Here is a 57,671-nt window from a genome sequence, read left to right as displayed (position 1 = left end):
GAAAAAGCACCGATGCGAAACTAAATTCTTTGGTGCAATTAGCTGCTGATATTACCGCAAACAAGGGAAATGCCAGCACCGAGTCAGTAGATAGTTTTTTCGCACAGGGTTATACCAACGAAAATTTGGTAGATTTAATTCTGCAAGTGAGCGATAAAACCGCGATGAATTATTTGCATAATTTGACTCAAATTCCTGTTGATTTTCCTTTGGCTCCGGCTTTATAAAAAATAAGTGGTATTTTTATCCCGCTAGGTTCTACAGCAGAAATTTTATAAAATGAAAGCATTGAATTAAAAAAAGTAAAAACCAATTAGTCTTATTGGTTTTTACTTTTTTGTTTTTGAAAAAATATATAACATGAAACAAAATACCACTATTATAGCTATTTCTGGAAGTTTGAAATCAACTTCGGCGAATACCAACATTTTAAGAGCAATGGCTAAAATCGCTCCTGAAAATGTAATCGTAAAAATAGTGGAAGGATTAGACCAGTTGCCACATTTTAATCCGGAAACCAGCGAAGAAATGCCGGCAGTTACCCATTTTAGAAACCAGATTAAAGCTGCCGACGGTGTTATATTTTCTACTCCTGAATATGCTTTTGGAGTGCCGGGCGTGTTAAAAAATGCGTTGGACTGGCTCGTTTCTTCGGGTGAACTCAATGATAAATCCGTTGCTGCAATCAGCGTGTCGCCCATGCACACTGGGGGCGATAAGGCATTGGCATCCTTGATGCTGACTCTTTCGGCCTTGGGGACAAACACGCCCCAAAATTCTTCGCTGGCTATTGGTACCATCAAAAGTAAAGTGAATGAATTGGGAGTGATCACAAATCCTGAAACACTTCAGGAATTAAAAGCAGTTCTTACAGCTTTATTGGAAAGTATAAACTAAAAATAAATTGTTTTCCCTCCTCATTTGGGCGTATCCCAAAAGTTGAAAATTTCGGTCGTTCCTTCCTCGTTTTCAACTTTTGGGTCGGGCTTTTGGCTTTATCTTTATTTTTTTAAAAGAAAAAAATAAAGGATATCGCCGCAATCCCTTACGCGACCTACCCGAAGATTGAAAGACCTTTAATAGGATTCGAGTGAGTGGGTTATGGAAGGATTTAAACTACCCTATCCTTTTTTCTAAAACAATAAATTCCAAAGGCTGTTCGGTAATTGGAATATGAACATCGCTTGCGGGAAACAGTTCTCTTGCACCTGTATCGATATAACCATTGCGTTTATACCATGAAATTAATTCCTCCCGAACAGAAATTACTGTCATTACAATTTTAGGTAATCCTAAAGTCAAAGCATGAATTTCAGCCTGTTGCAATAATTTTTTTCCAACGCCGCTATTTTGCAATTCAGGAGAAACCGTCAGCATTCCTAAATACAATTGCTGCTCTTTTTCAATCAATAGTACACAACCTATAATTGCATTGTTCTCCGTAAATTTTAGAATAGTATTTTTAGGATTGGCAATGGTTTCCGTTAGTTCTTGCTCCGTAGTTCTTAGTCCTTCTAATAAGTTTGCTTCCGTGGTCCATCCTTTTTTAGAAGATTCACCGCGATAGGCTGAATTTATTAATTTATTTAAGGAGGAAACGTCTTCTAATGTTGCTTTTGTAATCATGAAAAATAGATGGGTTGTAGTTATGAGTTTTCAAAGGTAAAAAAAGAATATCACAATTGTCTTTCGTTTTGTTTTGTGTATCATTGTGGTGGATACCGGAAAAAGTTTCTTCGCTATTGAATCGAGAGATATATGGTTTATCCGATTGATTAGGTTTTATTTTCTATTTTTCAATAAGTTTTAAATTTTCTTGAATGTATTTTTCTAATGATTTTGGCATAAGTTGGAAATATTCGTTTTCAACATTTTTCCAATAATCTCCCTCAAAATCGCTTGGTTTTTTAAAAGTGTAAAAATTATCAAATCCTTTAGAATTAATTTCATTTACATAATTTTTTTCGAGTAGAAAAAACTCGTGTGTTGCTTCAACTTTTTGAAATTTATCTTTTTGTTTTCTTTTTATATCATAGCTTCTTATTTCTTTAAAGTAAGTAAGGTTTTCTAAATTCATTTTAAGGGCATCATCACTGTTATAAATCGCATTGATTGTATAATTATTATAATCCGTTTCCATCCCAAACATTTTCATAACTTTAGGTTTCTTATTGGAAATAATTTCCAATTGTAAGTTCAAGTTGTTCTTAAAATTTATTATTGTTCCTTTTTCAAGATTAGTTTCTTTGTCTAAAATAATTATGTTTTGATTGTTTGTAAGTTTTAAATTGTATTCATTTTTGAGATTTTTATGTTTTATACAATCATTAAAAGAAGGAACACCCGCTACCATAAACCAATAATTAGGGCTTATTTGTTTTATAGATTTGTTTTCAAATGAACGATTATAAATTATTTTCATTTTGATTTTGTCAGATTTTGATGAAATATAATATTCAACAATTCCATCTATAAAATAATGGGGTTTGTCTTCATTAATTTGAATGCTTCTAAAATATCCTTTTAATTTTAGATATTCATATACTTTAGGTTTTGGTTTTATTACAACTTCTTCAAGTTCGGTCACAATCCTATTTAACGAAATAATTGGTGTGTTTTTAAATATTTCAATACTTATTTCACTGGTTTTATAAATTGGATTTACAAAAGTTAAACTTTTTGTTGTGGTGTTGTAAATTTTATTTTCTAAATCAGATGATATAATTCCATTGTTATCGGACATGCCTATTAAATCTCCATTTTCGGAATAAATTTCGACAAAAGGCACTAATCTTTCGGAAAAAATTTCTTTTATTTTATGTTGTGAATAAACAGAAGTAATTGATCGTAAAGTCAAAAGCAGTACGAATAGATATCTAATCATTATGTAGTTTATTTTCAATTGATTTTAAAGCATTGCTTTCACTATTAGTTTTTCTAAAAATATTTGAAGGCTGCATTAGAATGTTTATTTTGAGTAAATATAGTTGATTTATCGTACAGAAAAATAAGTTTTATAAAATATTGAAATGCATACCATAAATGGGGCATTAGATTCAGGACTTGTTTATTATTCTAAAAACGATTCTAAATCTTAGTGAGTTTTAATTTTTATGCTAATTCATCCCACTTTAAAATGCATTCAATTTGTGCTGGTCTAGACAGTTTTACATTTACTGAAGTTTTCTAGTGTATCCGAAATTTTTTTTGATAGTCGCATTTTAAAAAATCCCTAAATCGATGATTGTGAAAATTGTCCATGCCTTTGCGTGCATTCTCCATTATTGTATCATGATTATATGATAACTTTGTTATTATAAAAATAAGGAATAATATAACCACTAAAAATAAATTCATGGAACAGAAACTGCCACTTCCTCCATTTGACATGGAAAAAGCTTTGCTAAAAGTACAACTGGCCGAAGATGCCTGGAATAGCAAAGATCCGGAGCGAATAGCGTCAGCTTATACAATAGATACGCAATGGCGCAACAGAACGGAGTTTATCAACGGGCGAGAAGCGGTGAAGGAATTCTTGAAACATAAATGGGAAAAAGAACTGGATTACACACTAAAAAAAGAACTTTGGGGCTTTCGCGAAAACCGTATGGCCGTTCGTTTTGAGTATGAATACCACAATGCCGAAGGACAATGGTTTAGAGCGTACGGAAATGAAAACTGGGAGTTTGACGAAAATGGTTTGATGAGAAAACGATTTGCCAGTATTAATGATTTGGCTATAGAAGAAAAAGACAGAAAGTTTAGATAATATAATTTTATGATGACGGATAAAAACACACATACTTTAATCAATCCTCAAAATGGAAATCTGGCTTTCAAATTATTTACTTTTGAGGATAACAGTCATTTTGATCACCTGCAACGGCTGAATTATTATTCGTTGATTTGGATTAAAAAAGGAACAGGAAGTGTAAAAGTGGATTTCTCGGAATATGATTTTGTGGAGAATTCTTTATTTGCTTTTGCACCGTACCAACCTTTTATGTTGCAAACTAACGAAAAAATAGAAGGGATAGTTTTGAATTTTCATCCGGACTTTTTCTGTATTCACAAGCATCAAGCCGAAGTGGCGTGCAATGGCATTTTGTTCAATAACATCTACGAACCACCATTTATTTTGATTGATGAAGCCGCGAAAAACACATTGGAAATGGTTTTGGAACAAATCAAAAAGGAAATGCAAAATCCGGCATTGGCACAATATGAATTATTGATTTCGTACCTAAAGATTTTTCTGATTACAGCTTCTCGATTGAAAGATCAGATGCAAGTCCAAGATTGCAAAGCGGTTTTGGATGCCAAAGAACCGTTTATTCTTCAGAATTTAAAGAATTACATTGAAGTGCATTTCAAGACGAAACATTCCGCCAGCGATTACGCTGACTTGTTGAATCTGACTCCGAAAGCATTAGCGAAAATAACCAAGACCCATTTCAATAAAACCCTAACCGATTTAATTTCGGAACGCATTATCATTGAAGCCAAAAGAGAATTGTATTTGACGAACAAAGCGGTAAAAGAAATTGCGTACGAATTAGGATATGAGGATGAGCATTATTTCAGTCGTTTCTTTAAAAATAATGCTGACGTTTCTCCTCAAATGTATCGTGATACTGTAGGTTTTGCGAGGGCAATGAGTTAACTTTTTTTATAGGGTATCTTAGCTTTTCAACGAAGTGTTGGGGCAAAATCTATAATTTATTAACAGGAATTTTATAGATTCGTATTGAAGTAGATTTTAAAAAGCTGTTTGTTGATTTTTTGGAATCACTTTTTTTTGATAAAATTATGGTAAAATAATGGTTTCCTGTGATGCTTTGTTGGTTGTTTTTAGTATTTTGCCATCGAATCATTTTTATAGATTAAACTAGATTAATATGAAATATAGAGTAGCAACTTCGTCACTAAATCTGAGAGATTTTCCGTCGGCGAATGATAATTCTAAAATTTTAACACAAATCCCTTTTAGACATACCGTCAAATTAATTGAGAAAACAACAGCAGACTGGTGGAAAGTGAGGCTTTTAAACACGGAAACAGAAGGTTTTGTCTTTTCTAAAGACATTGAACATGTTGACGAAACAACTGTAAATATTTCTGACATTGAAGTGCCTAATTTTGAACCAGGTTCGAAAGGAAGCCTGGATAACAAAGAGGAGACGTACAAGCCGCTTGGCAATTCTTCCATTCCGTTTAGAGATTTAACTAGTGTTGAGTCAAAGCTATCGTCAATTAGAAAGATAATTGATGCACTGGATGTTGAAAAAAGTTTCAGGTATCAAAAAGACGAATCCGACACGTATTGTAATATTTACACTTTTGATTATTGTTTTTTTGCCAAAGTGTATATTCCCAGATTAAGATGGACGGATAAAGCAATAGCAGAACTCAAAAAGGGGAACGAAGTACCATTAATTTTTGAAGATACGGTGAGGCCTTTTTATTCGAACTATATCTATGACTGGTTTTTGCAATCGTCTAATGCCTTTGGATGGGAAAGAATCTTAGATATTCATGGACTTCAAAATAAGGTAAATGAAAACGGTGGGGTGGGAATCATCTGTGCCAAAAGGTTTATATTGAATAAATCAGGGCACGTTGTCGTGGTCGTTCCTGAAACCGAAACCGAGAAAGCATATCGATTAGACGGCAAAGTCATTTATCCGTTGCAATCTCAAGCCGGAATGAATAATTATAATTATTTTTCAGAGATAAGAGAGGAATGGTGGGATAGTAAAGATCCTGAGAAGGGATATTCTTCTGCTATCTTTTACTATCATGATTAAATATAAATGTACTCTAAATAAAAAAGACTTCTTGAAGCTCGATGCTCAAGAAGTCTTTTTTTATAGGATTTAAGTCGTATCTAGAATTATACTGCTATAGCATTTTTTGTAATTAGTAACGAACTACAAAAACCATTTTCATAATACCTATTGTGTAAACTTGAATAAATTTGATTGTAGATTTCTATAGGATCATTCGATTCTATTTTAATAGCCAATATATTTTCTAAAAGAGCAATAAGGTTTGCCGGGACTGCAGTTTCTTTTCCGTGTACAATAGATTCATAGACAAAGTTATTCCATTCTAAATCGCAAATTGGATTTTCAATTTCGTTTAATATGGCATGATCCATAATGAAAATCAGAAAATTTAAAACTTCCTTTAGGTGTTTTTCGTTAAAATAATCAAATATTCTAAACTCAATACCGTGATTTTTGTGCTTGTGAAAATTTACGTCAAGTCCAATTTTATCAATTTTCTCATAATCTGATATTTCTGAATACCGATTCACCCACCATAACGGATTATCATGCATGGGATGCGCATTGAAATCCATTTGCACTATTTTTCCAGTTTTCATCACATTGGTATCGTACGTTCCAACCCCGATGTATCTTGACATCGCACATCGTTGTGATGCCTTGGTTAAATTGACACTGCTGTCATTATGGGATAAATAGTCAGAAGATCCAAACTTGATCATAAACAACGGACTCAACCATTGAAATAACCGAATCGTGCGCTGATGTTTTTTTATAAAATCTACTTTGTCTTTAATTTCACCTTCCTTGTTCAACTCCGTTGGAATGGTTAAATTAAAATGATAGGTCATGTTGTTGAAAACAGAATAGTTCTCATTGTTGGAAACAAATATGGCAAAAGGATGATTTTCCGAACAGATCTTTATATTGCCAAATTGTGAGAATATATTTTCTTTCTGCAATAGCTGTTGCAAATTTAGTGTGAATTCTCGTTTAATGTTTGACAGCTCCGAAATAACGGTATCTACATCTTTTTTATAAAAATCTTGCGTAACAAATTCAATTGTATCGCCATCAAAAATGAATTTTTTTTGATGTTCGTCAATAAAATAGCTATTGTGTTTTTGTAATTTTTCAAAAATGCTTTCGCCAATGTACTCCGGGTTTGGTTCATTGTCAATTACATCTAGAGTTTTATGCTGATTGTTTACATCTGTTTTTGTAAAAGAATGGGAATTCATTAAAACAGGAATACTGTAATCCTTATCAGTTAATATTTTTTGCAACGAATTTTCGAATACGTTTTCTTTGTAATTATTAAAATGGTTTACACTATACTTTTCACGTATCCCATTTGTTAAAAAGAAATTCTTGTCTACCGTACGCTGATTGTCAAACTCTAAATAACATTCATTTTCGATACCTACTCCCCAATAAAAATCATTTGATTGATATTGGCTCATATATTCTTTATGCTTATCTAATACCTCAATTTCAAAACTAACTTCATTCATGTTTTGATCTGTCATAAACTTCTTTCTCTTTTTCTAAAAATTTGTTAATATAGGGTAACTACTGTGTCAGGTAGTGATGCTTGAGGGAGTGCATAAATCCGAAGATTTTTTGTTTCTAACAAGAGTAAATCAGTATTGGATACCTGCCAATTTTGCATTATGAAAACCGAGCTTTTTGTTACGAGTTTTAAACCTGAATTTGGACGCTCAATTTCAATGCAAAAGTAGATAAAATTTATGGCTAAATCAAGAGGTGTTTTTAAATTATTTTTTTTGCTGATTGCTCAATTTTACTTCTATGTAAATTTTTAATTTTTAAAGGTTTAGCTATAATGTTTTGGGACAAAACAGGAATGGAAATAATTAAGCGAAATAGTATCGTTCAATTTAATTTCCCAATGCTATATTGACTTTTTTTTAAGTGAAAACAAGTAGATTAAACGCAACCTTTCAGCAGTTGCATTAGGAGCACAAATTTTGCGGTTTTTCAAGACCAGTCGTCCCGCTATTCGCTTTATCTTTTGTCCCGAAAAGCCGGGACAAAAGGATGCCGCTACTATCGGGGCTACACGACACTTTTTTTAAATAGTAATACTTTTAGCCAAAAAAGGGGATGAAACAAATTATAATCTCAAAACGAATTCTAGATTTACAAAAACGAAAACAGAAATTTGCTATTTGGTTACAAGCAATACACTCAATTCTTAGGTTCATTCATTACCCAGAAACCAATTGAGTAGTTTCCCTCCATAAAAACAGGAACATTGTCCTATCCTAAAAACGCTTTCAATTCCTCAAAATTCTTGATTTTTACACTTACTTTTTCCTTATTCATCACGCTTTCTATTTGAGCAGGAATAGGCAATTTTACGTTTAAAACAGGTTCGACAACATCCAAAAATTTGATCGGATGAGCAGTTTCTAAGAAAATCCCAATCGCATTTGGGTAGTTTTTCAACTCTTTTTTCAATCCCAAATAACCCACGGCTCCGTGCGGTTCAGCAATATAACCGTTGGCATTGAAAATGGTTTTCATTGCTATTTTGGTTTCTTCATCGGTAAAAGTATAAGAAGAAAAATCTTTTTTGAATTGCTCCAAATCATTTTGATACATTTCCTGAATACGAATAAAGTTACTCGGATTCCCTACGTCCATCGCATTAGAAATCGTGGCGATGGAAGGTTTTGGATCGTAAATTCCGTTTTCTAAAAATCTTGGTACGGTATCATTTACATTGGTAGAAGCTATAAAATGTTCGATTGGCAAACCCATTTTTTTGGCAATGATACCAGCGCAAATATTTCCGAAATTTCCACTCGGACAAGAAAAAACCAGTGCTGCATTCTGTTTTTTCAAGGCTTTGTAAGCAAAGAAAAAATAAAACATTTGTGGCAACCAACGCGCAATATTGATTGAATTTGCCGATGTCAGATTTTTATGTTTCAAACTTTCGTCCAAGAACGCTTTTTTTACCATATCCTGGCAATCATCAAAAACGCCGTCGACTTCTAACGCTTTTATATTTTGTCCTAAAGTCGTTAATTGTTTTTCCTGAATGTCGCTCACTTTTCCCGATGGATAAAGAATAATTACTTCGACACCTTTAACACCCAAAAAGCCACTGGCAACAGCACCTCCCGTATCTCCAGAAGTCGCCACGAGAACGGTATTTTTACTGTCTTTTTTATCTTTGTTAAAGTACGCCAAACAACGAGACATGAATCTCGCACCTACATCTTTGAAAGCCATAGTCGGACCGTGGAATAATTCAAGAGAATAGATTCCTTTTTCGACTTCTACAAGAGGGAAATCAAAACATAAAGTTTCGTCAATAATTTCTTTGAGTACTGCTGCAGGAATTTCATCGCCCACAAATTGTTGTATAGCTTGATAAGCAATCTCTTCGTTGCTTAAATTCTGGATGCTGTCAAAAAAATCTTGTGGTAAAGGGGTAATTGTTTCAGGAAAATACAATCCTTTATCAGTTGCTAATCCTTGTATTACGGCTTCTTTAAAAGAAACGTTTGGCGCGTTATGGTTTAAACTGTAATATTTCATTTTGTTGTCATTGCGAGGCACGAAGCAATCTCGTTATTGTTAACTAATTATTCTCATTCCATCCGGATTAACCTTTGAGACGTGAATTTCATAAGGCAAATTCATTTCATCATAAACAGCGCTCATGGCTTTGGCGATTTTGTCTGCGGTTTCCTTTCCTTTGCTTAAAGCAAAAATGGAAGGACCAGAACCTGATATTCCAGAACCTAAAGCCCCGTTTTCAAGTGCAGTTTTCTTGATTAAATCGAAGCCTGGTATTAACACACTTCGAAGTGGTTCCACAATTTCATCATGAAGGGAACGACCTATTAAATCGTAATCTTTGGTATATAAACCGGCAACTAAGCCGCCCACATTTCCCCATTGCATAATAGCACTTTTAAGAGAAACGGTTTGTTTCAATACGGAACGTGCGTCTGATGTTTTCAACTCAATTTGTGGATGAACAACAGTTGCATACAATTCTGATGGGCTTTTAATTTTTATAATATCTAATGGACTGTAACTTCTAACCAATGTAAATCCGCCCAATAATGCTGGAGCAACATTATCAGCATGGGCGTTTCCACAAGCCAATTTTTCACCTTGCATCGCAAATTGCACCAAATCTTTTATTTCGAATGGATTCCCTAATAAGGCATTGATTCCAAAAACTGCTCCTGCGGCACTTGCAGCGCTACTCCCAATTCCGCTTCCGGCTTTGATGTGTTTATAAATTTCTATATCAAATCCAAAGTTGGTTTCTACCGCATTCAATAACGCTAATCCGGCAACACCAGCCACATTTTTTTCGGTTTCTAAAGGCAAATCGGCACCAACAATTTTAGTAATACGAATCCCTTTAACGTCTGATTTTTTAATAATCATTTCGTCACCCACATTGTCCAAGCAAAGTCCAAGAACATCAAATCCGCAGGAAAGATTGGCGATAGTGGCGGGGCAAAATATTTTTATTTCATTCATAATTTTAGTCTTAAAGTCTAAAGTCTTAAAGTGGTAAAGTCTTAGTATTGAATATAAAATCAAGTTGATAACTTTCAGACATTACGACATTCGACTTTACGACTTATTTACACGTTTCCAATTCTAATTACATCAGCAAAAATTCCTGAAGCCGTAACTGCTGCTCCAGCACCTGCACCTTTTATCAATAACGGCTGGTCTACATAACGGTCTGTAAAAAATAATACAATATTATCTTTTCCTTCCAGATTGTAAAAAGGATGGTCTTTAGGAATAAATCGTAAGCCAACATTAGCTTTTCCATTTTCGAATTGAGCAACATATTTTAGTCTTGAATCTTTGCTTAGTGCTTCTTTGTAAATAGCTTCAAAATGAGCAGCATTTCTATTTAAAGAGGCGAAAAAATCCTCATTCGATGTTGTTTCCAAACATTCAGCAGGCACGAAAGATTCATTGGCAATTTCGTCAATTTCCATTTTGTAACCGCTTTCTCGTATCAGAATTAATATTTTACGTGCTACGTCAATTCCGCTCAAATCTATTTTAGGGTCTGGTTCTGTAAATCCTTGTACACCAGCTTCTTTTACAACATCATGAAAAGTGTTGTTTTCATCAAAATTGTTGAAGATAAAATTTAAACTTCCGGATAAAACAGCTTGAATTTTATTCACTTTATCACCTGATGCAATTAAATTTTTTACGGTGTCGATAATTGGCAAACTTGCTCCAACATTAGTTTCGAATAAGAATGGAGCGTTATATTGTCTCGATAGTTTTTTTAGATTCTTGTAATTATCATAAGCCGATGAACAGGCAATTTTATTGCAAGTTACCACGGCAACATTTTGTTTTAAATAGTGTTCGTAGGTTTTAGAAACACTTTCATTAGCAGTAATGTCAACAAAAATACTGTTGCGCAAATTCAATGCTTTTACATTAGAAATAAAAGTTGCTGCATCTGCAGTTTCTCCATTCTCTAAAAGTGATTGCCATTCTTTCAAAGAAATTCCTTCTTCATCAAAATGCATTTTTCTAGAATTGGACACCGCAATAACTCTCAAGTTTATTTTTAAGTTGTCTTTCAGGAATTTCTTTTGTTGGTTAATTTGTTCAATGAATTTTTCCCCTACATTTCCAACACCCATCACAAATAAATTCAACTGTTTTGTGTTTTCTTCAAAAAAGTTTTCGTGTAAAGTATTCAATGCTTTCTTAACATCTCTTTCATTAATCACTGCTGAGATGTTCCTTTCTGAAGCACCTTGCGCAATCGCTCGGATGTTAACATTATTTTTCCCTAAAGTACTAAACATTCGGCCGCTTAAACCTTGATGGTTCTTCATGTTTTCACCTACCAAAGCAATGATGCAAAGGTTTTTTTCAACAATACAACGGTCAATTTTGTTTTGTAAAATTTCAATTTCAAAAGCTTTATTGATGGCATCTTCAGCAACCTCGGCATCAGTATCTAAAATTCCGATACAAATAGAATGCTCAGATGAAGCTTGAGTAATAAAAATCACATTGATATTTTCATGTGATAATACCTCAAAAAGTCTTTTGGAAGAACCGGAAACACCAATCATTCCAGGACCTTCAAGCGTAATTAAAGTAATGTTGTCAATATGGCTAATTCCTTTTACAGGATAAGAGTTTGGCGTAACATTATTCGAAATATAAGTTCCTTCTGCTTCTGGTTCGAATGTATTTTTGATAAGAATTGGAATATTCTTTCTCAAAACGGGTTGAATAGTAGGTGGATAGAGAACTTTGGCACCAAAATGCGATAGCTCCATCGCTTCTTGATAAGAAATGCTGGCGATTGGAACGGCTTGTTTTACTATTTTTGGATTAGCGGTAAACATACCGTTTACATCAGTCCATATTTCTAAATTAGTTGCGTTTAAAGCTCCCGCTAAAATTGCTGCAGTATAATCGGAACCGCCGCGACCAAGTGTAGTGTTTATTCCGTCTAATGTAGTAGCGATAAAACCAGGCATGATTACCACTTGATTCTCATTCGAGGCAAAAAAATCAGCAATCAATTGATTTGAAATTTCAAAATTTACTGCTGCTTTTCCAAAATGATTATTTGTTTTTATCAATTCGCGACTGTCCTTATAGCTGCTATTTTTTAGGTTTTGTTTTAATGCTTCTGCAATGATATAAGAAGACAATAATTCACCAAAACTTAAAATTGTATCCGAAGTTCGAGGGGATAGTTCGCCCAAAAGAAAACAGCCGTCTAACAAAGTTTCAAGATGATTGATGATTCGTTTTATATGGCTTAATAAACCACTTTGCTCGCTGACCGGAATTAATTCTTTTAGCGCGTCAAGATGTTTCTTTTCAATTTCGGCAACAATTTCTTTATAACTTTCATCATTTGAAGCCGCATTGATGGAGGCTAGCTGAAGCAAGTCAGTTACTTTGCTAAAAGCAGAAACCACTACGACTAGTTTTTCTTCGTTAGCTTTATTAATTATTATATCTAGAACTAGTTTTATATTTTGTGCATTGGCTACCGAAGTTCCACCAAATTTTAATATTTTCATTTTGTCTGTTTTAATTTAAAAATGCGAATTCTTATATATATCCATCAACCGTCTTTCTTTAGAAAAAAAGTATAAAAAATAGGATTATATGTGAAATGTATACCCCTAAGGGGTAGTTGTAGTTGTTGCAGCAGTAAATGTCAAAGAAGCATCAACCCAAAATTGAGTTGTTATCGAAGAGTGATATGTTGTTCTGTTGTTTGCCATTATTGTATATCAAAAGTACAGTTTTTTATAAAAAGCTAAACAGCCAATTCCTTTTTTGCGAATATTTTAATAATCCAACTATTAATTGGTCAAAATTATAGATTATTTAATTTACTTCGTATTTCTTCGATCTATTCCTATAAAAATCTAAATGTTTAAATAATTGTTGAATTATTTAAGCTGGTTTTTTTTATGTTTAAATTCTAAATTTATCCTTTTCAGGTTTTTATACTTAATTATTTTAATTTTAAATAAAAGAAATTGGATATTTTTTCAATTGAATTTGCAATCATTTGATAACAAAATAGAAAGAGATTTTTAAGTAATAATAAAATATAAGATTAATTAGATGAAATTTATTATTTAGGTTTTTTTAGACTTGAATTTTAAATTATCAACAAAATATGTTGCTTTTTAATATTGATTTATTCAATTTTGGACAATAAAACAAAACCTGAAATGGATAACATACATTATATAAGTACAGCCGTTCTTTCACTAGAAGATTTAAACGAAATTATAGCTCACCATAAATCTTTGGAACTCTCTGATGAAGCAAAAATTAATATTCAAAAATGCAGAGATTATTTAGATAAAAAGATGGCAACGCACTCAGCGCCCATTTATGGAATAAATACTGGTTTCGGGTCGCTTTGTAATGTGAAAATATCAAACGAAAATTTATCAAAACTTCAGGAAAATTTGGTAAAATCGCACTCTTGTGGGACAGGGGAGGAAGTGCCAAATGAAATCGTAAAATTGATGTTGTTGCTCAAAATTCAATCATTGAGTTATGGTCATTCAGGAATACAACTGCAAACGGTTGAACGATTAATTGCATTTTATAATAATGATATTTTACCTATAATATATACGCAAGGTTCCCTTGGTGCTTCAGGTGATTTAGCGCCGCTAGCGCATTTGTCATTGCCTTTATTGGGTGAAGGCGAAGTGTTTTTTGAAGGCAAAAAAGTGCATTCTAGTGTGGTATTAAAACATTTCAATTGGGAACCAATTGTTTTGCAATCTAAAGAAGGTTTGGCTTTATTGAACGGGACTCAATTTATGAGTGCTTATGGTGCGCATATATTGATGAAAGCTAATAAATTCTCCTATTTAGCGGATTTAATTGGAGCGATTTCTCTGGAGGGATTTGATGGGAGAATTGAACCTTTTAATGAATTAATACATTATATACGACCTCATAAAGGTCAGATTGTAACTGCCAATCGTATAAAAGGACTTCTTGAAGGGAGCGAGATTATCGAACAAGAAAAAACTCATGTTCAGGATCCGTATTCTTTTAGATGTATGCCTCAAGTTCATGGTGCCTCAAAAGATGCTATGGATTATGTGAAAAAAGTTTTTAAAACTGAAGTTAATTCGGTTACCGATAACCCGAATATATTCGCTGAAAGTGATCAAATTATTTCCGGCGGAAATTTTCACGGACAACCGTTAGCATTGGCGTTAGATTTCATGGCAATTGCATTGGCTGAATTGGGAAGTATTTCCGAAAGAAGAACCTATCAATTGATTTCGGGATTGCGTAAACTTCCCGCATTTTTAGTAGATAATCCAGGACTGAATTCGGGTTTAATGATTCCACAATATACTGCTGCAAGCATCGCGAGTCAAAATAAACAGTTAGCAACACCTGCAAGTGTCGACAGTATTGTGTCCAGTAATGGACAAGAAGATCATGTGAGTATGGGTGCAAACGCCGCGACAAAAGCTTTGAGAGTCATGGATAATTTAGAGCGAATTTTGGCTATTGAATTAATGAATGCATCGCAAGCCATAGAATATAGACGTCCGTTACAATCTAGTGATTTTATAGAAATGTTTTTAAAATCGTATCGCAAAGAAGTTCCATTGGTAAAAGAAGACCGAATTTTGCATTATGATATAGAGAAATCAGTGTCTTTTTTAAATAGCTTTGAGATAGAAGATGATTTGTTAACATTAGCATAACATTAGCATAAAATAAAGAAGTAATTTTGTCGCCTAAAATTAATAAAATGTCAATAAATAGTATTTTCCAGTTTTTAGTTCCAAAAGACAAAAAATTCTTTCCTCTTTTTGAACAAGCATCTAGTAATTTAATTGAATTGGCTTCCAATTTGCATGAAGCAGTAAATCTTCCTTTGAAGGAACGTGAGGTTCTTTTTCAAAAAATTGATGCATTAGAGCAAAAAGGAGAAGATATTACCCGCCAAACGAATCTTGAGCTTAGCAGAAATTTCATTACTCCATTTGACCGAGAAGATATTCATTCCCTGATAACTTCAATAGACAATGTGGCTGATAATCTACATGGAGCGGCTAGTAGAATGAGATTATATCAAGTGGATAAAATCACTAAATCAATTAGAAAACTGACGGAAATTAATCTTGAAGCTTGTCAAAACATTGATGTTGCGGTTAAAGAATTGAGAAATTTAAAAAAAATAAAAAACATCACCGATGCTTGTGCTCGAATAAGTAAACTTGAGAATAAGTCAGATACGGTTTATAATAAAGCAGTATTTGAAATATTCGAAAATGAAACAGATGCAAAAAATATAATCAAGTACAAGGAAGTATTATCAGTTTTAGAATCTGCTACGGACAAATGTAAAAGTGTAGCCAGCGTTTTAGAATCTATTTCTGTAAAACATTCTTAAGAACTGATAAATAAAATATGACTTTACTTTTAGTTATTATAGCACTAGCCTTAATGTTTGATTACATTAACGGTTTTCATGATGCAGCAAACTCCATTGCTACAGTTGTAGCGACCAAAGTATTAACACCCTTTCAAGCGGTAGTTTGGGCAGCATTTTTCAATTTTGTTGCTTTTTGGGTTTTTGGATTTGGAGTTGCAGATACTGTTGCAAAAACAGCCAAAACAGAAGAGATTAATTTAGTCGTAATTCTTGCAGGAGTTATTGCTGCGATAATTTGGAATTTAATTACCTGGTGGAAAGGTATTCCATCTTCATCATCACACACTTTAATAGGTGGTTTTGCAGGTGCTGCAATTGCTCACGGATTCTCTGGAGCAGTTACTAATCCAGACCATTATGGTTTTAAAATCGTAAACTGGTACAAAGCAACAAAAGAAGGTGAACTTTTACCAAGCGGTATTTTGGTTGTAATTTGTTTTATTGTTTTAGCGCCTTTATTAGGAATGTTAATTTCGTATTTCATTTCGTTATGGCTGATGTATTCCTCTAAAAAGAGCATTTATCCAAAACTATTGACAGGATTTATAATGATATTGACGGTCTTTTTTATCTATTCGATGATGGAAGGGATTGATAAACCATTAGAAAAACCAAGATTTGATTCTAATTTCCTAAGCATACTATGTGATCCTAAAAATATTAAATGGTTGTTAGTTGGATTTATTATAATGAGTATCTCTGTTTTTAATTTAATTTTCAGCAGTTTGTCTACTGCAAGAGCTGAAGGGATTTTAAAAAGAATGCAATTATTATCTTCCGCAGCATTTAGTTTAGGACATGGTGGTAATGATTCCCAAAAAGTTATGGGAATTATTGCAGCAGCAGTCGCTGTTTATTTACATACAAATCACGTTGATGCTTCAAGTATGCCAAGCTGGTTGAACGTTGTACTTCCAAATGATGATAAAGGAATCAAAGCGGAAATGCCAGATTGGATACCGTTAGCGTGTTATTCTGCTATAGCAATAGGAACTTTAAGCGGAGGTTGGAAAATTGTAAAAACAATGGGCTCTAAAATTACAAAAGTAACCGCTTTTGAAGGTGTTGTAGCAGAATCTGCCGGAGCATTAACTTTGTTTTTTACAGAACATTTTAAAATACCAGTTTCAACTACACATACAATCACTGGGTCAATTATTGGGGTTGGAGTAACCAAAAGAGTTTCTGCAGTTCGTTGGGGTGTTACGGTAAGCTTATTGTGGGCTTGGGTACTTACTATTCCAATTACTGCACTATTAGCAACCTTAGTTTATTATATGCTTAGTTTATTCCTTTAAGTTCAGAAGCTAAAATTCATAAAAAAAAGACCATCTGGCTTTGTGACAGATGATCTTTTTTTATGAATAAAATTGAACTTAAATGCTTTAAAAGAAAGGTTTATATCAAAATTTTTTTTCGTCTGAGTTTTCTTTTATAATGTGTTTGTCTTAGATTTTTATCGCCAGAAATGATACTGATATTTCCGTCGGTTTCAAGAATTGCTAATTTTACATCTTTAAAATTCTCAACACCGTGTTCTCGCATGGCTTCTCTTAATTCGTCAGATGTAATGTTTAGTTTGCTTAATGATTTAAAATCTAAATTTCCATTATGGATTAGAATCACCGGTTTTTCTTCTAATAGTTTACTGAAAGCCGGGAACTTGTACATCAGTTTTTTTAAAGTAAAATTTATAAAAAAAAGTATGGTTGCTGCTGCCAAACCTCCCCAAAGAGTAGTGTCATTGCCTACCATCGCGTTTTGAACGGAGTTACTGATTAATAGAATCAGAATTACATCGGCTGTATTGAGTTGCGATAATTCTTTCTTTCCAAAAATCCGTAAAGCTATAATCATAAAAATATAAACTGCTACGCTTCTGACTATAATGTCAATATATGCACTCATTTTTTATTCGAATAAATTTAATTATTTCAATTTAAAATTCTTTTCAATGGCTCTTATCATTTCACCTGCAATGTCTTTATTGGTAGCGCCTTCAATACCTTCCAATCCAGGAGAGGAGTTTACTTCCAATAATAAAGGTCCTTTTGAAGAACGGATTATATCAACACCGGCAACTTTTAAATCCATTGCTTTAGCCGCTTTTATCGCGATGCGTTTTTCTTCGCTTGTTACTTTTATAATAGACGCAGTTCCCCCAAGATGAATGTTGGCTCTAAATTCGCCAGGCATAGCTTCACGTTGAATCGCGGCGACCACTTTGCCGTCAATTACAAAACAACGGATATCTTTCCCGTTGGCTTCTTTAATAAATTCTTGAACTAATATATTTGCGTTTAAACTTTTGAAGGCGTTAATAACGCTTTCTGCAGCCTTTTTTGTTTCTGCCAATACCACTCCTTTTCCTTGAGTGCCTTCCAGTAATTTTACAATTAGAGGGGAACCTCCAACCATTTTTATCAAGTCATCCGTATCTAAAGGTGAATTTGCAAATCCTGTGGTGGGGATGTCAATTCCGCTATGAAGCAGTAATTGTAAAGAATATAATTTATCTCGCGATTGTGTAATTGCATTAGATGAATTCAAGCAAAATACATTTAAAGCTTCAAATTGTCTGGTCAAAGCACAGCCATAAAAGGTAATGCTAGGACGAATTCTAGGAATAATCGCATCAAATTGATTTAATATTTTCCCACCGCGGTAATGAATTTCTGGTGTTTTTGCATCAAGTTTCATGTAACATTCCTTGATATTTAAAAAATGCATTTCATGACCACGCATTTCACCCGCTTCCATAATACGCTTATTGCTGTATAATTCTGGATTACTGGCTAAAAGACCAATTCGCAAACCAGAGCTTGCTTTTTCAGAATTTTTATAAAGTTCTTTCAGGTTTTCAGCTGACGGCTGTCCTAAAAGATATTTTTGCTCGGGATCAACAAGAACTCTACCACTCATTGCTTCTCGTCCCAAAAGCATGCGAAAACCCATGGAATCTCGATTGGTCAATGTCATTTCGATTGGCCATATTGAATTTCCAATCTGTAGATTTGTTTGAATAACGTAACGCTGCTCTCTAAACCCGCTTGAACTTTTCACAATACGTTTATCTACCAAAGGAGCCTCGCAATGAATAACGGTTTTTAGGTTATTCTGAATAGGATTGATATCAAATTTAACCCAATTATTTTCATTCTTAATAAATGGGGCAATATTTATTGCGTGTAAAGCAGATGTTTTAGCACCTGAATCGACACGTGCTTTTATAGTTGGTATTCCTAATTCAGGAAATGAACACCATTCTTCGCTACCCAGGATGACTTTATTTTGAGACATAAATTGATTTTATTTAATCTATTTTTTAAGAATCAAATGTAAATATTTGTTTTTAAAAAAATGGAAAATTTATATAAAGAATAAACCCGCTATGTTATAAAAACGTAACGGGTTTGTTTAGTATTTCGAATGAGATAATTATAGGTTAGTTGCCTCTCCGGCTTTGTGAACTTGCACTGTTAATTCTTGCGCTCCCTCTTCGATATCCATAAAAATTTCGTCTCCAGAAGTAATTTTTGAAGTGATAATTTCTTCCGCAAGTGCATCTTCAACATATTTCTGAATCGCTCTTTTTAATGGTCTGGCACCAAATTGTCTATCAAAACCTTTTTCTGCAATAAAAGCTTTGGCTTTGTCAGATAAATTTAATTGATAACCCAATTCTGCAACACGAGCAAATAATTTTTTTAATTCAATTTCGATAATTAAATCGATATCATGTTTTTCCAATGCGTTGAATACAATTACGTCATCTATCCTGTTAAGAAATTCAGGAGCAAAAGTTTTTTTCAATGCATTTTCGATAATACTTTTCGAATTATCATCGGCTTGCGCTACTTTGGCAGCTGTACCAAAACCAACTCCTTGACCAAAATCTTTTAATTGTCTGGCTCCAACATTGGAAGTCATTATGATTATAGTGTTTTTGAAATCAATTTTTCTACCTAAACTGTCCGTTAAATAACCGTCATCAAGAACCTGTAATAACATATTAAAAACATCAGGATGTGCTTTCTCGATTTCGTCCAATAGTACCACACAATATGGTTTTCTGCGAACTTTCTCCGTTAATTGCCCACCTTCTTCATAACCTACATATCCCGGAGGCGCACCAACTAGTCGAGAGATTGAAAATTTCTCCATGTATTCACTCATGTCGATACGTATCAATGCATCTTCCGAATCGAATAATTCTTTGGCAAGTACTTTTGCTAATTGTGTTTTTCCAACCCCAGTTTGTCCTAAGAAGATAAACGAACCAATTGGTCTGTTAGGATCTTTCAATCCCGCACGATTTCTTTGGATAGAACGCGCAATTTTCATTACGGCTTCTTTTTGCCCAATAACCTTACCTTCAATAAGTTCTGGTAATTTTGCTAATTTATTACTTTCCGTTTGCGCAATACGATTTACAGGAATTCCTGTCATCATCGAAACTACATCGGCAACATTGTCTTCGGTAACTTCTATTCGGTTATTTTTAGCATCTTCTTCCCATTGTTCCTGAGCAATTGCTAAATCTTTCTCAATGCGTTTTTCGTCATCACGAAGTTTAGCAGCCTCCTCATATTTCTGTTTTTTGACTACCACATTTTTTAATTCTCGAACATCATCTAACTGTCGTTCTAAATCTAAAATTGCTTTAGGCACTTCAATATTGGTAATATGAACTCGAGAACCAGCTTCGTCTAAAGCATCAATGGCTTTATCCGGTAAGAAACGTTCCGACATGTATCTGTCTGTTAATTTTACACACGCTTCAATTGCTTCTTGGGTATACGTTACATTGTGATGGTCCTCGTATTTATTTTTGATATTATTCAAAATAGTAATTGTTTCAGGAACCGATGTTGGTTCAACAATTATTTTTTGAAAACGTCTTTCTAAAGCACCATCTTTTTCTATGTATTGTCTGTATTCATCTAAGGTTGTCGCACCAATACATTGGATTTCACCCCTAGCTAAAGCTGGTTTAAACATATTGGAAGCATCCAAAGAACCTGTAGCTCCACCGGCGCCTACAATAGTGTGAATTTCATCAATAAAAAGAATGATATCATCATTTTTTTCTAATTCGTTCATTACCGCTTTCATGCGCTCTTCAAACTGTCCACGGTATTTAGTTCCGGCTACAAGGCTGGCTAAATCTAATGTTACTACGCGTTTGTTAAAGAGTATTCGAGACACTTTCTTTTGAATAATTCGCAAAGCTAATCCTTCTGCAATAGCTGACTTTCCTACTCCCGGTTCCCCTATAAGTAGTGGATTATTTTTTTTGCGACGGCTCAAAATTTGGGAAACACGCTCAATTTCTTTTTCTCTACCCACAACAGGGTCAAGTTTACCTTCCTCAGCCATTTCTGTTAAATCTCTCCCAAAATTATCTAAAACTGGTGTTTTGGATTTTTTGTTTGATTTATTGGCGGGGTTGTTAAAAGTTCCTTCCTTAAGACTGTCATCTTGTCCTGAATCATCATTATAAGATTCGTTTTTTGGCAAGTTTTCTAAAAATTCTTCATCGTTTGGAGTCATATTTATATATTGTTCTTTAGCTATGTCATAATCAATTTTAAGTTTATTCAATAGCTTGGTTGTTGGATCGTTTTCATTTCTTAAAATACATAGCAACAAGTGTGCTGTACTAATAGACGAACTCTGAAATACTTTTGCTTCAAGAAAAGTAGTTTTCAACGCTCGCTCTGCCTGTCTGGTTAAATGCAAATTTTTCTTTTCTACATTGACTTCAAGACTAGGACTTGCTGGACTTAGAATCTCAACCTTTCTGCGTAAATAATCCAGATCAATAGATAAGTTATTCAAAATTTGAATTGCCTTCCCATTACCATCTCTTAAGATACCCAGCATCAGGTGTTCAGTTCCTATAAAGTCATGACCCAATCGCAAAGCTTCTTCCTTGCTATAAGTAATAACATCTTTTACTCTTGGTGAAAAATTATCATCCATAATATATATTTGATACTGTAAATTTAGTGAATTAGTGATTGAAAAACAAAAACCGTTCCTTTAACAACTACTGTCAGCTAATAGACAAAAATTGTATTAATATTAGAGTTAAAATTTACTTAATTTATTAACTAAAAGAGAAGAAAATTTTGTTGATAAATCATTGAAATAAGTAGTGCAAAACAGGCTATAAAATTTCAAAAAGCTGTATATTGGCACGTTTTGAAACTAATATAATTTTTTAATATAACAACTTATGTCTGAAGGAGAAAAGTTAATTCCTATTAACATTGAAGATGAAATGAAAACAGCTTACATCGATTATTCGATGTCGGTAATTGTATCAAGAGCACTTCCAGATGTCAGAGATGGCTTGAAACCAGTACATCGAAGAGTACTTTACGGAATGCATGATTTAGGAGTTAATTCCAGATCTGCCCACAAAAAGTCAGCAAGAATTGTCGGAGAAGTTCTTGGTAAATATCACCCTCACGGTGACACTTCTGTTTATGATGCGATGGTTCGTATGGCTCAAGAATGGAGCATGCGTTATTTATTGATTGATGGTCAGGGTAACTTTGGTTCTGTAGATGGCGATAGTCCTGCAGCGATGCGTTACACGGAGGCTAGAATGCGTAAGATTTCGGAAGAAATATTGGCAGACATAGATAAAGAAACGGTTGATTTTAAATTAAATTTTGATGATACTTTAGAAGAACCAACAGTAATGCCAACTCGTGTTCCTACTTTATTAATTAATGGTGCGACAGGAATTGCGGTGGGTATGGCAACGAATATGCCACCTCACAATCTTACCGAAGTAATCAACGGTACATTGGCTTTCATGGATAACAATGATATCGAAATTGATGAGTTGATGAACTATATTAAAGCCCCTGATTTTCCTACAGGAGGTATAATATATGGATATGAAGGAGTTCGTGAAGCTTTTAAAACCGGTAGAGGACGTATTGTAATGCGTGCCAAAGTTGGTTTTGAAGAAGTGGATGGTCGTGAGTGTATCATCGTTACCGAAATTCCATATCAAGTCAATAAGGCAGATATGATCAAACGTACTGCTGATTTAGTGAATGATAAAAAAATAGACGGTATCGCTAATATCCGAGACGAATCGGATAGAAACGGGATGCGTATCGTATATATCTTGAAACGTGATGCAACGCCGAACGTGGTTTTGAATACGCTTTATAAGTTTACGCAATTACAGTCGTCGTTTAGTGTAAATAATATTGCAATTGTAAAAGGTCGTCCGCAAATGTTGAATCTGAAAGATTTGATTCATTATTTTATCGAACACCGTCATGATGTGGTGACTCGTAGAACGCAATTTGAATTGAAAAAAGCGGAAGCGAGAGCACATATATTAGAAGGTTTGATTATCGCTTCTGATAATATTGACGAAGTAATTGCTTTAATCAAAGCTTCAAAAAGTACCGAAGAAGCAAGAGAGAAATTAATCGAAAGATTCAATTTATCGGATATTCAATCTCGTGCAATTGTGGAAATGCGTTTGCGTCAATTAACAGGTCTAGAACAAGACAAGTTAAGAACAGAATACGAAGAAATTATGAAGTTAATAGAGCATTTGAAAGCTTTATTGGCTGATGTAAACTTGAGAATTGCATTAATTAAAGAAGAGCTTACGGAAATCAGAGATAAATACGGAGATGAGCGTCGTTCTCAAATCGAATATTCAGGTGGAGATGTAAGTATTGAAGATTTAATCGCTGATGAAAATGTAGTAATTACCATTTCTCATGCAGGATATATCAAACGTACAAATTTAACTGAATACAAGACTCAAAATAGAGGAGGAGTAGGGCAAAAAAGTGCAGGAACAAGAGATCAAGATTTCTTAGAGCATATGTTTGTGGCTACGAATCACCAATATATGATGTTCTTTACCCAAAAAGGAAAATGTTTCTGGATGCGTGTTTATGAAATACCTGAAGGAAGTAAAACAGCTAAAGGTAGAGCGATTCAAAACTTGGTGAACATAGAAAGTGACGATAAAGTGAAAGCGTTTATTTGTACGCAAGATTTAAAAGATCAAGATTACATAAAAAGCCATAATTTGATTATGGTAACTAAAAAAGGTCAGGTTAAGAAAACATCATTGGAGAAATATTCTAAACCTAGAGTAAATGGTGTCGCTGCTATTACTATTAAAGAAGGTGATGAACTATTGGAAGCCAAATTAACTAATGGTGAAAGCCAAATTATATTAGCTGTAAAATCAGGTAAATTAGTTCGTTTTGAGGAAACTAAAACTCGTCCAATGGGAAGAACAGCTTCCGGAGTTCGTGGAATTACACTTAAAGACGATACCGATGAAGTTATTGGCATGGTTACTGTAAACGATATGAGCAGTGAGATATTAGTTGTTGCTGAAAATGGTTACGGAAAACGTTCAAGCCTTGATGAATATCGCATTACAAATCGTGGTGGTAAAGGAGTTAAAACTTTAAATATTACCGAAAAAACAGGCAATCTTATCTCTATAAATGCAGTTACAGATGCGGATGATTTAATGATTATCAATAAATCTGGATTGACTATTAGAATGGCTGTTGAAGATTTGAGAGTGATGGGACGTGCTACACAAGGTGTGAAACTGATTAATATCAAAGGAAATGATTCAATTGCCGCTGTTACAAAAGTTATGAAAGACGATGTTGCAGAAGTTGTAGTGGATGAAGATGGAAATGTAATTGAAACTGAAGCTATCGAAAGAGTAAAACCAGTTTTGGAAGTTCTTGAAGACGAAGGAGCTGAGGAAGAAGACGAAGATGAAGAAGAGGAGTCTGAAGAAGATGAAGAATCAGAAGAGGACGACTCTGATGATGAAGCATAGGAACGTAAAAAAAAAATAATTATTAAACAAAAACAGAATATTATGAAAAGTAAATATGTAATACTTGCATCAGCATTATTGATATCAGTAGCTACTTTTGCTCAAAAAGATCAAATAAAGGCAGCTGAAAAAGCACTTAAAGGTGGGAATTCGCAGGAGGCAGTAAATATTTTGCAAGCGGCTGAATCAGCTTCCGCAACTGCACCTGATGCCGAAAAAGCACAATTTTTCTTTGTGAAAGGAAATGCTTATTTAGATCTAGCTAATAAAAAAGTGGATACAGATAAAAATCTTTCTCTAGCTGCAAAAGCATATCAAGATTTAATTTCAGCTGAAAAAGCTTCTGGAAAAATAAAATTTTCTACTCAAGCAGCAGCCTCTGTTACTGAAATAAAATTTAAATTAATAAATAATGCCATAGCGGATTCTAAAGTTGAAAAACATGCGGATAGCGCTAAAAAGTTATATGATGCTTATTTATTAGATAAAAAAGATACTATCAATTTATATTATGCAGCTTCTACTTATATAAATGCTAAAGATTATGACACGGCGTTGAAGTTATATGACGATTTGAAAACTTTAAATTATTCTGGAAAAGGAACCAGTTATTTAGCAGTTAATAAGTTGAGTAGTCAAGAAGATGTTTTTGCAACTGCTCAAGAAAGAGACAGGATGGTTAAATTGGGAACACATGAGAAACCAAGAACTGAGGTTATACCTTCAAAAAGAGGAGAGATATATAAAAATATGGCTTTAATTTTAGTACAAAAAGGAAAAACTGAAGAAGCTAAAAAAGCGATTGCAGCGGCCAGAATTGCAAATCCAGATGATGTTTCGTTAACTTTGACTGAAGCTAATTTATATTTAGATACTAAGGATTTTGATATGTATAAAAAGTTAATCGCTGAAGTATTAACAAAAAATCCTAATGATGCAGATTTGACTTTTAACTTAGGAGTAATCAGTGGAAATGCGAAGAATTATGTTGATGCTGAAAAGTATTATAAACGAGCAATTGAAATAAAACCAGATTACATCAATGCATATCTTAATTTGGCTATTATGAAATTAGATGGTGATAAAGTTATTTTTGACGAAATGAATAAACTTACCAATTCTGAAAAAGATAATAAACGTTACCTTGTTCTGAAGAAACAAAGAGAAGGAATTTTTATGGGTGCGTTGCCATACTTAGAAAAAGCGAATGAATTAGATCCGAAAAATAAAGAAGTAGCGTCAACACTTTTAAGTGTTTATAGTGCTTTAGAAATGACTGATAAGAAAAAAGCACTTAAAGCAAGGATGTAAATCTTATTATTAGACAATAAAAAAAACCTATCTTGAAAATAATTCTTGATAGGTTTTTTTAGTTATATAATTTTCTTGATGACTCGAAGTTTATGCGTGTGTTTGTTTGTTTCGGAATTAAATATTCCCAGATGATCCAATCGATCCACTCTAACTTTTCCGCTGGCATGAATGATATAATTGTCATCCATAATTATTCCTACATGGATAATATTACCTTCTTCATTGTCAAAAAAAGCTAAATCTCCAGGTTCACTTTCTTCAATAAAACTTAAAGCTTCTCCTTGGGTTGATTGTTGTGAAGCATCCCGTAATAATTTGTAACCGTTTAGTTTGTAAACCATTTGGGTAAAACCCGAACAATCAATTCCAAAAGGAGTTTTTCCTCCCCAAAGATATGGGGCATTTAAATACATAAATGCAGTGTTAATCAAGTGTTCTTTGTTTTTTTCTCCGCTGGTCCTTGTTCCTTCAAAATCAAAATTGGAAGTATTGATCTCATTGTGATTTATAAATGATAAAGAGGAGCCCAAAGGAATTGGAATCAATAAATTTGATGGAGCGGTTACGTATTCTATTAAATCAGCATTTAGAATAATAGCCTCTGTGGATAATTGATTAAAACTTGATTCAGAAATTAATTGAAACTGTTTAGAATCAACCCAGCCTTCATAACCATCATATTGCATTTTGATAAAAGACCACTGCTTGAGTTGTTCCAAAATTTCAAAATGTTCGCCAAATAAAACTTGAGAAACAATTTCGCTTTTATCACTGGCTTCAAACCGAAGTGGTATCATAGCAAGATTACAAATTCCAAACATCTATGTTAAATTATGAGTTAAGAGTTATGAGTTATAAGTATCAAAACTCATAACTCACAACTCATAATTATTTAAATTCTTTCAATAACAATTGCCGAAGCACCACCACCACCATTACAAATTGCAGCCGCACCGATTTTACCATTGTTTTGTTCTAAAACATTTAACAAGGTTACAATGATTCTTGCACCCGAACAACCTAGCGGATGTCCCAGGGAAACGGCACCACCATTTACATTGACTTTGGTTTCTTCTAGTCCCAGGATTTTCGAATTAGCCAAACCAACTACAGCAAAAGCCTCATTAAATTCAAAATAATCAACGTCACTGATGGATAGTCCTGCTTTCTCTAACGCTTTAGGTATCGCTTTTGAAGGACTCGTAGTGAACCATTTTGGCTCTTGAGCTGCATCAGCATAACTTTTTATGTATGCTAATGGTTTCAATCCTAATGCCAATGCTTTTTCTTCACTCATCAAAACTATTGCAGCAGCTCCATCGTTAATGGTAGAAGAATTTGCGGCTGTTACCGTTCCTTCTTTAGTAAATGCTGGATTTAAAGATGGGAATTTATCAATTTTTACATTTGTAAATTCTTCATCTTTAGAAACGATAATTGGATCGCCTTTTCTTTGTGGAACAGCAACAGGAACTACTTCATTGTCGAATTTCCCGTCTGCCCATGCCTTAGCGCTACGCTCATACGATTGAATTGCGAAGTTATCTTGATCTTCTCTCGTAAAGTTATATTCAGAGGCACATAAGTCTGCACAGACACCCATAGCATTGTTGTCATACGCATCAGACAACCCGTCTCTTTGCATTCCGTCAATCATGGCTGTTGGACCAAATTTTGTTCCATTTCTCAAATGCATATAATGCGGAATCAAACTCATGTTTTCCATTCCACCTGCAACAACAATTTCAGCATCGCCGCACATAATAGCTTGTGCACCCATCATTACTGATTTCATTCCAGAAGCACAAACTTTATTAACAGTTGTGCAAGTAACACTATTTGGTAAACCAGCAAATATTGCCGCTTGACGAGCAGGAGCTTGTCCTACGCCAGCTTGAACAACATTACCCATAAATACTTCATCAACTAAATTTGGATCTAAATTAATTTTTTCCAAAGCACCTTTTATAGCAATTGCACCTAATCTCGGCGCAGCAACTGTAGATAGGGCTCCCATAAAACTTCCGATAGGTGTTCTAACGGCAGAAACAATAACAACTCTTTTGTTCATGATCTTTATAATATTAGTTTATGAAGCAAATTTAACCTTTTTTAAACAATTTCATATTTTGATTGCTTCATTATATTTTTTAAATATTTATTTATCTCTATATGTTTGATTGTGAAGTGTTTTTATAAAAAGCTTCAAAAATATTAAAAAAAAGCCCTCAAATACTTGTGAGTAACGTAAAGTTGTCTTAAATTTGCAACCGCAAAACAGGACACGTTTCCTTGAGTTTGGAGGGGTGCCAGAGTGGTAATGGAGCAGTTTGCTAAACTGTCACCGAGTAATCGGTGCCAGGGTTCGAGTCCCTGTCCCTCCGCTTAATAATTTTTGTTTCAAAATGTAGCGTTTTGATTATAATCTCAAGAGATTTTTACAAAAATCATTAAAATAATATTATGTTTTTCGGGGTGTAGCGTAGCTCGGTTATCGCGCCTGCTTTGGGAGCAGGAGGCCGCAGGTTCGAATCCTGCCACCCCGACTATATTTTTTTACATGAGCAATGGAGGCATAGCTCAGCTGGATAGAGCACCTGCCTTCTAAGCAGGCGGTCGAAGGTTCGAATCCTTCTGCCTTCACAAAAACCGATACTTTAATTAGTATCGGTTTTTTTATTTCTATATTTATTGTAAATCCTTAAATTATCTTATTTTTATAAAAAATAATATTATGACTTTCTGTTTTAAACCGTTCATACTTCTTTGTTTTATTTTTTTGATCGTTTCCTGTAAAGCACAAAGTACGATTCCTATTGTTATAGAGAAAAATAGTTCAGTTATAAATGATACTACATTTGTAAACTTAAAAGACTATAGTACCGACTTTGTGTATGATATGAAATATGCCACAACCGATAATTTCCTTAAGCGAAAAGTTTATGATTGTGGGGAATGTTTTTTACGTTTAAAAACGGTACAAGCTTTAGTGGAAGCGAATCAAAAGTTTATAAATAAAGGATATAAAATCAAAATTTTTGATTGTTACCGTCCATTAGATATTCAGAAGAAAATGTGGGCGATTGTTCCCAATCCGGAATATGTAGCCAACCCCAATAAAGGTTCGATACATAATAGGGGTGGAGCGGTTGATATCACTCTTGTAGATGCAAATGAAATCGAATTGAATATGGGAACTCCCTTTGATTTTTTTGGTAAAAAGGCGAGTCATAATTACACCAACTTATCGCAAGAGATAAAAGAAAATCGACTTTTATTAAAAAGAATAATGACAGAGAAAAATTTTAATTCATTTGATTCCGAATGGTGGCATTATAATTTAAAATCAGGATTGAATGACGCAGTTTCTAATGTCAAATGGAAATGTGATTAATTATTCTACACAGCGGATCGTGTTAATGAAGTAATTTTCGGGTTGGTAAACTACATTATCTAACTCAGATGTAAATTCTTTTTTGATTACATAATCTTCAGTATCGGTTAAATATTTAATTCGCATCATAGATATCGGTGAACTTTTCAACTCCTCAAAGCTATCTTTCATAAACATAAAACTTGCGGTGATTACTCTGTTATCGTAATTTTTGTCATCCCGAATCATCGCACCACAATTTTCTTCATCAATATGAATCAAGGTGACGATTTTTCCATTGTTTAATTGTAAAAATAATTTCGAATTTTTATCAAAACAATTGGCTTTCAAGAAATCTTTGCTTTTTTGAATCAATTGTACATTTAATGTAGGTAAATTATCGGTCAATGCTAATGAAAAAAAGATATAACTGGCAGTACCACCAAAATTTTTCTCACATATCATATATTCTTTCGTGGATTTATATTTTCCAATAGAATCGGTCACGTTTACACTATAGTCGCATGGTTTTTGCGCAAATGAACTAAGGGATAAGAAGAATAAAGTGATTGTAAGCAGGTGTTTCATTTTTATTTGATTTTTGTGCAAATTAATACTATTTTATGATTATTTAGATCAGTTGTAAAAAAACAATAGACATTCCCTCCGTCTTTTATTTTCCATTTTTTTCGAATACTTTCAACTGCATCTGGAAAATTTCGAGTGGTTATATTGGCTTGTTTACTTTCTAAAAAGATTTTCATTTCCGTTTTACTGTATGCGATGGAATTTTGAATTTCAAAAACTCTTCCTGGAAAAGGAATTAAAACTTCGGATGTATATAAATGGGAATGTTTATGGAGTTTGTTTAGATTATAAAACGACCCGACTTCATCAAATCCTCCCGATTTCATGATAGCGCTATTCGGCTCGTATAGGTATTTTTGTGGTAAACTATAATGGGCTAATTCGGATTCTTGGTTTAAAATAAAATCGAAATGCTCAGTTTTATCCTTTGTAATATTGATGGCTTTTAAAGTTACGGGTCCGGAAAAATCTTTGTGTAATTCCCATAGCAGTTCTTTTACTTCATTTTCCAGTGCTACAATATGAACGGTCTTTACATTTTTTAATTCTAATAAACCAGCCGAAATATCCAATAAAGGAGCTGTTTTTATTAAAATTGAGTTTGAATTTTTAAAATAGAAATCTAGATTTTCAGGAACATTTGGCAAACAATCCTTTAGCATGAATACTTTACCTTTTGCATCATTTCTTCTGGAAGGATCAATGTATATCCAATCCCAATACTTATTTAATGAAGTTAAAGTCGCTAAACTATCTCCCGCATAACAATTAATATTCTTTGTGTTTAATTGTCTAAAATTGTGTTTTACCAAATTTGATAGTTCCGGATTAATTTCGCAATGAGCAACTGCTTTTATTTTTTTTGCAAAATAATAATCATCTACACCAAAACCTCCAGTCAAATCAATTAAGCTATCGCCTGAAACAATAGTCGATTTGTAAAAAGCTGTTTTTTCGGATGAAGTCTGTTCAACTGAAATTTTAGTTGGATAAATGATATTTTCTGTAGAAAACCAGGTGGGAAGTTTACCTTTAGCTTTCGTTTTAGCCTCTATTTGATTCAAAATAGAAATCCATTGCACTTCTGGAAAAGGATTTTTTTTCAGCGCTAATTTTGAAATAGAACCCCCTATATTTTTTACGATAAATTCTTGAATTTCAACATTTAGAATATGTAGATTCAAAATTAAATGTTTTTAGTTAAAAGTTGAATGACTTTGTTCTCGGGGAAAAATTCTTTACCTATTACCTTTAGAATTGTATAAAGCGGAACAGCGATAATCATTCCTAATATCCCGAAAAGAAAGCCTGCTATTAATATAACAAGAAATATTTCTAAGGGATGTGAACTGACACTTTTCGAAAATATTATTGGCTGTGATAAATTATTATCAATAATTTGTACTATCCAGAAACCGATTAATACGTAAATTGTAGTTGGCAAAATTTCTGTTTGAAAGTCACTTCCTAAATTGCTAAGCATCGTTAGAATTGCTGCTAAAATAGAGGCAATTAATGGACCGATGTATGGTATGATATTTAAAACAGCACAAAGAAAAGCAATGACAATTGCATTTGGTGCACCAAAAATAAGCAGAACAATCAGGTACAAAATGAATACAATAAATAATTGGAGCAACAATCCAATAAAATAGCGAGATAATAAAATGTTTATTTTTTCTAATGAGTGTAAAATTTGGTCCTCATGCGAGTCTGGAATTAATTTTTTTGCGCCCACGATGAACAATACTCGATCTTTAAGAAAGAAAAAAGTAATGAATAAGACGGAAGCTAATCCTATTCCGAAACTACTTATGGTTCCAAGTATTGTATTTAAAAAATTTGGAATAAAATTAAAATTTATTTTCGAAGTAACATTTGCTTCTTTGAGCATTTTTGCGGAGTCGATCTGATGACTCTCTAGAAAAATAGAAATTTTATTGATTAATTGAAGTATGCTTTTTTCAATCTCAGCGGTATTCAACAGAGATAAATTTTGACCTTGTGTTAAAATCAAAGGAATAAATAGCATTATGAATCCAGCGACAATGAGAATAAAAATAAACAGTGTTGCTATAGTTGCAAAAACATGATTGAATTTTAATCGTCTTTTGAAAAAATCTAATATTGGATTTCCTATTAAAGTAAGAATTAAAGCTACAACGAGATAAATTAGAACAGATTGAATTTGATATAAAAAATATAGAGAAAGTGCTGTTAAAACAATTACTGTTACTGCTTTTAAAATTCCGGTAGCTATAATTTTTGATGTTAGCATTAATTTTTTTTTAGGGAATAAAGATAAAAAAACTCGCTAACAAGTAGCGAGTTTTATATTCTAAAATCTAAAAAATTATATTCCGAAACCAGCTCTAGCTCCACCTGTTACGAATAACGGAGTGATTCTAGATTTTTGACCATTTGTGAACATATACATTCCTCTGTCATCAGTATAATCCATATAGTTCATTGTCATTTCATTGTGAGCAGGAAGACAAGTACTAACGTATGGGTAAACAGGAACTCCAAAGTTTGAAGTCTTGTGAACTGGAGTGTCAGAAACTAAATCATTTCCACAAGATGCATCACCCCAAATATGTCTAAGGTTCATCCAGTGACCTACTTCATGAGTTGCTGTTCTTCCTAAGTTGTAAGGAGCACTTGCTGCACTAGATAATCCAAAATAGTTTGAGTCAATTACAACTCCATCAGTTGCTAATGATCCACCAGGAAATTGAGCATAACCTAAAATTCCACCACCAATTGTACAAGCCCACATATTCAGCGTATTGCTTGGTGATGTTGGATTTATACCACCTCTTTTCGCATTTTTCATTACATCGTTAGTTCCCCAAGATGTTTTTGTAGTTGATTTTCTGATAATTTGTTTTAATTCAAAAGTGATATCAACATTTGCAGCAACTCCAGCAAACTCAGCAGGAGTAGAAGCGAAATCAGGGTTTGAAGCAGTGAAATCTTTGTTTAATACATCTATTTGTGATTGTATTTGAGCATCAGAAATATTTTCAGCTGCAGTTCTGTACAATACATTTACTACTACTGGAATTACAATTTTACCAGCTACTAAACGGTTAGTCAACATTGCTTTTTGTGTAAAAGCTTCAATTTGGTTCATTCTTAAAGCTAAAGTTGGATCAGCTTTCATTTGTTCTGCCAATACATCTTGAGAAGCACATGAACGACGTGCAGTAGCATTTGCTGCTAGAGCTGTCGATTCTGTTTGGTCGTTTTGACAGGAGAAAAGCATTAAAAATGCAGTTGCAGTTAAAAGAATTTTTTTCATAATTAATTAGGATTATTTGTTGTAAAACATTGGTTTTGGTTAATACTATTGCAATTCTATAACAATTTTTTGAATAAAAAAAATATAATTTAAATTAAAAGATACTAATTAGAGATAATGTTGTTCTTAAGGTATTATAATCAATTTTATTAAAAGAACTTATGCTAAATTCTTTAAAATAATAATTGAAATTTGAACTCTATATATTCTACTTTATACTGCAAAATAAGTGACTATTTGATTGTTCGGCTTCTAGAATATTTATTTTGATAGCCCATTTTTAAAGAACAATTTCATAATTGCTTGTCTATTAATAGTAGGGTACATTTTTTATTTTGAATTCAAAATTTAATCTTCATGACGATTTGGAATTAATATTTATCACCAACAAAAACTTCAATCTCTATTTTTAAAAGAAAAAAATGATAGATAGGATAGTGTCTAATCCTATTCCAATACTGTTAATTTTAACTATCATTTCTTTTAAAAAGTTAGAGATAGTATTGAAATTTATCTTAGAGGTACTATTTAATTCCTGTTAAGACTTAATGGAAGCAATTTGGTATTGCCAAAAAATAAATTGAATTTTTGAATTGGAATATGTTTTTTTAATTCCCGCAGTATTAAGCCGCGATAGGTTTTGCCTTGGAGGAAAATTAAAGGAGCGAAGTTCAATGAAAAAAAAGAAAGTGATTCGCATGAAAATAAACAAATTTGCTCTCGTTGCTATAATAGAGTTAAACTTTAATCTCGTTAAAAAAAAGTATAAAATTTGAGCTCTGTTCATTGTATGTATAAAAGATACAACTATATAAATGAGTACCCATTAAATTTTGTAAAATAATAATATAATTGAACCAATGAATTCTGTATTTAGTAATGCTGCTGTAAAGCCCTTTAAAATGGTTTTTGATGTAATCATATCGCTTTTTTAGATTATGAAGATTAAAAAAAAACTCGCTAACAAGTAGCGAGTTTTAAAATCTAAAAAACTAAAAATTTATATTCCAAAACTAGCTCTTGATCCGCCAGAAACAAATAAAGCAGCCATTCTTGATTTTTGTCCGTTAGAGAACATGTACATTCCTCTGTCATCTGTGTAATCCATGTAGTTCATTGTCATTTCTACAGGAGTTCCAGAACAAGTGCTGTAATGAGGGTAAGCAGGAACACCATAATTAGCGTCATTGTGTGTAGGAGTATCAGAAACTAAATCACTTCCACAGTTAGCATCTCCCCAAATGTGACGTAAATTCATCCAGTGACCAATTTCATGTGTAGCTGTTCTTCCTAAATTATAAGGATAAGTAGCCGTTCCAGTAGTTCCTATGTATTTAGAATCAATAGCAACACCATCTGTTGAAGATGATCCTCCAGGAAACTGAGCATATCCTAAAATTCCACCACCAATTGTACAAACCCAAAGGTTTAATTTTGTCGTTGGAGATGTTGGCGCTATACCACCGTAGGTAGTTTTTTTCATTGCATCTGATGTTCCCCAAGATGTATAAGTAGTTGATTTTCTTATTACTTGATCTAAAACAAAAGAGATTCCTACGTTCGCTTTAACTCCAGAAAATAAGGAAGGAACGCTATTGAAATCAGAGTTGCCTGCGTTATAATCTTTGTTTAATACATCAATTTGAGATTGAATTTGTGTTAATGAAATATTTTCTGAAGTAGTTCTGTAAAGAACATTTACTACTACTGGAATTTGAACTTTCCCGTTTACTAAACGGTTAGTCAACATTGCTTTTTGTGTGAATGCTTCAATTTCATTCATTCTTAAGGCTAAAGTTGGATCCGCTTTCATTTGGGCTACCAATACATCTTGAGAAGCACATGAGCGACGTGCAATAGCATTTGCTGGTAAGGTTGTAGATTCTGTTTGGTCGTTTTGACAAGAAAAAAGCATTAAAAATGCTGTTGCAGTTAAAAGAATTTTTTTCATAATTAATTTAGATTATTTGTTATAAAACATTGGTTTTGGTTAATAATAATGCAATTATATAACAATTTATCTAATAAGTTTATATTTTTTAAATAAAATTTATTAATTAACTAAAACGTTGTATTTATTATAGTAGAATTAATTTTCTTAAAAGAACTCTGACTAAATTCTATAAAATAATAGTTGAAGCTTGAACTCTAGCGATTCACCAATATAACTGATTACAAAAATATTTGATATTTGTGCTTGTTGTTAATTTACTGACAGAGACAATTTCTAAAGAAATAATTTCATAATTATTTCTTTGTAAATAATAATTAGATTTTTTTTATTGAATTATTTAGAAATCAGATTTGTGAGGTGTTATTCGGGGATTTAGATGTCTATTTTTATACCAAATGATCTCTATTTCTGAATAAATACTTCCTGTTTTTTAGCAAAAAATGTTGCCAAATAATAGGATAATAAGAAGCGCTTTTTAACGGAATATCGTTATAATATAACTGTCTGTTTTATTAATAATTAAAGATATAATTGATAATATTGGCACCCATTTTTAGTGCTTTTTCTCGAACTTCAATGGGGTCATTGTGCACTTCCGGATCTTCCCATCCATCGCCTAAATCACATTCGTAGGTGTAAAGAAGCACTAATTTGTTTTCTATAAATATGCCGAAAGCTTGCGGTCTTTTTCCATCATGCTCATGTATTTTAGGTAATCCACTGGGAAATAGATACGGTTTTTGAAAAATTATATGATTTGCAGGAAGTTCAACCAGATCATTATTTGGAAATATTTTTTTGATTTCTTTTCGGATGTATTGATCCATTCCGTAATTATCGTCAATATGAAGAAACCCTCCCGCTAATAAATAATTTTTGAGATTAGAAACATCAGCTTCGCTAAATACTACATTTCCATGCCCGGTCATGTGAACGAACGGGTAGGAAAGTAAATCGGGACTGCTTGGCTCTACTGTTGCTGGTTTGGGTTTTATTTTAGTATTTATATTAGCATTGCAGTATCTGATTAAATTGGGTAATGAAGTTGGATTAGCATACCAATCCCCGCCACCGCTGTACTTTAATAAAGCGATTTCCTGCGAATAAGAAGTGATAGAAATTAGTAATAATATGTAATATATTTTTTTCATAACTATATTTCAGGAAATTAGTATTTATTATACTTCGTTAACAAAAACAACACTGTGACAAGCTACAATAGCTGCAGATTCAGTTCGTAAACGTGTGTTTCCCAAAGAAACCGGGATGTAATTATTTTCAAGTGCTGCTTCAATTTCTTTTTCAGAAAAATCTCCTTCAGGACCTATTAAAATTGTGATATTTTCATTAGGTTCTAAAACTGATTTCAATGTTTTTTTATTGGTTTCTTCACAATGGGCAATCAATTTTTTTCCTTCATTTTTAAGTTTTACAAACTCTTTGAAAGTCATGGCTTCATTCAATTTTGGAAGAAATAGCTCATTGGATTGCTTTAAAGCAGTCAATATGATTTTATCAAATCGTTCCGTATTGATCACTTTTCTTTCGGAACGGTCACAAATAATTGGTGTAATTTCATGAATACCAATTTCTACTGCTTTTTCGAGAAACCATTCGTAACGATCATTCATTTTAGTTGGTGCAACAGCTAAGTGCAAATGAAATTTTGAAGGTGCTGACTTTTCAAAAGAAAGAATTTTTACGGTGCATTTACTATCAGACGCTAACGTGATTTCTGTTTTAAATAAAAAACCTAAACCATTGGTAACGTATAATATATCAGTATCTTTTTTTCGCAATACTTTTATGATATGTTTGCTTTCTTCTTTGTCAAAAGAAAAGGTTTCAGTGGTTTCGTTGATATTTATATTGTAAAATAATTGCATAATTTAGAATTGTATTCTTGCTTTAGAAACTACAGAGGAAGTTTCGAAAATTTTAGTTAAAAATTTTTGGTAACCTACAATTCCAATCATTGCAGCATTATCCGTGGTGTATTCAAATTTAGGAATAAATGTTTTCCATCCATATTTATTCTCCGTTTCTTTTAATGTTGTTCTTATTCCTGAATTTGCAGAAACTCCTCCTCCAATCGCAATTTGCTTAATTCCGGTTTCCTTTACCGCCAACTTTAATTTATCCATTAAAATTTCAACAATTGTATGTTGTATTGAGGCACAAATTTCATTTAGATTTTCGTCAATGAAATTTGGGTTTTCTAACTTTTTCTTTTGAATAAAATATAAAATGGCAGTTTTTAAACCAGAAAAACTAAAATCTAATCCGGGTACTTTTGGTTTTGTAAAAGCGAAAGCATTTGGATTTCCTAGTTGGGCATATTTATCAATCAAAGGGCCACCAGGATAGGGAAGACCCAGTATTTTTGCACTTTTGTCAAAAGCTTCGCCAACAGCATCATCTGTGGTCTCGCCTATAATGACCAGATCAAAAAAATCATTTACTTGCACAATTTGAGTATGTCCGCCACTAATTGTTAGTGCCAAAAAAGGGAAAGTTGGTTTTTCAAATCCTTCTTCATCAATAAAATGAGCCAAGATATGAGCATGCATGTGATTTACCGCTATTAAAGGGATTTGTAGCGCTAGCGCTAATGATTTTGCGAATGAACTTCCTACAAGTAACGATCCCATCAATCCAGGTCCTTGAGTAAACGCAATTGCTGATAACTGTTCTTTTTGTATATTTGCTTTGCGAAGTGCGGCATCAATTACAGGAACAATATTTTGCTGATGCGCACGAGAGGCAAGTTCCGGAACCACGCCGCCATATTGTGTGTGAATTAGCTGATTAGCAACAACATTTGACAATACTTTGTCGTTTTGTAAAACAGCTGCCGCTGTGTCATCACATGAACTTTCGATAGCGAGAATAAAAACCTCAGGATTTTGCATAAAAAGGCACAAATTTTGAATTATATTTGACGAACTGATTTTAAAATATTTATTTTTACGGCGGAGCCAAAATTAAAGAATTTTTATCAAAGGTACGGCTGTTTCCAAAAGCAAAATAAAATTTTATAAAAATTAAAAAATAAAGAAGTATCAAAAAATTTAGAAAAATAGTATTTCGTTCTATACTTGGACTTATCCTACTTTTATTGGTGCTTGGTATTGCATTGACCACCCCTTTTGTTCAGACTAAAATAGCGCAATATTTTGTCAGAAGTCTTAATAAAGATTTTAAAACTAACATCGCTATTGATGAAGTGGCAATATCCATTTTTGGGGGTGTAAAGTTTAAAAAAGTCTTAATTTTAGATCATCATAAAGATACATTAATCTATTCGAACCGAATAAAAACTACCATTTTAGAAGGGAAAAAACTATTAGACGGCGATTTGATTTTTGGTGACTTGCAGGTAGATGGATTGCTGTTTAATCTTAAAACATATAAAAATGAAAAGCAATCTAATATCGAAAGGTTTATTGCTGCTTTTGAAACTGGTAAGAAATCAACGAAACATTTTTTACTACAATCTACAAAATTACACATAACTAACGGACATTTTATTTTAACTGACGAGAATCGGGTCACACCTATTTCAGTAAATTTCACTAAATTGAATGCTTATGTCAGTGATTTTAAATTATATGGTTCTGACGTGAGCACAATAATCAATAAAATGTCATTTCTTGACCATCGTGGATTATATGTAGAAAATTTAAAATCAAAATTCAGTTATTCAAAAAAAAGTATAAAACTTGAAAATCTTGACTTATTAACCAGAGGATCAAAAATAAAAGGGAATGTCTTTTTAAATTATAAAATAGAAGATTTCTCTAATTTTACTGATAAGGTTCAGTTTAATATAAAACTGGATACGGCTTCAATAGCTTCTAATGATATTCGTTTTTTTTATAAGGAATTAGGTAAAAACCAACAATTTTTTACCAAAGCAAATATTAAAGGAACACTTAATAATTTAAGAATAACAAAATTAAAGTTAATTGATTCTAAAAGTACCCAGATAGTAGGGGATATTAATTTAAAAAATTTATTCGCAAATAAAGAACATGGTTTTTATATGTATGGAAAATTTGAAAAAATTTCCTCCAGTTATGATAAACTTATTGTTATCCTTCCAGATATTCTAGGTAAAAAGTTGCCCACTACATTAAAAAAATTAGGAAAATTTACCGCCGGCGGTACTGCTCGGATTACAACTACTTCAATAGAAGCTGATTTTGCCATGACAACAGAGTTGGGTAAAGTGAAATCTAAGTTGCAAATGAAAAATATTGATTTTATTGACAAAGCATCTTATATAGGAAATGTTGTTTTAGAGGATTTTGATATCGGGACTTTATTTGAAAGAAAAGATATAGGAAGAGTAAGTTTCGATCTAGATGTGGATGGAAAAGGTTTTAAAGAAAAATATTTAGACACATCTGTTAAAGGGGATATTAGTCAAATTGATTATAATAATTACACCTATAGTAATATTGTAGTCGATGGGAAATTTAAGTTACCAAATTACACAGGTCAACTATCTGTTAATGATCCTAATTTAAGCATGACATTTGACGGTTTACTCGATTTGAGTAAAAAAGACAGTCGGTACGATTTTCATATTAATGTAGAAAATGCAGATTTGCATAAATTAAATCTTGTAAAAGACTCTGTTTCTGTTTTTAAGGGAGATGTTGTGGTTCAAGCTTCAGGAAATACAATCGAAAATCTTCAGGGGAACTTATATATCAATAAAACTTCTTATCAAAATGTAAAAGGAACCTATAATTTTGATGACTTCACCGTCAGTTCTATTTTCGACGAAAATAGAGTGCGTACAATCACCGTTAATTCCCCTGATGTTATGGAAGGAGAGATAGTTGGTAAATACGAATTTAGTCAGTTAAAAAACATGATTACTAATTCGTTAGGGAGTCTTTATACAAATTACAAGCCGAATAAGGTAAAAAAGAATCAGTTTCTCAAATTTGATTTTACAATTTATAATAAAATTATTGAGATATTTTATCCAGACATTTCAATTAGCCCCAATACGGTAGTTAAAGGAAATATCAACTCGAATAATAATGAGTTTAAATTAAACTTTAATTCACCAAAAATTGTTGCATCGGAAAATACATTTGATAATATTAGAATTTCGGTGGATAATAAGAACCCTCTTTATAATGCATATATAGAATTAGACAGTATAAAAACTAAATATTATAAAATACGGGATTTTAGTTTGATAAATGTTACAATGAAAGATACTTTATTCTTTCGTTCTGAATTTAAAGGTGGAAATTTAGGGGAAGATTATTTTAATTTAAATTTATACCATACTATAAATCAGGAAAATAAAAATGTTGTAGGATTTAGTAAATCTGAAGCTAAATTTAAGGATTATTTGTGGTTTTTAAACGAACAAGAAACTCCGGATAATAAAATTGTTTTTGATAAATCATTTAAAAATTTCAATATAGATAATATAATATTGTCTCATGAAAATCAGTCTGTTTCTTTGAAAGGAGATATAAATGGTCCGTCCTATAAAGATCTAAAATTGACTTTTACGGATGTTGATCTTAATAAAATTACTCCTGAAAATGATAAATTTGTATTTAATGGAAATATCAATGGAGAAGTAAATTACAAGCAAAATTTAAATGTTTATCAGCCCACCGCGTCGATACAGATTGATCATTTAAATGTAAATAAAACGGACTTAGGGGTTTTAAATTTTGATATCGAGGGTGATGAAAGCTTCAAAAAATTCACCATTAATTCTAATATTGAAAATGAAAATATTGAGTCTTTTAACGCCAATGGAAATTTTGAAATCGTTAATAAAGAAACTCTTCTTGATTTAAAATTAAAATTTGATAAATTTAATTTGGGAACGTTGAGTTCGCTAGGGGGTAATGTATTGTCAAATATTAGAGGATTTGTATCGGGTAATTCAACGATAGCGGGAAATCTTAAAAAACCAGATATTAACGGCCGTCTTTATGTCGATGACGCTGGAATGACTATACCGTATTTGAATGTAGATTATGCGTTGAAAGACAAAACTATCATTGACTTAGCGGATGAAAAGTTTTTATTCAGAGACAATACGCTCAAGGATACCAAATATGGAACAAAAGCATCTTTAACCGGAAGTATTCAACATAAAAATTTTACTGACTGGAAGTTAGATTTGACAATAAATTCAAAAAGACTGTTGGCACTAGACACAAAAGATAGTGAAGACGCGGCCTACTTTGGTACTGCATTTATTGATGGAACGGCAACAATAAAAGGGCCTACTAATGGATTGTTTATAAAAGTTGATGCAAAATCTGAAAAAGGAACGACAATTAAAATACCGATTAATAATGCACAAAGTGTGAGCGATAATAGTTTCATCCATTTTGTGACACCAAAAGAAAAATATAATATTGAAAAGGGAATTTTTGAGAATACTAATAATTATAAAGGGCTCGAATTAGAATTTGATTTGGATATTACTCCAAATGCGGAAGTAGAAGTTATTCTAGACCGAAATACTGGTCACGGAATGAAAGGGAAAGGTTTTGGATCCTTATTGTTTAAAATAAATACATTAGGTAAGTTCAATATGTGGGGGGATTTTCAAGCTTATGAAGGAACCTATAACTTTAAATATGGTGGGTTGATTGACAAAAAATTTGCGGTTAAAAAAGGAGGGTCAATTACCTGGGAAGGGAATCCAATGAAAGCGCAATTAAATTTGGAAGCAGTCTATAGAACAACTGCTAATCCTTCCGTTTTATTAGAAAATTCTTCATTTAATACAAAGGTACCCGTCGAAGTTATCATTGGTGTACGTGGGGATTTAACAAGTCCGGAACCCGATTTTAACATTGAATTCCCAACAGTGAGCAGTGTGTTGAAATCTGAAATACAATACAAATTGAATGATAAGGATGTTAGACAAACTCAAGCTCTATATTTATTATCATCTGGAGGCTTTTTAAGTCCTGAAGGAGTAAATCAATCTGATTTTTCGGGAAGTTTATTTGAAACTGCAACTAGTTTATTAGGTGGTATAATTCAGACTGATAATGAGAAATTTAAAGTAGGATTCAATTTTGTCTCTGCAGATAGAAGGATTGGTAGAGAATCTGACGGAAGATTTATTGCCACTATTTCATCCAAAATTAATGAAAGGATTACCATTAATGGAAAAGTGGGTGTTCCTTTCGGGGGGATCAATGAATCTGCAATTGTTGGAGATGTTGAAGTGCTGTATCGAGTAAATGAAGACGGGACCATGAATTTGCGTCTTTTTAATAAAGAAAATGATATTAACTACATAGGACAAGGCATTGGATATACACAAGGAATAGGGGTATCTTACGAAGTTGATTTTGATACCTTCAAAGAATTTGTCAATAAAATATTCAAAAACCATAAATTAGGAACAGAAATTAAACCTGCTGTGGAAGATCAAGATTCGAGCCCATCACCTGATTTCATTAATTTTTCGAATTCTAAAAAACCTAAACCTAAAAAGGTTGAAAATAATAAAGAAGCTCTTGTTCCTGATGAGGATTAATTTCCCTTGGAAATGTTTTACTTAATTATCTTAATTGTAATAAACGGCATGTATTGCGTAATTGATATTGAACCTCAAAAAATATTTTGAGATAAATTTAGGTATCTCTTATTAAAAATATTCTCTTCTATTTTATATCCAATCTTATAACACTTTTCCTAAAAATTCAATTATTAACAACCTTTAACTGTTAATTGTCAAAAAATAATTGATTTTTTTTTATTTTTGTTAAATAAATCTAAGTTTCTTTTGGTTTTTTAAAAACTTATTAACGAAAACGTTTGAATTTAGCAGGCTATCCTAATTTATTAATAACTCAGTCCTGAAAGTGATGAATGTTTGTTAATTTTACCCTTTAATACTTAAATAATGCCAAAAACAATAAAAAAGGTTGGCGTTTTAACCTCAGGTGGTGACTCTCCAGGAATGAACGCAGCAATACGCTCAGTAGTTAGAACATGTGCGTATCATAACATAGAATGTATAGGAATATATAGAGGGTATCAGGGAATGATTGAAGGCGACTTCAAAGAAATGGGACCTCGTAGTGTGAATAATATTGTAAATAAAGGAGGAACGATTTTAAAATCGGCTCGTTCTACTGAATTCAGAACACCAGAAGGCAGAAAAAAAGCACATGAAAATCTTATTAAAGCAGGAATTGATGCTTTGGTAGTAATTGGTGGTGACGGAACTTTTACCGGAGGTTTATTATTTAATAATGAATTTGGATTTCCAGTGATGGGGATTCCTGGAACTATTGATAATGATATTTTTGGAACAAGTCATACTTTAGGGTATGATACTGCTTTAAACACTGTTGTAGATGTAATTGATAAAATTAGAGATACGGCAAGTTCGCATAACCGATTGTTTTTTGTGGAAGTAATGGGTAGAGATGCGGGACATATCGCTTTGAACGCCGGTATTGGTGCTGGAGCAGAAGAAATTCTTATTCCTGAGGAAGATTTAGGATTGGAAAGATTATTAGAATCATTGCAAAAAAGTAAAGCTTCCGGGAAATCATCTAGTATAGTTGTAATTGCCGAAGGAGATAAAATAGGTAAAAATGTATTCGAATTAAAAGATTATGTTGATGCCAATTTACCTGAATATGATGTGCGTGTTTCCGTTTTGGGTCATATGCAACGGGGTGGTTCTCCATCTTGTTTTGATAGAGTTCTGGCAAGCAGATTAGGAGTGAAAGCCGTCGAATCATTATTAGAAGGAAAATCAAATTATATGGTTGGTTTGCAAAATGATAAAGTGGCGTTAACGCCTTTGGAACAGGCAATTAAAGGAAAAACAGAGATTGATAGAGAGTTATTAAGAGTGTCAGACATTATGTCTACTTAAATAAAAAAATGAAGTTTATTGTGAGGAAATTAGACTTTAAATGAAGTTAAAGAAAAATAAACAAAAAAAAAATTAAAATGTCAAAAGTAAAATTAGGAATAAACGGTTTTGGAAGAATTGGAAGAATTGTTTTTAGAGAATCTTACAATAGAGATAATGTAGAAGTAGTTGCTATCAACGATTTATTAGATGTAGATCACTTAGCATACTTATTAAAATATGATTCAGTTCACGGACGTTTTGCTGGAAAAGTAGAAGTTATTGACGGAAAACTTTTTGTAAATGATAAACATATCAGAATTACAGCAGAAAGAGACCCAGTTAATTTAAAATGGAATGAAGTTGCTGTAGATGTTGTTGCAGAATGTACTGGTTTCTTTACCACTATTGAAACTGCAAAAGCGCACATCACGGGTGGTGCCAAAAAAGTAATTATTTCTGCACCTTCTGCTGATGCTCCAATGTTTGTAATGGGTGTAAATCATACTAAAGCTTTAGCAACGGATACTATCGTTTCTAATGCTTCTTGTACTACTAACTGTTTAGCTCCTTTAGCTAAAGTTATTAATGATAATTTTGGAATCGTTGAAGCATTAATGACTACAGTTCATGCTACTACATCGACTCAGATGACTACTGACGGACCGTCTAAAAAAGACTGGAGAGGTGGGCGTGCTGCATCTTGTAACATAATTCCTTCTTCGACTGGTGCTGCAAAAGCAGTAGGAAAAGTTATTCCAGAATTAGACGGAAAATTAACAGGTATGTCTATGCGTGTTCCTACTACTGACGTTTCTGTAGTTGATTTAACTGTAAAAGTTGCAAAAGAAACTTCTTATGCTGAAATCATGGCTGTTTTAAAATTGGCTTCAGAAACTACGATGAAAGGGGTATTAGGATATACTGAAGATTTAGTTGTTTCTCAAGATTTTGTATCTGACTCTAGAACTTCTATTATTGATGCAAATGCTGGAATTGGTTTGAACTCAACTTTCTTTAAAATCATATCTTGGTATGATAATGAGTATGGATATTCAAGCAAATTAATTGACTTATCTGTACATATTGCAGGTTTAAAATAATTATTTATATTTAAAAAAATCCCGTTATCTTTACATTTGACGGGATTTTATTTTTTGTTTGCTTTTTCAAAATTTAAAATCTTTTTAAATATATTTTTCAATTCGAAAAGCAAAATCTAAAAAACCAAAAATAAAACCAAAAGAAATGAGATTAATAGTTGATAGTGGTTCTACCAAAGCCGATTGGATTGCGATAGATGAAGAAGGAAAAGTATTGTTTACAACACAAACTTTAGGATTAAATCCAGAAGTGCTTGATGGAGACGAAATTATTGAACGTTTGAATGATCGTTTTGATATTTTGCAAAACAAAAAAAACACTACCCATTTGTTTTTTTATGGGGCAGGTTGTGGAACAGATAAAATGAAAATGACGCTTTCACAAATTTTTAAGCATTATTTTCCCAATGCCATTATTTCTGTAGAAGAAGATACTTATGCAGCTGTTTATGCTACAACACCTAAAGGACAACAAGCTATTGTGAGTATTTTAGGCACGGGGTCAAACTGTAGCTATTTTGACGGTAAAGAATTGTATCAAAAAGTACAATCATTGGGGTATATCGTCATGGATGATTGTAGTGGTAATGTTTTTGGGAAAGAACTTATCCGAAAATATTACTTCAATAAAATGCCAAAAGAATTGGCTGAACAATTTGAGAAAGAATATGATTTAGAACCGGATAGCGTTAAAAGTAAATTGTATAAAGAGCCAAATCCAAACGCTTATTTAGCCACTTTTGCGAAGTTCTTAATTCAACATAAAGAAACTGAGTTTTGCAGAAAAATTATCTTCAAAGGAATGAAATCTTTTGTAAAAAATTATATTAAACAATATGACAATTGTAAAGAGGTTCCTGTTCACTTTGTAGGTTCTATCGCATTTTACTTGAAAGAGGAATTACAAGAAACTTTTGATAAATATGAATTGAAACTAGGTAATGTTTTAAGAAGGCCAATTGACGGTCTTATAGCCTATCACATTGCTAATAAATAGAATCTAAATGAAATGCAATACTGCTTAAAGTATTGCAATCATTGAAATTTCTACATTTACATTTTTTGGCAAACATGCCACTTGAACCGTTTCACGTGCTGGAGCGGTTTTTTCGTTAAAATAAGAACCATATACGGTATTTATTTTTCCGAAATCATTCATATCCATTATGAAAATAGTTGTTTTTACAACGTTTTCAAATGTCATTCCCGCAGCTTCAAGAACTGCTTTCATATTTTGCATAACTTGCTCCGTTTCTACCTCAATAGAATCTATAATTAATTCTCCAGTGGCTGGGTTTATTGCAATTTGGCCAGAAGTATAAAGAGTATTTCCTTTAAACACAGCTTGATTGTATGGACCAATTGGAGCCGGAGCATTTTCGGTGAAAATTATCTTTTTCATAAAATAAATGGTTTTGTATTTTAAATATTTTTGTCTATTGAAAAAATAAACAAAGTCTTATCTGTTGGTTCTACTGCGTTTGTCGTATTTTATATCACTTAATACTCCTGCTTTTATTCCAATGAAGAATCCCCAGTTTGCATTTGTACCAAATGGTGTCCAGTTGAAATCCATTCTCCAGCTTAATAAATCTCTTTCGAAACGAAACTGCGTAAATGTTACTCCTTTTTGAACAAAATCATAACCTGTTGAAACTCCTGCTTTCCATTTTGGTGTAATATCAGCATTGGCAGAAATCATTAATGAATTTCCAATAATTTTCTTTTCTCTATTATTGTTTCCGTAAGTAAGCGAATAGGCAAAAGTCATATCCCAAGGTAGTTTAGCATTAAAAAACTCTGAAATTTTATCTTCTCCTTTATCTTCTTCCTCTTCAGTTCCAAATTGACTTTTTCTACTGTCACTTAAATCAGTGTTTGTGCCAAATAAATCATCTTCTCGACCACCATTTCTTTCACTTTGAATGTTTTTATCTTTCTTAGGTTTGTCTTTTTCTTTACTTGATATGGCATAATTCATAGTCATATTCGCACTTGTCATTCGAAACAAACTTCCACCATTGTCAATATTAAAAACATTAATCCTTGTACCTGAATTATTAATCGCGTAAGGATCTAATGTGGCGCCAAAATTTACGTTCATTTTGTTGTTCAATAGCTGTGTTCCACCGCTAACTCGAACGGGTGAAAAAGCAAGAGAGTTGACTCCGTCAGCATCAAAGTTGTAGCTGGTAGAAAGATTCAAGTTATTAAGAAGCATTATTTTTTTTGGTTCAGTCATAGTAGAATCTTTGTCATTGACTTTTGCTTCAAATGTATTGCTTAAATCAAAACCCATAGTGTTAGAGTTACTATTTCCAGGCGCTCCAAAGATACCGGTTTCAAAACGAGAATATTGTTTTATCATTGTTCCGCTGGCATCAGAAGCATAACTATCATAATATTTTTCGAAGCTAGGAGTATAGCCATAAGAAACTGATGGTCGCATGACGTGTCTGATAGATTTTATCTTTTTATCATCACCAAAATTAAAAGTACCATAGATTGTAGTTCCTACACTGGATGAAAAAGAGTAAGTTCTAAAAGCGTCAAAACCGTTTATAGTTTTATCGACTACTTTACTTTGGTCAGTATCATAATTCCGGGTAATAGTTTTTGTATACCATACTTCTCTATAGTTTAAAGAAGAGGAAGCGCTGAAATACTTAAATAATTTGAAATTAGTGCTTAATGGGATCGTGTGCTCAATACCAGTTTTAGCATCTCTGAACATTTGTGGTTTAAAGAATAAAGAGTCAGTTGTTACAAAACTATTTTTACCGCTTAAATTATATTGTAGATTGATATTTTTGATAAAACCTTTTTTAGCACCGTCTTTCCCTACAAATGGATAGATACGATCCACACTTGCCTGAAGTGTTGGTAACGTCATGTTAATTTCTTGCGTCTGTGTATTTTGAGAATGCGTGGCGGTCAAAGACATTCTAGCTTGCGGAATAGTATTGAAAGTTTTACTATAAGAAATAGACGAACTTAAGGTGTTATTAAGATTTGAACCAATATTAGCTTGATTTATTGACTGTCTAAAATATTTACTGCTCCCAAGATTTACAGAGGCGGAGAAACTAGAATTAGGATTTGATTTAGAATCTCTGGAATGAGACCATTGTATATTATATATTTTTTGTTTCGAATAGTCTGGATATCCTCGTTCACTATTTATCAAATTTTCAAATCGTACATTTAAATTACCACGATATTTATACCTGTCGGCATAATTGGATTCAAAACGCATACCGTAACTACCGTTAGTATAATAATCTCCTAAAACAGTTAAATCATAATGATTGTTTAGCGCAAAGTAGTAACCACCATTTTGCAATGAAAAGCCTCTTGTATTAGAGTCACTGTAACTAGGTAAGATTATCCCTGAAATGCTGGTTTCCTTGCTCATTGGAAAAAAAGCAAAAGGTAGGGCAATTGGTGTTGGAACATCGGCAATTACCATATTTGTAAGTCCTGTAACCACTTTTTTGCCAGGAATAAATTTAACTTTGCTGGTTTGAAAATAGTATTCCGGATTATCGACATCTTTAGAAGTAGTAAAACGAGCATTTTTTAAAAAATAAACAGAATCATTTTCTTTTTTTGTAATTTCTGCTTTTACTTTAAATTCGCCTTGCTCCGTTCTTGAATTCCAAATCAAAGCTTTTTTAGTTTTAAAATTAAAGCGAATTGAATCAGGCTCCACAACGTTACTTCCTTGTTTGAAATTAGGATATTGGGTGTAAGCTCCTGTGGAATCTTTTATTCGACCAGCATAAACTTCATTCTTTTCATAGTCCATCACGATAATTCCTGATTTTAATTCTATGTCTTGATAATACAGTTCAGCCTTGTCATATAACGTTATAAGTTTTTTCTTTTGGTCAATCTTAGCGTATTTTTCAGCCCTATATTTTACTTTACCATCAAGAAATGCTTTTTTTTGTTTTATGGTATCGATTTTAATCGAATCATTTTCCTTTTTTATAGTTGCATTAGGTTTTACTGTTTTAACAATAGGCGTTTTGACCTTATCTATTTGTTTACTAGTAGGTATAGCTGTTGCTTTTTTCGTTATATTTTGAGAATATAATTTACCAGATCCTATTGTTAGGAAAATTGATAATAAAACGATATTAAATAAGTTTGTATGCAAAGGTTTAAATGCTATTTTTGTAAAATTATGGCCTGTTTTTTGAAACGTCAAACTTACATATAATTTTTTGTCAAAAATAATCAAATATTAAATTTATAACCATTGTGTTTTAATTAAAATTAACTTTAAAATTTATGAGAATCATACATATAAGTAAAACAATACTGACTTTACTACTAACGATAATTTCTACGGCGGTATTTAGTCAATCGAATGTTTTTAAAGTAACGTTAGATGCAGGTCACGGTGCTCATGATTTTGGTGCCGTATATAATGGTCATGTCGAAAAAAACATAGCTTTGGCTGTGGTTCTCAAAGTAGGAAGAATTTTGGAGGCCACTCCAAAAGTTGATGTGATTTATACTCGAAAAACAGACGTATTTATTGATTTAGTGGAGCGTGCTAATATTGCTAATAGAGCTGATGCCAATATTTTTGTTTCTATACATTGTAATGCGAATAGAAATACAGCCGGATTTGGTACGGAAACGTATGTAATGGGTATGACAAAAGTAGCTTCAAACTTAGAAGCGGCTAAAAAAGAGAACTCCGTAATTACTTTGGAAAAAGATTACAAACAGAAATATGAAGGGTTTGATCCCAATTCTCCTGAAACTATGATAGGAATGACCTTGATGCAAGAGGAATATTTAGACAATAGTATTTCATTAGCGAGTAAAGTTGAGGATGCATTCGGTGCTTTAGGTAAAAAAATTAGAGGTGGAGGAGTGAAACAGGCGCCTTATATGGTACTTCATAAAGCGTACATGCCCCGAGTACTTATTGAAATGGGATTTATTTCTAATTTTGAAGAAGGAAATATTTTAGACTCTGAAGAAGGACAAAATGATGTTGCTAAATCAATTGCCAGCGCTATTGTAAGTTATAAAAACGAGTATTATGGAAATGGTGAGCCTGAAACATTTGATACAAAACCATCTCAAAAAATAATAGAAAGACCTATAAAAGACACCTCGAATCCAGTAAAGCCAAAAATTATCTTTAATACTTCTGAAGAAAAAAAAAAGATTAAAGTAGTCGAAAATTCAATCCCTTTATTCAAAGTTCAGCTTTCTGCCAGTATTAAGAAACTAGAATTGCAGCCTAGAAATTTTAACGGACTGAAAAATATTTCGGTTGCATATGATCACAGAGTTTACAAATACATGTACGGAGAAACTTCTGATTACGATGAAGCAAAAAAACAATTGCAAGAAGCTAAGGATAAAGGATATAATTCTGCTTTTTTAATTGCATTTAAAAATGGAGAAAAAATCAGTGTTCAAGAAGCGCTTAAATAGTAACAAATTAAAATATTTTATATTAAATTTGTAAAAAATACTTAAATTTTGAAAATAACAAGAGAAATTAAAACTGCGATATTAGTCATTGCATCTATTTTATTATTTATTTGGGGCTACAGTTTTCTAAAAGGAAGAGATCTTTTTACAGATTACAAAACTTATTTTGTGGAGTATAGAAGTGTGGAAGGATTAGCTAAATCAGCACCTGTTACGCTAAATGGTCTTGTTATAGGTAAAGTAAATAACATTACATTGAACGAAAATAATGGAAGTTTATTAGTTGAACTTCAATTAAAAACTGATTTTCCTATTTCTAAATCAAGCAAAGCAATCATTTACGAACCGGGATTTATTGGTGGAAAACAAATTGCCATTTTGCCTAATTTTAAGGATAAAGTTTTAGCTGTAGACGGACAAACATTTGAAGGATCAGTAAAAATAGGCCTTACTGAAAAAGTAGGAGATCAGTTAGCTCCTCTTCAAGATAAGTTTGAAAAAATAATGCTTCACACCGATAAACTTATTACCGGAGTCAATAATGTTTTGGATAAGCAAGGTCAGGAAGACTTAAAAGTCAGTTTGTCTGAGTTAAGTAAAACCATAGCGCAATTCCACAAAGCTTCTTTGAGTGTGAATACATTATTAGATGAAAATAAAATTCAGATAAAGGGAGTAGTAAGCAACTTTAATAAAATTTCTAATGATTTTTCTAAAATATCTGATTCATTAAGCAAAGCTAATTTAGGTCAGACCGCGAGGAATTTAAATAAAACTTTGGCTAAAGTTGACGTTATTATGAGTGATTTGCAATCTGGAAAAGGAAGTATGGGCAAGTTATTAAATGATGAAGCTTTTTATCAAAATTTGAAATCTACTACAAAAGAATTAGAATTATTACTCCAAGATATTCGATTATCACCAACGAGATATGTAAATATTTCATTATTTGGCAAGAAAAATAAGCCATACGTTGCTCCCAAAAATGATTCAATAGTAAAAATAAAAAACTAGCAAATATGAGCTATTTAGACAATATATTATTTGCCATACTGCTGGCTATTGGTTTTGGATATTTTTATAATAATATTAAAAAAATTATTAGAAATATAAATCTGGGAGTTGCAGTTAACAGAAAAGATAACGTAAAAGCGCGTTGGAATAATATGGTTATGATTGCATTAGGACAATCAAAAATGGTAAAAAGACCAATAGCAGGAGCGCTTCATATTGTGGTATATGTTGGTTTTGTAATTATCAATATTGAGTTGTTAGAAATAATCATTGATGGTTTATTTGGAACTCATAGGGTTTTTGCTTTTTTGGGAACTACATATAATATTTTAATAGCTTCTTTTGAGATATTGGCTTTATTAGTTTTGGTTGCGGTAATCGCTTTTTGGAGTCGAAGAAATGCTATCAAACTAAAACGATTTGTAAGTTCTGACTTAAAAGGATGGCCTAAAAGTGATGCGAACTATATTTTGTATTTTGAAGTTGTTTTAATGACTTTATTTTTATTAATGAACGCATCCGATTTGCACTTGCAAAATGTACCTGGAGGATTTTCTCATTTTATTAAGGCAGGTTCCTTTCCTATAAGTCAATTTATAGAGCCTATATTTAATGGAATGTCAAATGAATCAGTGATGCTTTTGACTGAGATATTTTGGTGGTTGCACATTACTGGGATTTTGATTTTTATGAATTATCTATACTTTTCAAAACACTTGCATATTTTATTAGCGTTCCCAAATACTTACTTTGCTAATCTAAATCCTGAAGGGCAATTTGACAATTTAGAATCGGTTACAAAAGAAGTAAAGATGATGATGGATCCAAATGCAGATCCATTTGCTGCGGCACCACCAGCTGGTGAAAACGAAGTTCCTGGAAAATTTGGTGCAAGTGACGTACAAGATTTGAATTGGGTACAATTGTTGAACGCTTACACGTGTACAGAGTGTGGACGTTGTACATCCGCATGTCCTGCCAATCTTACAGGTAAAAAATTATCTCCTCGTAAAATTATGATGGATACAAGAGATAGACTTGAGGAAGTAGGACGGAATATTGATGCAAATAAGGGGATTTTTATTCCTGATAACAAGTCATTATTAAACGATTATATTACACCAGAAGAGCTTTGGGCTTGTACTTCATGTAACGCATGTGTTGAGGAATGTCCAGTAAACATTAGTCCGCTTTCTATTATTATGGATATGCGACGTTACTTAGTTATGGAGCAAAGCTCTGCACCAATGCCAATAAATGCTATGATGTCCAATATTGAAAATAATGGTGCACCTTGGCAATACAATCAGCAAGACAGGTTGAATTGGAAAAATGAAAATTAATCTTGTCTGAATTTTGTTTTAAATATAAATATAAAAATAGTTTCAAATAGGTACTTTTGATCCATTTGGAAAAAAAATATAAAAGTTATGTCAGAGAATTTAATAGTGCCAACAATGGCTGAAATGCTTGCTCAAGGTAAACAACCAGAAGTTTTATTTTGGGTAGGTTGTGCAGGAAGTTTTGATGATAGAGCAAAAAAAATAACTAAAGCATTTGTACGAATTTTAAATCGGTCTAATGTTTCTTTTGCCGTTCTGGGTACTGAAGAAAGTTGTACAGGAGATCCTGCAAAAAGAGCTGGAAATGAGTTTTTGTTTCAAATGCAAGCCATGATGAATATTGAGGTTTTAAATGCATATGAAGCAAAAAAAATTGTTACTGCTTGTCCACATTGTTTTAATACTCTGAAAAACGAATATCCTGAATTAGGGGGGAAATACGAAGTTGTTCATCATACAGAGTTTTTGAAATCTTTATTAGATGATGGAAGATTGACCATTGAAGGTGGGCAATTTAAAGGAAAACGAATTACTTTCCATGATCCATGTTATTTAGGGAGAGCTAATAATGTATATGAAGCTCCACGAGAGTTAATATTGAAGTTAGACGCCGAATTAGTGGAGATGAAACGGTCTAAAGCTAACGGGTTATGTTGTGGTGCTGGTGGTGCACAAATGTTTAAAGATGCAGAACCTGGAAACAAGGAAATCAACATTGAAAGAACCGAAGACGCATTAGAAACAAAACCAGAAATAATTGCAGCTGGTTGTCCTTTTTGTAATACCATGATGACGGATGGTATTAAAAATAAAGAAAAAGAAGGTGATGTAAAAGTAATGGACATCGCTGAATTAATTGCAAACGCACAAGATTTGTAGTATTTTATTTTTAATTTTCTGATACTTTTATTATGATTTACAAAAAAGTAATATTAGTCATAATAATTCTAATTAGTTTTATTTCATTGGCTCAATCTGGAGATAATAATAATCCGATTGACAGTCTGATCGTAAAAAATAAACCGCAATTACAATTTAATAAGAAACAATTAATTGTTCCTGCAGTTTTAATTGGCTATGGAATATTAGGACTAAGGAGCGATCAACTGGAATCGTTTAATTTTCAAATTAGGGAAGAGGTAAAAGAGAATATTGACAGGAAGTTTACAATTGACGATTTTTCGCAATATGCACCTGCAGCTTCAGTTTACGCTTTAAGTGCCTTTGGAATTAAAGGAAAAAATAATTTTAGAGATAGAACCGTCATCCTTGCGACTTCCTATTTAATTATGGGAATTGCTGTAAATAGTTTAAAAAGGACTTTTAAAGTAGAACGACCTGATGGTTCCAGTTTTAATTCTTTTCCTTCAGGACATACTGCGACAGCATTTATGGGGGCAGAATTATTATATCAAGAATATAAAAATGTTTCGATTTGGTATGGTATTTCAGGATATTTTGTAGCTACTGGAACAGGTGCATTTAGAATGTATAATAATCGACACTGGCTAACGGATGTCGTTGCTGGAGCAGGAATTGGAATATTAAGTACAAAGGCTGCTTATTGGTTGTATTCTTCCATAAATAGGTTACTGGGATCTAAAAAACACACGAATAAAAAATCAACATTTATTCCTTATTATGACGGTAAGCAAGTAGGATTTGGACTTGTTTCAACGTTTTAATCAAAATAATAGATTTAATTATAAAAATAAAATTATGTACGTTCCTTTTGAAAATTTACCTGAAGAATCTAAAATCTGGATTTATCAATCAAACAGAAAATTTTCGGATACGGAATTTTCTGAAATAGAGACTGCCTTGCAATCCTTTCTTGAAAGTTGGGCTGCGCACGGCACAAGTTTAGTATCGTCTTATCAATTAAAATATAATAGATTTATTATAATAGCTGTTGACCAAGATGTTCAAGCCGCAACAGGCTGTTCAATAGATTCATCTGTTGAATTTATCCAAAGTTTAGAAAAAAAATACAATGTCGATTTATTGGATAAAATGAATGTAACTTTCAAATTAGGAGAACATATTGCACATAAACCTTTGATTGATTTTAAAAAAATGGTTAAAGATAAAGCCGTTACTGAAAACACTATTGTTTTTAATAATTTGGTAAATAATATCGAAGAATATAATGAATCTTGGGAAGTTCCTGCTATTGATAGCTGGCACAGTCGCTTTTTTTAAACAAATAGTTAAATGAAAAAAATAGGCATCAGAATTATTTTTTTTTATGTCATATTTTACTTTGTCGCTTCAAGTTGTGTGGCGTCAAAAACTAATAAGTCAAAAATAATCCTAAAAAACAGTCCGGCAATTACAGATAATTCTGCTAAGGATAATTTAAACAATACGCCAACCCTTTTTGAATTATCCCCAAAAGGAAATAAATGGGTGGATAGTGTTTATAACGGAATGACATTAGACGAACGAATTGGACAATTATTTATGGTTGCGGCCTATTCGAATAAAGATACTGTACATTTCAATGCTATAGATAAGCTAATTAAGGAAAACAAAATTGGAGGATTAATTTTCTTTCAAGGCGGTCCAGTGCGTCAAGCTAATCTAGTTAATCGCTTTCAATCCAAGTCAAAACTTCCCTTATTTATTGGTAATGATGCGGAGTGGGGTTTGGGGATGCGCCTAGATTCGACCTATCGTTATCCGTGGAATATGACACTTGGAGCGATCCAAGATATGAAGCTGATCCAGAAAGTTGGAGTTCAAATGGGAGAACAAAGCAAACGATTAGGGATTCAATTTAACTTTGCGCCAGTTCTTGATATTAATACAAACCCTCGAAATCCTATCATTGGTTTTCGTTCTTTTGGCGAAGATAAATATAAGGTTACTGAAAGAGCGATTGCTTTAATGAAAGGCTTTCAAAGTCAAGGAATATTTTCGACCGGAAAGCATTTTCCAGGACATGGTGACACAGAAAGTGATTCCCATAAAGGATTGCCAACAATCAATTTTTCTAAAGAAAGGCTCGAAGGAGTTGAGTTCTATCCTTACAAAAAAATGTTTCATGAGGGACTTTCTTCTGTTATGGTCGCACATTTAAATGTTCCCAGTCTTGAGGTAAAACCAAATTATCCATCTTCAATTTCATATAATGTTGTAACCAATATTCTTCAAAAAGAATTAGGTTTCAAGGGACTTATTTTTACCGATGCTTTGAATATGAAAGGCGTTAGTAACTCGATGATGCCTAGCGAAATTAATTTTGAAGCTTTTATGGCCGGAAACGATGTATTATTATTTCCTGAAAATGTTCCTGAAGCAATTGAAAAATTCAAATTGGCCTACTCCACTAATTTATTTTCAGCTGAAAGATTGGCTATATCTGTAAAGAAAATTTTAAAATTCAAATACAAAGCGGATTTGAATTCTTATAAGCCAATTGAGACATTAAATTTATATAAAGATTTAAATTCGTCTAAAAATAATGCTTTACAGTACGAATTATATGAAAATGCGCTTACAGTATTAAAAAATAAGAATTCTGTTTTACCGATAAAAAATTTAGAAAATCAGAGAATTGCCTACGTGAAAATAGGGGATGATGTTAACGATTCCTTTATTTCAACCTTGAAAAAATATGCCGAGGTTACTGTTATTGCAGATGATAATTTAGACAGTCTGCAAGTGAAATTAAAACCATTTACAACCGTAATTATAGGTTTTCATAAATCGGATATTGCTTTTAAAAACAATGATTTTAAGTCCGAAGATTTAATAAAGTTAAATTATTTGGCTAAAAACAACAATGTCATTTTAGATGTTTTTGCAAAACCATATTCGTTATTACCAATTACTAACTTCGATGAAATTGAAGGATTAATTGTTTCGTATCAAAATAGCGATATTGCACAGGAAGTTTCTGCTGAATTGATTTTTGGGGCTATTGAGGCCAAAGGTAAATTACCAGTTTCAATCCATACAAGTTTCAAAGTGAATGATGGTTTGACAACAGAAAAATTAAACCGACTTGGATTTACTGCACCTGAAAACGTGGGAATGAATCCTGAAATATTATCCAAAATCGATATTTTGGCCCAAAAAGCAATCAATGCTAAAATGACTCCAGGAATTCAGGTTCTGGTAGCAAGAAAAGGAAAAGTAATTTACCAGAAATCATTTGGATATCACACCTACGCTAATGAGATAAAGGTCGTTAATTCAGATATTTATGATGTTGCGTCATTGACTAAAATTCTTGCTACTTTACCCAATGTAATGCAACAATACGATCAGCAAAAAATAAATATGGAAACAACATTAGGAACGATGTCTCCTATATTTAAAAACACCAATAAGCAAGATATTCGTTTTAAAGAATTATTATCTCATTACGCAGGACTAGTTGCAGGGATTTCGTTTTATAAAGAAACCATGGGTAAATCAGGTTCTCCGTCCGAAAAATATTTTAGAAAATCATCAGATGCAGCGTTTTCGCAACAACTAGGGGATAGTCTTTTTATCAGGAATGATTTCCATGATTCCATTATGAAAATGATTATAAAAAGTAAGCTTTCGCCAAAAGTGGAATACAAATACAGTGATCTAACTTTTATGATTTTGAAAGATTATTTAGAAAATACGACAGGAAAGAAATTAGATGATTTAATTCAAGATAATTTTTATCATTCTCTTGG

Annotated in this window: 43 protein-coding genes and 3 tRNA genes (2 of these 46 cut by a window edge); 25 read left to right on the top strand and 21 right to left on the bottom strand. The window is 32.6% G+C overall.

Going from position 1 to position 57,671, the window contains the following annotated elements:
- Together H4V97_RS03540 and H4V97_RS03535 are read left to right on the top strand one after the other, a co-directional pair.
- On the top strand, positions 1-227 hold the 3' portion of the coding sequence (locus tag H4V97_RS03540; RefSeq protein WP_209548928.1) for a carboxymuconolactone decarboxylase family protein. The gene continues 304 nt to the left of window position 1, outside the view; only the last 227 of its 531 coding nucleotides appear in the window; its start codon lies off the left edge, out of view; its stop codon occupies positions 225-227.
- A gap of 133 nt (positions 228-360) precedes the next feature.
- The gene (locus tag H4V97_RS03535; protein ID WP_209548927.1) at positions 361-897 is read left to right on the top strand and encodes an NADPH-dependent FMN reductase; all 537 of its coding nucleotides are present in this window, start codon (positions 361-363) and stop codon (positions 895-897) included.
- Positions 898-1,116: 219 nt separating this feature from the next.
- Here the strand turns inward: H4V97_RS03535 and H4V97_RS03530 are convergent, their stop codons facing one another.
- Together H4V97_RS03530 and H4V97_RS03525 are read right to left on the bottom strand one after the other, a co-directional pair.
- Positions 1,117-1,626, bottom strand: coding sequence for a GNAT family N-acetyltransferase (locus H4V97_RS03530; protein WP_209548926.1), 510 nt, complete (start codon positions 1,624-1,626; stop codon positions 1,117-1,119).
- Positions 1,627-1,789: 163 nt separating this feature from the next.
- Complete coding sequence (locus tag H4V97_RS03525; protein WP_209548925.1) at positions 1,790-2,884, bottom strand: hypothetical protein; 1,095 nt, start codon at positions 2,882-2,884, stop codon at positions 1,790-1,792.
- Positions 2,885-3,355: 471 nt separating this feature from the next.
- Here H4V97_RS03525 and H4V97_RS03520 point away from each other — a divergent pair, with 471 nt between their 5' ends.
- The 3 genes from H4V97_RS03520 to H4V97_RS03510 all read left to right on the top strand — a co-directional run bounded on the left by H4V97_RS03520 (position 3,356) and on the right by H4V97_RS03510 (position 5,807).
- A complete protein-coding gene (locus H4V97_RS03520; protein ID WP_209548924.1) occupies positions 3,356-3,769 on the top strand; it encodes a nuclear transport factor 2 family protein in 414 nt (137 codons plus the stop codon).
- Between the two features lie 9 nt (positions 3,770-3,778).
- Positions 3,779-4,663, top strand: a complete 885-nt coding sequence (locus H4V97_RS03515) for a helix-turn-helix domain-containing protein (RefSeq protein WP_245345183.1) — start codon at positions 3,779-3,781, stop codon at positions 4,661-4,663.
- 235 nt (positions 4,664-4,898) lie between these two features.
- Positions 4,899-5,807: an SH3 domain-containing protein gene (locus H4V97_RS03510; RefSeq protein ID WP_209548923.1), complete on the top strand. Its 909-nt coding sequence runs from the start codon at positions 4,899-4,901 to the stop codon at positions 5,805-5,807.
- Positions 5,808-5,893: 86 nt separating this feature from the next.
- Here H4V97_RS03510 and H4V97_RS03505 read toward each other — a convergent pair whose 3' ends face one another.
- From H4V97_RS03505 to thrA, 4 genes are all read right to left on the bottom strand, one after another.
- The gene (locus H4V97_RS03505; protein ID WP_209548922.1) at positions 5,894-7,318 is read right to left on the bottom strand and encodes a hypothetical protein; all 1,425 of its coding nucleotides are present in this window, start codon (positions 7,316-7,318) and stop codon (positions 5,894-5,896) included.
- Between the two features lie 754 nt (positions 7,319-8,072).
- Positions 8,073-9,362, bottom strand: a complete 1,290-nt coding sequence (thrC, locus tag H4V97_RS03500) for a threonine synthase (protein ID WP_196851279.1) — start codon at positions 9,360-9,362, stop codon at positions 8,073-8,075.
- 39 nt (positions 9,363-9,401) lie between these two features.
- Positions 9,402-10,325, bottom strand: a complete 924-nt coding sequence (locus H4V97_RS03495) for a homoserine kinase (RefSeq protein ID WP_196851278.1) — start codon at positions 10,323-10,325, stop codon at positions 9,402-9,404.
- A gap of 107 nt (positions 10,326-10,432) precedes the next feature.
- On the bottom strand, positions 10,433-12,880 hold the full coding sequence (thrA, locus tag H4V97_RS03490) for a bifunctional aspartate kinase/homoserine dehydrogenase I (RefSeq protein ID WP_196851277.1): 2,448 nt from the start codon (positions 12,878-12,880) through the stop codon (positions 10,433-10,435).
- Positions 12,881-13,546: 666 nt separating this feature from the next.
- Here thrA and hutH point away from each other — a divergent pair.
- From hutH to H4V97_RS03475, 3 genes are read left to right on the top strand one after another with little or no spacing between them, the layout of a single operon-like run.
- A complete protein-coding gene (gene hutH, locus H4V97_RS03485) occupies positions 13,547-15,061 on the top strand; it encodes a histidine ammonia-lyase (protein ID WP_196851276.1) in 1,515 nt (504 codons plus the stop codon).
- 47 nt (positions 15,062-15,108) lie between these two features.
- Positions 15,109-15,753, top strand: a complete 645-nt coding sequence (locus H4V97_RS03480) for a DUF47 domain-containing protein (protein ID WP_196851275.1) — start codon at positions 15,109-15,111, stop codon at positions 15,751-15,753.
- A 17-nt stretch (positions 15,754-15,770) separates the two neighbouring features.
- Entirely contained in the window at positions 15,771-17,093 is a 1,323-nt protein-coding gene (locus H4V97_RS03475; RefSeq protein ID WP_196851274.1) for an inorganic phosphate transporter, read from the top strand.
- Positions 17,094-17,193: 100 nt separating this feature from the next.
- Here H4V97_RS03475 and H4V97_RS03470 read toward each other — a convergent pair whose 3' ends face one another.
- The 3 genes from H4V97_RS03470 to H4V97_RS03460 form a co-directional block, all read right to left on the bottom strand.
- A complete protein-coding gene (locus H4V97_RS03470) occupies positions 17,194-17,703 on the bottom strand; it encodes a DUF421 domain-containing protein (protein WP_196851273.1) in 510 nt (169 codons plus the stop codon).
- 21 nt (positions 17,704-17,724) lie between these two features.
- A complete protein-coding gene (rimK, locus tag H4V97_RS03465; RefSeq protein ID WP_196851272.1) occupies positions 17,725-19,095 on the bottom strand; it encodes a 30S ribosomal protein S6--L-glutamate ligase in 1,371 nt (456 codons plus the stop codon).
- Between the two features lie 138 nt (positions 19,096-19,233).
- On the bottom strand, positions 19,234-21,780 hold the full coding sequence (locus tag H4V97_RS03460) for an ATP-dependent Clp protease ATP-binding subunit (RefSeq protein ID WP_196851271.1): 2,547 nt from the start codon (positions 21,778-21,780) through the stop codon (positions 19,234-19,236).
- Between the two features lie 256 nt (positions 21,781-22,036).
- On the opposite strand from H4V97_RS03460, the gene gyrA reads away from it, so the two are divergent.
- Both gyrA and H4V97_RS03450 read left to right on the top strand, forming a co-directional pair.
- A complete protein-coding gene (gene gyrA / locus H4V97_RS03455) occupies positions 22,037-24,655 on the top strand; it encodes a DNA gyrase subunit A (protein WP_209548921.1) in 2,619 nt (872 codons plus the stop codon).
- Positions 24,656-24,697: 42 nt separating this feature from the next.
- Positions 24,698-25,966 carry a tetratricopeptide repeat protein gene (locus tag H4V97_RS03450; RefSeq protein WP_196851269.1) on the top strand — a complete coding sequence of 423 codons (1,269 nt, stop codon included), beginning with the start codon at positions 24,698-24,700 and terminating at the stop codon, positions 25,964-25,966.
- Positions 25,967-26,028: 62 nt separating this feature from the next.
- On the opposite strand, the gene H4V97_RS03445 is transcribed toward H4V97_RS03450, so the two are convergent.
- Positions 26,029-26,790 carry a C40 family peptidase gene (locus H4V97_RS03445; RefSeq protein ID WP_209548920.1) on the bottom strand — a complete coding sequence of 254 codons (762 nt, stop codon included), beginning with the start codon at positions 26,788-26,790 and terminating at the stop codon, positions 26,029-26,031.
- A gap of 71 nt (positions 26,791-26,861) precedes the next feature.
- Positions 26,862-28,040: an acetyl-CoA C-acyltransferase gene (locus tag H4V97_RS03440; RefSeq protein WP_196851267.1), complete on the bottom strand. Its 1,179-nt coding sequence runs from the start codon at positions 28,038-28,040 to the stop codon at positions 26,862-26,864.
- Positions 28,041-28,269: 229 nt separating this feature from the next.
- On the opposite strand from H4V97_RS03440, the gene H4V97_RS03435 reads away from it, so the two are divergent.
- The 4 genes from H4V97_RS03435 (at position 28,270) to H4V97_RS03420 (ending at position 29,363) form a co-directional block, all read left to right on the top strand.
- A tRNA-Ser gene (locus tag H4V97_RS03435) sits at positions 28,270-28,353 on the top strand.
- Between the two features lie 87 nt (positions 28,354-28,440).
- Positions 28,441-28,515: transfer RNA gene (locus H4V97_RS03430), tRNA-Pro, on the top strand.
- Positions 28,516-28,538: 23 nt separating this feature from the next.
- A tRNA-Arg gene (locus H4V97_RS03425) sits at positions 28,539-28,612 on the top strand.
- A gap of 91 nt (positions 28,613-28,703) precedes the next feature.
- On the top strand, positions 28,704-29,363 hold the full coding sequence (locus H4V97_RS03420; RefSeq protein ID WP_209548919.1) for a M15 family metallopeptidase: 660 nt from the start codon (positions 28,704-28,706) through the stop codon (positions 29,361-29,363).
- Here H4V97_RS03420 and H4V97_RS03415 read toward each other — a convergent pair whose 3' ends face one another.
- The 8 genes from H4V97_RS03415 to tsaD all read right to left on the bottom strand — a co-directional run bounded on the left by H4V97_RS03415 (position 29,364) and on the right by tsaD (position 38,100).
- Positions 29,364-29,930 (bottom strand): hypothetical protein, encoded by a 567-nt coding sequence (locus H4V97_RS03415; RefSeq protein WP_209548918.1) that lies wholly within the window; start codon positions 29,928-29,930, stop codon positions 29,364-29,366. It abuts the gene before it with no gap.
- Between the two features lie 2 nt (positions 29,931-29,932).
- Positions 29,933-31,114, bottom strand: coding sequence for a THUMP-like domain-containing protein (locus H4V97_RS03410; RefSeq protein WP_209548917.1), 1,182 nt, complete (start codon positions 31,112-31,114; stop codon positions 29,933-29,935).
- 2 nt (positions 31,115-31,116) lie between these two features.
- The gene (locus H4V97_RS03405; protein ID WP_209548916.1) at positions 31,117-32,208 is read right to left on the bottom strand and encodes an AI-2E family transporter; all 1,092 of its coding nucleotides are present in this window, start codon (positions 32,206-32,208) and stop codon (positions 31,117-31,119) included.
- Positions 32,209-32,283: 75 nt separating this feature from the next.
- Positions 32,284-33,234: a zinc metalloprotease gene (locus H4V97_RS03400; protein ID WP_209548915.1), complete on the bottom strand. Its 951-nt coding sequence runs from the start codon at positions 33,232-33,234 to the stop codon at positions 32,284-32,286.
- Positions 33,235-34,234: 1,000 nt separating this feature from the next.
- Entirely contained in the window at positions 34,235-35,185 is a 951-nt protein-coding gene (locus H4V97_RS03395) for a zinc metalloprotease (protein WP_209548914.1), read from the bottom strand.
- 515 nt (positions 35,186-35,700) lie between these two features.
- On the bottom strand, positions 35,701-36,339 hold the full coding sequence (locus H4V97_RS03390; RefSeq protein ID WP_209548913.1) for a DUF4159 domain-containing protein: 639 nt from the start codon (positions 36,337-36,339) through the stop codon (positions 35,701-35,703).
- 27 nt (positions 36,340-36,366) lie between these two features.
- On the bottom strand, positions 36,367-37,074 hold the full coding sequence (locus H4V97_RS03385) for a 16S rRNA (uracil(1498)-N(3))-methyltransferase (protein WP_209548912.1): 708 nt from the start codon (positions 37,072-37,074) through the stop codon (positions 36,367-36,369).
- Positions 37,075-37,077: 3 nt separating this feature from the next.
- A complete protein-coding gene (gene tsaD / locus H4V97_RS03380) occupies positions 37,078-38,100 on the bottom strand; it encodes a tRNA (adenosine(37)-N6)-threonylcarbamoyltransferase complex transferase subunit TsaD (RefSeq protein WP_209548911.1) in 1,023 nt (340 codons plus the stop codon).
- A 209-nt stretch (positions 38,101-38,309) separates the two neighbouring features.
- Here tsaD and H4V97_RS03375 point away from each other — a divergent pair, with 209 nt between their 5' ends.
- The 4 genes from H4V97_RS03375 (at position 38,310) to H4V97_RS03360 (ending at position 46,172) form a co-directional block, all read left to right on the top strand.
- A complete protein-coding gene (locus tag H4V97_RS03375) occupies positions 38,310-42,737 on the top strand; it encodes a translocation/assembly module TamB domain-containing protein (RefSeq protein ID WP_317196505.1) in 4,428 nt (1,475 codons plus the stop codon).
- A 369-nt stretch (positions 42,738-43,106) separates the two neighbouring features.
- Positions 43,107-44,093 carry a 6-phosphofructokinase gene (gene pfkA / locus H4V97_RS03370; RefSeq protein WP_196850953.1) on the top strand — a complete coding sequence of 329 codons (987 nt, stop codon included), beginning with the start codon at positions 43,107-43,109 and terminating at the stop codon, positions 44,091-44,093.
- Between the two features lie 77 nt (positions 44,094-44,170).
- Positions 44,171-45,175, top strand: a complete 1,005-nt coding sequence (gap, locus tag H4V97_RS03365; protein ID WP_209548910.1) for a type I glyceraldehyde-3-phosphate dehydrogenase — start codon at positions 44,171-44,173, stop codon at positions 45,173-45,175.
- 145 nt (positions 45,176-45,320) lie between these two features.
- On the top strand, positions 45,321-46,172 hold the full coding sequence (locus H4V97_RS03360) for an N-acetylglucosamine kinase (RefSeq protein WP_209548909.1): 852 nt from the start codon (positions 45,321-45,323) through the stop codon (positions 46,170-46,172).
- A 24-nt stretch (positions 46,173-46,196) separates the two neighbouring features.
- Here H4V97_RS03360 and H4V97_RS03355 read toward each other — a convergent pair whose 3' ends face one another.
- Together H4V97_RS03355 and H4V97_RS03350 are read right to left on the bottom strand one after the other, a co-directional pair.
- Positions 46,197-46,577 (bottom strand): RidA family protein, encoded by a 381-nt coding sequence (locus H4V97_RS03355; RefSeq protein ID WP_209548908.1) that lies wholly within the window; start codon positions 46,575-46,577, stop codon positions 46,197-46,199.
- A 57-nt stretch (positions 46,578-46,634) separates the two neighbouring features.
- Positions 46,635-49,388 (bottom strand): putative LPS assembly protein LptD, encoded by a 2,754-nt coding sequence (locus H4V97_RS03350; RefSeq protein WP_209550263.1) that lies wholly within the window; start codon positions 49,386-49,388, stop codon positions 46,635-46,637.
- Positions 49,389-49,471: 83 nt separating this feature from the next.
- Between H4V97_RS03350 and H4V97_RS03345 the strand changes: the two genes are divergently transcribed.
- From H4V97_RS03345 to H4V97_RS03315, 7 genes are all read left to right on the top strand, one after another.
- Positions 49,472-50,638 carry an N-acetylmuramoyl-L-alanine amidase gene (locus H4V97_RS03345; protein WP_209548907.1) on the top strand — a complete coding sequence of 389 codons (1,167 nt, stop codon included), beginning with the start codon at positions 49,472-49,474 and terminating at the stop codon, positions 50,636-50,638.
- Between the two features lie 48 nt (positions 50,639-50,686).
- Positions 50,687-51,652: an MlaD family protein gene (locus H4V97_RS03340; RefSeq protein WP_209548906.1), complete on the top strand. Its 966-nt coding sequence runs from the start codon at positions 50,687-50,689 to the stop codon at positions 51,650-51,652.
- Positions 51,653-51,657: 5 nt separating this feature from the next.
- Complete coding sequence (locus H4V97_RS03335) at positions 51,658-52,995, top strand: (Fe-S)-binding protein (protein ID WP_209548905.1); 1,338 nt, start codon at positions 51,658-51,660, stop codon at positions 52,993-52,995.
- 87 nt (positions 52,996-53,082) lie between these two features.
- Positions 53,083-53,874, top strand: a complete 792-nt coding sequence (locus tag H4V97_RS03330) for a (Fe-S)-binding protein (RefSeq protein ID WP_196850960.1) — start codon at positions 53,083-53,085, stop codon at positions 53,872-53,874.
- 35 nt (positions 53,875-53,909) lie between these two features.
- Positions 53,910-54,680, top strand: coding sequence for a phosphatase PAP2 family protein (locus H4V97_RS03325; protein ID WP_410505217.1), 771 nt, complete (start codon positions 53,910-53,912; stop codon positions 54,678-54,680).
- A 34-nt stretch (positions 54,681-54,714) separates the two neighbouring features.
- The gene (locus tag H4V97_RS03320) at positions 54,715-55,197 is read left to right on the top strand and encodes an ABC transporter ATPase (protein WP_209548903.1); all 483 of its coding nucleotides are present in this window, start codon (positions 54,715-54,717) and stop codon (positions 55,195-55,197) included.
- Positions 55,198-55,209: 12 nt separating this feature from the next.
- Positions 55,210-57,671 carry the 5' portion of a glycoside hydrolase family 3 N-terminal domain-containing protein gene (locus H4V97_RS03315; RefSeq protein ID WP_209548902.1) on the top strand. Its footprint extends 535 nt past the window's final position, so the window shows 2,462 of its 2,997 coding nt (coding positions 1-2,462); the start codon lies at positions 55,210-55,212; its stop codon lies beyond the right edge, outside the window.

Source organism: Flavobacterium sp. CG_23.5, assembly GCF_017875765.1.
Lineage (GTDB): Bacteria > Bacteroidota > Bacteroidia > Flavobacteriales > Flavobacteriaceae > Flavobacterium.
This window is presented reverse-complemented; position numbering and strand designations above follow the sequence as displayed.

What these genes read in the sequence shown, in the direction of transcription:
- H4V97_RS03535 (WP_209548927.1), top strand. Translation starts at nt 361, where the DNA reads ATGAAACAAAATACCACTATTATAGCTATTTCTGGAAGTTTGAAATCA.
- H4V97_RS03530 (WP_209548926.1), bottom strand. Translation starts at nt 1,626, where the DNA reads ATGATTACAAAAGCAACATTAGAAGACGTTTCCTCCTTAAATAAATTA.
- H4V97_RS03525 (WP_209548925.1), bottom strand. Translation starts at nt 2,884, where the DNA reads ATGATTAGATATCTATTCGTACTGCTTTTGACTTTACGATCAATTACT.
- H4V97_RS03520 (WP_209548924.1), top strand. Translation starts at nt 3,356, where the DNA reads ATGGAACAGAAACTGCCACTTCCTCCATTTGACATGGAAAAAGCTTTG.
- H4V97_RS03515 (WP_245345183.1), top strand. Translation starts at nt 3,779, where the DNA reads ATGATGACGGATAAAAACACACATACTTTAATCAATCCTCAAAATGGA.
- H4V97_RS03510 (WP_209548923.1), top strand. Translation starts at nt 4,899, where the DNA reads ATGAAATATAGAGTAGCAACTTCGTCACTAAATCTGAGAGATTTTCCG.
- H4V97_RS03505 (WP_209548922.1), bottom strand. Translation starts at nt 7,318, where the DNA reads ATGACAGATCAAAACATGAATGAAGTTAGTTTTGAAATTGAGGTATTA.
- thrC (WP_196851279.1), bottom strand. Translation starts at nt 9,362, where the DNA reads ATGAAATATTACAGTTTAAACCATAACGCGCCAAACGTTTCTTTTAAA.
- H4V97_RS03495 (WP_196851278.1), bottom strand. Translation starts at nt 10,325, where the DNA reads ATGAATGAAATAAAAATATTTTGCCCCGCCACTATCGCCAATCTTTCC.
- thrA (WP_196851277.1), bottom strand. Translation starts at nt 12,880, where the DNA reads ATGAAAATATTAAAATTTGGTGGAACTTCGGTAGCCAATGCACAAAAT.
- hutH (WP_196851276.1), top strand. Translation starts at nt 13,547, where the DNA reads ATGGATAACATACATTATATAAGTACAGCCGTTCTTTCACTAGAAGAT.
- H4V97_RS03480 (WP_196851275.1), top strand. Translation starts at nt 15,109, where the DNA reads ATGTCAATAAATAGTATTTTCCAGTTTTTAGTTCCAAAAGACAAAAAA.
- H4V97_RS03475 (WP_196851274.1), top strand. Translation starts at nt 15,771, where the DNA reads ATGACTTTACTTTTAGTTATTATAGCACTAGCCTTAATGTTTGATTAC.
- H4V97_RS03470 (WP_196851273.1), bottom strand. Translation starts at nt 17,703, where the DNA reads ATGAGTGCATATATTGACATTATAGTCAGAAGCGTAGCAGTTTATATT.
- rimK (WP_196851272.1), bottom strand. Translation starts at nt 19,095, where the DNA reads ATGTCTCAAAATAAAGTCATCCTGGGTAGCGAAGAATGGTGTTCATTT.
- H4V97_RS03460 (WP_196851271.1), bottom strand. Translation starts at nt 21,780, where the DNA reads ATGGATGATAATTTTTCACCAAGAGTAAAAGATGTTATTACTTATAGC.
- gyrA (WP_209548921.1), top strand. Translation starts at nt 22,037, where the DNA reads ATGTCTGAAGGAGAAAAGTTAATTCCTATTAACATTGAAGATGAAATG.
- H4V97_RS03450 (WP_196851269.1), top strand. Translation starts at nt 24,698, where the DNA reads ATGAAAAGTAAATATGTAATACTTGCATCAGCATTATTGATATCAGTA.
- H4V97_RS03445 (WP_209548920.1), bottom strand. Translation starts at nt 26,790, where the DNA reads ATGTTTGGAATTTGTAATCTTGCTATGATACCACTTCGGTTTGAAGCC.
- H4V97_RS03440 (WP_196851267.1), bottom strand. Translation starts at nt 28,040, where the DNA reads ATGAACAAAAGAGTTGTTATTGTTTCTGCCGTTAGAACACCTATCGGA.
- H4V97_RS03420 (WP_209548919.1), top strand. Translation starts at nt 28,704, where the DNA reads ATGACTTTCTGTTTTAAACCGTTCATACTTCTTTGTTTTATTTTTTTG.
- H4V97_RS03415 (WP_209548918.1), bottom strand. Translation starts at nt 29,930, where the DNA reads ATGAAACACCTGCTTACAATCACTTTATTCTTCTTATCCCTTAGTTCA.
- H4V97_RS03405 (WP_209548916.1), bottom strand. Translation starts at nt 32,208, where the DNA reads ATGCTAACATCAAAAATTATAGCTACCGGAATTTTAAAAGCAGTAACA.
- H4V97_RS03400 (WP_209548915.1), bottom strand. Translation starts at nt 33,234, where the DNA reads ATGAAAAAAATTCTTTTAACTGCAACTGCATTTTTAATGCTTTTCTCC.
- H4V97_RS03395 (WP_209548914.1), bottom strand. Translation starts at nt 35,185, where the DNA reads ATGAAAAAAATTCTTTTAACTGCAACAGCATTTTTAATGCTTTTTTCT.
- H4V97_RS03390 (WP_209548913.1), bottom strand. Translation starts at nt 36,339, where the DNA reads ATGAAAAAAATATATTACATATTATTACTAATTTCTATCACTTCTTAT.
- H4V97_RS03385 (WP_209548912.1), bottom strand. Translation starts at nt 37,074, where the DNA reads ATGCAATTATTTTACAATATAAATATCAACGAAACCACTGAAACCTTT.
- tsaD (WP_209548911.1), bottom strand. Translation starts at nt 38,100, where the DNA reads ATGCAAAATCCTGAGGTTTTTATTCTCGCTATCGAAAGTTCATGTGAT.
- pfkA (WP_196850953.1), top strand. Translation starts at nt 43,107, where the DNA reads ATGCCAAAAACAATAAAAAAGGTTGGCGTTTTAACCTCAGGTGGTGAC.
- gap (WP_209548910.1), top strand. Translation starts at nt 44,171, where the DNA reads ATGTCAAAAGTAAAATTAGGAATAAACGGTTTTGGAAGAATTGGAAGA.
- H4V97_RS03360 (WP_209548909.1), top strand. Translation starts at nt 45,321, where the DNA reads ATGAGATTAATAGTTGATAGTGGTTCTACCAAAGCCGATTGGATTGCG.
- H4V97_RS03355 (WP_209548908.1), bottom strand. Translation starts at nt 46,577, where the DNA reads ATGAAAAAGATAATTTTCACCGAAAATGCTCCGGCTCCAATTGGTCCA.
- H4V97_RS03345 (WP_209548907.1), top strand. Translation starts at nt 49,472, where the DNA reads ATGAGAATCATACATATAAGTAAAACAATACTGACTTTACTACTAACG.
- H4V97_RS03335 (WP_209548905.1), top strand. Translation starts at nt 51,658, where the DNA reads ATGAGCTATTTAGACAATATATTATTTGCCATACTGCTGGCTATTGGT.
- H4V97_RS03330 (WP_196850960.1), top strand. Translation starts at nt 53,083, where the DNA reads ATGTCAGAGAATTTAATAGTGCCAACAATGGCTGAAATGCTTGCTCAA.
- H4V97_RS03320 (WP_209548903.1), top strand. Translation starts at nt 54,715, where the DNA reads ATGTACGTTCCTTTTGAAAATTTACCTGAAGAATCTAAAATCTGGATT.